The 57,671-nt window shown below is 30.0% G+C and carries 44 protein-coding genes, 1 other RNA gene and 1 pseudogene (2 of these 46 only partly in view); 11 read left to right on the top strand and 35 right to left on the bottom strand.

Annotated features, from left to right (window positions below):
* The 3 genes and pseudogenes from MAGB_RS03015 to MAGB_RS04285 form a co-directional block, all read right to left on the bottom strand.
* Positions 1-1,233: pseudogene (locus tag MAGB_RS03015) on the bottom strand (BMP family ABC transporter substrate-binding protein) (its annotated part extends 489 nt beyond the left edge of the window); the annotation flags it as partial.
* Positions 1,234-1,561: 328 nt separating this feature from the next.
* Positions 1,562-2,104 carry a hypothetical protein gene (locus tag MAGB_RS03010; protein ID WP_036433320.1) on the bottom strand — a complete coding sequence of 181 codons (543 nt, stop codon included), beginning with the start codon at positions 2,102-2,104 and terminating at the stop codon, positions 1,562-1,564.
* Positions 2,080-2,334 (bottom strand): hypothetical protein, encoded by a 255-nt coding sequence (locus tag MAGB_RS04285; RefSeq protein ID WP_036433317.1) that lies wholly within the window; start codon positions 2,332-2,334, stop codon positions 2,080-2,082. Before MAGB_RS04285 ends, MAGB_RS03010 begins: the two co-directional genes overlap by 25 nt.
* Positions 2,335-3,007: 673 nt before the next feature.
* Between MAGB_RS04285 and tig the strand changes: the two genes are divergently transcribed.
* The 3 genes from tig (at position 3,008) to MAGB_RS02990 (ending at position 6,945) form a co-directional block, all read left to right on the top strand.
* Positions 3,008-4,522 (top strand): trigger factor, encoded by a 1,515-nt coding sequence (gene tig, locus MAGB_RS03000; RefSeq protein ID WP_004024330.1) that lies wholly within the window; start codon positions 3,008-3,010, stop codon positions 4,520-4,522.
* Positions 4,523-4,760: 238 nt separating this feature from the next.
* Complete coding sequence (locus MAGB_RS02995; RefSeq protein WP_004024329.1) at positions 4,761-5,567, top strand: alpha/beta fold hydrolase; 807 nt, start codon at positions 4,761-4,763, stop codon at positions 5,565-5,567.
* A 388-nt stretch (positions 5,568-5,955) separates the two neighbouring features.
* Positions 5,956-6,945, top strand: a complete 990-nt coding sequence (locus tag MAGB_RS02990; protein WP_004024328.1) for a 2-hydroxyacid dehydrogenase — start codon at positions 5,956-5,958, stop codon at positions 6,943-6,945.
* Positions 6,946-7,098: 153 nt separating this feature from the next.
* On the opposite strand, the gene MAGB_RS02985 is transcribed toward MAGB_RS02990, so the two are convergent.
* Entirely contained in the window at positions 7,099-7,485 is a 387-nt protein-coding gene (locus MAGB_RS02985; protein WP_036433314.1) for a TIGR04554 family membrane protein, read from the bottom strand.
* Positions 7,486-7,658: 173 nt separating this feature from the next.
* On the opposite strand from MAGB_RS02985, the gene trmFO reads away from it, so the two are divergent.
* Complete coding sequence (trmFO, locus tag MAGB_RS02980) at positions 7,659-8,942, top strand: methylenetetrahydrofolate--tRNA-(uracil(54)-C(5))-methyltransferase (FADH(2)-oxidizing) TrmFO (protein WP_004024326.1); 1,284 nt, start codon at positions 7,659-7,661, stop codon at positions 8,940-8,942.
* A gap of 81 nt (positions 8,943-9,023) precedes the next feature.
* On the opposite strand, the gene dnaK is transcribed toward trmFO, so the two are convergent.
* Positions 9,024-10,820, bottom strand: a complete 1,797-nt coding sequence (dnaK, locus tag MAGB_RS02975) for a molecular chaperone DnaK (protein WP_004024325.1) — start codon at positions 10,818-10,820, stop codon at positions 9,024-9,026.
* A 384-nt stretch (positions 10,821-11,204) separates the two neighbouring features.
* Between dnaK and MAGB_RS02970 the strand changes: the two genes are divergently transcribed.
* Together MAGB_RS02970 and MAGB_RS02965 are read left to right on the top strand one after the other, a co-directional pair.
* Positions 11,205-14,561 (top strand): hypothetical protein, encoded by a 3,357-nt coding sequence (locus MAGB_RS02970; protein WP_004024324.1) that lies wholly within the window; start codon positions 11,205-11,207, stop codon positions 14,559-14,561.
* A gap of 91 nt (positions 14,562-14,652) precedes the next feature.
* Complete coding sequence (locus MAGB_RS02965; protein ID WP_004024323.1) at positions 14,653-15,615, top strand: MAG1450 family lipoprotein; 963 nt, start codon at positions 14,653-14,655, stop codon at positions 15,613-15,615.
* A gap of 65 nt (positions 15,616-15,680) precedes the next feature.
* Here MAGB_RS02965 and pyk read toward each other — a convergent pair whose 3' ends face one another.
* The 9 genes from pyk to MAGB_RS02920 all read right to left on the bottom strand — a co-directional run bounded on the left by pyk (position 15,681) and on the right by MAGB_RS02920 (position 27,983).
* Entirely contained in the window at positions 15,681-17,117 is a 1,437-nt protein-coding gene (gene pyk, locus MAGB_RS02960) for a pyruvate kinase (protein ID WP_004024322.1), read from the bottom strand.
* Positions 17,118-17,261: 144 nt separating this feature from the next.
* Positions 17,262-18,752 (bottom strand): MAG1430 family protein, encoded by a 1,491-nt coding sequence (locus MAGB_RS02955; protein ID WP_004024321.1) that lies wholly within the window; start codon positions 18,750-18,752, stop codon positions 17,262-17,264.
* 25 nt (positions 18,753-18,777) lie between these two features.
* The gene (gene yihA / locus MAGB_RS02950; protein WP_004024320.1) at positions 18,778-19,362 is read right to left on the bottom strand and encodes a ribosome biogenesis GTP-binding protein YihA/YsxC; all 585 of its coding nucleotides are present in this window, start codon (positions 19,360-19,362) and stop codon (positions 18,778-18,780) included.
* Complete coding sequence (coaD, locus tag MAGB_RS02945) at positions 19,362-19,784, bottom strand: pantetheine-phosphate adenylyltransferase (protein ID WP_004024319.1); 423 nt, start codon at positions 19,782-19,784, stop codon at positions 19,362-19,364. The genes yihA and coaD overlap by 1 nt, the downstream gene beginning before the upstream one ends.
* Before the next feature lie 6 nt (positions 19,785-19,790).
* Positions 19,791-20,984 carry an acetate/propionate family kinase gene (locus MAGB_RS02940; RefSeq protein ID WP_004024318.1) on the bottom strand — a complete coding sequence of 398 codons (1,194 nt, stop codon included), beginning with the start codon at positions 20,982-20,984 and terminating at the stop codon, positions 19,791-19,793.
* A 3-nt stretch (positions 20,985-20,987) separates the two neighbouring features.
* Positions 20,988-21,944 (bottom strand): phosphate acetyltransferase, encoded by a 957-nt coding sequence (locus MAGB_RS02935; RefSeq protein WP_004024317.1) that lies wholly within the window; start codon positions 21,942-21,944, stop codon positions 20,988-20,990.
* A 99-nt stretch (positions 21,945-22,043) separates the two neighbouring features.
* Positions 22,044-22,904: a bifunctional 5,10-methylenetetrahydrofolate dehydrogenase/5,10-methenyltetrahydrofolate cyclohydrolase gene (locus MAGB_RS02930; RefSeq protein WP_004024316.1), complete on the bottom strand. Its 861-nt coding sequence runs from the start codon at positions 22,902-22,904 to the stop codon at positions 22,044-22,046.
* Between the two features lie 2 nt (positions 22,905-22,906).
* A complete protein-coding gene (locus tag MAGB_RS02925; protein ID WP_004024315.1) occupies positions 22,907-25,396 on the bottom strand; it encodes a valine--tRNA ligase in 2,490 nt (829 codons plus the stop codon).
* A 154-nt stretch (positions 25,397-25,550) separates the two neighbouring features.
* Positions 25,551-27,983, bottom strand: coding sequence for an MAG1360 family OppF-related protein (locus MAGB_RS02920; RefSeq protein ID WP_004024314.1), 2,433 nt, complete (start codon positions 27,981-27,983; stop codon positions 25,551-25,553).
* A gap of 91 nt (positions 27,984-28,074) precedes the next feature.
* On the opposite strand from MAGB_RS02920, the gene ssrA reads away from it, so the two are divergent.
* The 3 genes from ssrA (at position 28,075) to MAGB_RS02910 (ending at position 30,417) form a co-directional block, all read left to right on the top strand.
* Positions 28,075-28,469: a transfer-messenger RNA gene (ssrA, locus tag MAGB_RS04215) on the top strand.
* A gap of 254 nt (positions 28,470-28,723) precedes the next feature.
* Complete coding sequence (locus MAGB_RS02915; RefSeq protein WP_004024313.1) at positions 28,724-30,097, top strand: BspA family leucine-rich repeat surface protein; 1,374 nt, start codon at positions 28,724-28,726, stop codon at positions 30,095-30,097.
* 41 nt (positions 30,098-30,138) lie between these two features.
* Positions 30,139-30,417 carry a hypothetical protein gene (locus MAGB_RS02910; RefSeq protein WP_004024312.1) on the top strand — a complete coding sequence of 93 codons (279 nt, stop codon included), beginning with the start codon at positions 30,139-30,141 and terminating at the stop codon, positions 30,415-30,417.
* Between the two features lie 47 nt (positions 30,418-30,464).
* On the opposite strand, the gene thiI is transcribed toward MAGB_RS02910, so the two are convergent.
* From thiI to MAGB_RS02875, 7 genes are all read right to left on the bottom strand, one after another.
* Positions 30,465-31,601 carry a tRNA uracil 4-sulfurtransferase ThiI gene (thiI, locus tag MAGB_RS02905; protein ID WP_004024311.1) on the bottom strand — a complete coding sequence of 379 codons (1,137 nt, stop codon included), beginning with the start codon at positions 31,599-31,601 and terminating at the stop codon, positions 30,465-30,467.
* 1 nt (position 31,602) lies between these two features.
* Positions 31,603-33,231: a hypothetical protein gene (locus MAGB_RS02900; protein ID WP_004024310.1), complete on the bottom strand. Its 1,629-nt coding sequence runs from the start codon at positions 33,229-33,231 to the stop codon at positions 31,603-31,605.
* A gap of 63 nt (positions 33,232-33,294) precedes the next feature.
* Positions 33,295-33,495, bottom strand: coding sequence for a 50S ribosomal protein L32 (gene rpmF, locus MAGB_RS02895; protein ID WP_004024309.1), 201 nt, complete (start codon positions 33,493-33,495; stop codon positions 33,295-33,297).
* Positions 33,496-33,718: 223 nt separating this feature from the next.
* Positions 33,719-35,620 (bottom strand): hypothetical protein, encoded by a 1,902-nt coding sequence (locus MAGB_RS02890; protein ID WP_004024308.1) that lies wholly within the window; start codon positions 35,618-35,620, stop codon positions 33,719-33,721.
* On the bottom strand, positions 35,607-36,500 hold the full coding sequence (locus MAGB_RS02885; protein WP_004024307.1) for an ABC transporter permease: 894 nt from the start codon (positions 36,498-36,500) through the stop codon (positions 35,607-35,609). The genes MAGB_RS02890 and MAGB_RS02885 overlap by 14 nt, the downstream gene beginning before the upstream one ends.
* The gene (locus tag MAGB_RS02880) at positions 36,493-37,329 is read right to left on the bottom strand and encodes an ABC transporter permease (RefSeq protein WP_004024306.1); all 837 of its coding nucleotides are present in this window, start codon (positions 37,327-37,329) and stop codon (positions 36,493-36,495) included. Before MAGB_RS02880 ends, MAGB_RS02885 begins: the two co-directional genes overlap by 8 nt.
* Positions 37,313-38,725 (bottom strand): ABC transporter ATP-binding protein, encoded by a 1,413-nt coding sequence (locus MAGB_RS02875; protein ID WP_004024305.1) that lies wholly within the window; start codon positions 38,723-38,725, stop codon positions 37,313-37,315. Before MAGB_RS02875 ends, MAGB_RS02880 begins: the two co-directional genes overlap by 17 nt.
* 259 nt (positions 38,726-38,984) lie before the next feature.
* On the opposite strand from MAGB_RS02875, the gene pepF reads away from it, so the two are divergent.
* Positions 38,985-40,823 (top strand): oligoendopeptidase F, encoded by a 1,839-nt coding sequence (gene pepF / locus MAGB_RS02870; RefSeq protein ID WP_004024304.1) that lies wholly within the window; start codon positions 38,985-38,987, stop codon positions 40,821-40,823.
* A 58-nt stretch (positions 40,824-40,881) separates the two neighbouring features.
* On the opposite strand, the gene MAGB_RS02865 is transcribed toward pepF, so the two are convergent.
* The 11 genes from MAGB_RS02865 to MAGB_RS02815 form a co-directional block, all read right to left on the bottom strand.
* The gene (locus MAGB_RS02865) at positions 40,882-43,269 is read right to left on the bottom strand and encodes a phosphoketolase family protein (RefSeq protein WP_004024303.1); all 2,388 of its coding nucleotides are present in this window, start codon (positions 43,267-43,269) and stop codon (positions 40,882-40,884) included.
* Between the two features lie 188 nt (positions 43,270-43,457).
* The gene (locus tag MAGB_RS02860; RefSeq protein ID WP_004024302.1) at positions 43,458-44,156 is read right to left on the bottom strand and encodes a LemA family protein; all 699 of its coding nucleotides are present in this window, start codon (positions 44,154-44,156) and stop codon (positions 43,458-43,460) included.
* Between the two features lie 100 nt (positions 44,157-44,256).
* Positions 44,257-46,077, bottom strand: a complete 1,821-nt coding sequence (locus MAGB_RS02855; RefSeq protein WP_004024301.1) for an MAG1210 family protein — start codon at positions 46,075-46,077, stop codon at positions 44,257-44,259.
* 113 nt (positions 46,078-46,190) lie between these two features.
* Entirely contained in the window at positions 46,191-46,562 is a 372-nt protein-coding gene (locus tag MAGB_RS02850; protein ID WP_004024300.1) for an MG284/MPN403 family protein, read from the bottom strand.
* A 56-nt stretch (positions 46,563-46,618) separates the two neighbouring features.
* Positions 46,619-48,055 carry a proline--tRNA ligase gene (proS, locus tag MAGB_RS02845; RefSeq protein ID WP_004024299.1) on the bottom strand — a complete coding sequence of 479 codons (1,437 nt, stop codon included), beginning with the start codon at positions 48,053-48,055 and terminating at the stop codon, positions 46,619-46,621.
* A 116-nt stretch (positions 48,056-48,171) separates the two neighbouring features.
* Entirely contained in the window at positions 48,172-49,224 is a 1,053-nt protein-coding gene (locus MAGB_RS02840; RefSeq protein WP_004024298.1) for an aminopeptidase P family protein, read from the bottom strand.
* A 34-nt stretch (positions 49,225-49,258) separates the two neighbouring features.
* On the bottom strand, positions 49,259-50,131 hold the full coding sequence (era, locus tag MAGB_RS02835) for a GTPase Era (RefSeq protein WP_004024297.1): 873 nt from the start codon (positions 50,129-50,131) through the stop codon (positions 49,259-49,261).
* An 11-nt stretch (positions 50,132-50,142) separates the two neighbouring features.
* On the bottom strand, positions 50,143-50,535 hold the full coding sequence (cdd, locus tag MAGB_RS02830; protein WP_004024296.1) for a cytidine deaminase: 393 nt from the start codon (positions 50,533-50,535) through the stop codon (positions 50,143-50,145).
* Between the two features lie 2 nt (positions 50,536-50,537).
* A complete protein-coding gene (ybeY, locus tag MAGB_RS02825) occupies positions 50,538-50,996 on the bottom strand; it encodes an rRNA maturation RNase YbeY (RefSeq protein WP_004024295.1) in 459 nt (152 codons plus the stop codon).
* 25 nt (positions 50,997-51,021) lie between these two features.
* The gene (locus MAGB_RS02820; RefSeq protein WP_004024294.1) at positions 51,022-51,411 is read right to left on the bottom strand and encodes an MAG1140 family protein; all 390 of its coding nucleotides are present in this window, start codon (positions 51,409-51,411) and stop codon (positions 51,022-51,024) included.
* Positions 51,389-53,446 carry an Mbov_0121 family peptidase domain-containing ABC transporter gene (locus MAGB_RS02815; RefSeq protein WP_004024293.1) on the bottom strand — a complete coding sequence of 686 codons (2,058 nt, stop codon included), beginning with the start codon at positions 53,444-53,446 and terminating at the stop codon, positions 51,389-51,391. Before MAGB_RS02815 ends, MAGB_RS02820 begins: the two co-directional genes overlap by 23 nt.
* Before the next feature lie 154 nt (positions 53,447-53,600).
* Between MAGB_RS02815 and MAGB_RS02810 the strand changes: the two genes are divergently transcribed.
* Complete coding sequence (locus MAGB_RS02810) at positions 53,601-54,047, top strand: RpiB/LacA/LacB family sugar-phosphate isomerase (RefSeq protein ID WP_004024292.1); 447 nt, start codon at positions 53,601-53,603, stop codon at positions 54,045-54,047.
* Positions 54,048-54,119: 72 nt separating this feature from the next.
* Here MAGB_RS02810 and MAGB_RS02805 read toward each other — a convergent pair whose 3' ends face one another.
* The 3 genes from MAGB_RS02805 to MAGB_RS02795 form a co-directional block, all read right to left on the bottom strand.
* On the bottom strand, positions 54,120-56,051 hold the full coding sequence (locus MAGB_RS02805) for an Mbov_0119 family protein (protein WP_004024291.1): 1,932 nt from the start codon (positions 56,049-56,051) through the stop codon (positions 54,120-54,122).
* Between the two features lie 40 nt (positions 56,052-56,091).
* A complete protein-coding gene (locus tag MAGB_RS02800) occupies positions 56,092-57,306 on the bottom strand; it encodes a DUF2179 domain-containing protein (RefSeq protein WP_004024290.1) in 1,215 nt (404 codons plus the stop codon).
* Between the two features lie 81 nt (positions 57,307-57,387).
* Positions 57,388-57,671, bottom strand: the 3' portion of a protein-coding gene (locus MAGB_RS02795; protein WP_235750739.1) for a DUF3899 domain-containing protein. Its footprint extends 196 nt past the window's final position; the window shows 284 of its 480 coding nt (coding positions 197-480); its start codon lies off the right edge, out of view; its stop codon occupies positions 57,388-57,390.

Below are 57,671 nucleotides of genomic sequence, written 5' to 3'. Positions count from 1 at the left end.
GTCCGTTGACAGTGAACCAGCAACAGGGTAAGCAGCCGTAGCTTTAACTACAGAGTTAATAGCTGTAGTGGCTCGTGGTGCTCCTGAGGTAAATAAAGTATTTAGCTCAATAGTTTCATTTAATGATTTTGTTTTAGCTTCTGGGTGTTCTTTATTTCAGTCAATAATACCTTGAAAAGTACCAGCTATAAAGTCAGAAACTGCTGGATAAGGAACACCACCAAAAGCACCAATTGTACGTTTTTCAGGTTGATCTTTATAAACTTGTGAGAAGTAATCTGCAAGCGCACGACCAGCTATATAAGCAGCTTGTTTAACATCAAAGATAACTGGAATTAAGTGTCCTTCGCCTATTTTTTGAGTAAATGCTTTAGATTTATCATCGCTTAATTGCAAAACATCAAAATCAACAGTGATGAACACAATGTTATTATCTTTAATCTTCTTGATGTAATTATCATCTAAATCAACAAGTGGAGTTTGGTGCATGAATCCATAAAGAACAATGTACTTAAATCCGACATCAATGGCATTTTTATAAACTTCCGTTAATTGGTCTCATCCAGGTTCAAAAGATTTGTTTCATAATTCCTTATTTCCAATTGCTTTTGCCTTATCCAGGCCTAGCTCATATGAAATTTTATGAACTGCTTCCCATGCTGATTGGTTAAATGATTCATCATACACTGAGCCACCACCTGCTATAAATGCTGTTTTTGGTGCATTTTCAGTATTTAAGCCTGATCTTAATTTAAGATTATCTTGAGACTTAATATTTGCAAGTGTTGTTATAGTTTTAGTGTTACCGTCATAAGATATCTTGAAGTGCTTATCATAGTCAATAGAGTCTTTTACTTTATCCAAAATGTTAGTTATAACATTTAACTGGTCTCTGACCTTTCAATCTAAATCATTTACATTGTTAGTGTGTCATCTATTAAAATCTTCACCAAAATGGCTATTAAATCCATAATCCTTTTTAGCAATTTCAATCACTAAGGATGTAAGATCATCTATTGTCTTTTCTAATTTTTTAGGCTGATAAATTGATGACAGTATTTCATCTAATTCTCTTGTCTTTGGATTATTTCCGTGTGTCTTTTTAAGAATCTGAACCGCATCATGAACATGATTTAATATTTTGAAGTATTCCTTTTCAAGAACTGGAGCAATCAAATTGGACGATTCTTGATTGTCATTTTTATGATCTACTGCTCTGTCATTTGGCTGATTTGCCCTTCAATCACCACTTTTATTATCACATTTAGCAGCTATTAAAGGAAGAAGTGTTATAGATGTATACCCCCCCCCAAAGCAAAAAGTACCTTTTTGTTTTTCATCTTTTACCCCTAATTTATAAACTTATTGGTTGAATTATGCAAGAATGAAAAGTTCATTTATTATTGACTGTAAATATTTCCATAAGATGCAAGCACTAATAACTTTTTCCTTTGGATAATAATCATTGTGATTTTGCATACATTAAAAAACTTGCACTAAGATACAAGCATTTTTTAAGCTTTAGTCCTAATTCAATAATTGATATGTTGACTAATTTATATTATTTCTCAATAGCTACTTCAAAAATTTCATCTGAAGCTAATGGCAAGTCTGTTGATTCTTCTAATAGAGAGCCAATTTGAAACTCTAATGTTAGTTTTCCATTTTTTAGTTTTATATTTGTTCCTGAAGCATGAGTTGATTTAATACCTTTAAAGTCATTAGGATGAACAGTAACAAGATCTAAAAGCTTGTTGCTGTGAAGCGCTATAAACAATTTTTTAAAGCTTTCTGAATACTTTTCAATAGCTTTATAAATATTTCCACCTATATAGTTTCTGTCTTTGTAAACTTTTATAAATATTCTTTTATTCTTGACAAACTCTTTAAGAATATAAAGACTTTTTTGAACTTTTGTTGGCACAAAGCTATCAGGTTTTTTAATTTCGTCAGCAAATAAACTAGTTAGTAATTTAAAAGCTTGCTCTAACTTATGTGGCTGTTTTATAGTGATAGACGATATTATTTCATCTATCTTATTAACCTTTTCATTATCTTTATGTGACTCTTTTAGAAGTTTTAGCGCATTCTGAAACTTCTCCAAAATTTGGTCATACTTTTTACTAAAAATAGGTCAACAGAGTTTTCACTTGCTTTATTAACCTCTTTATTTTTATTTACATCAGGGTCTTCTGAAACTAAAATTTTAAATTTTCCATCATTACTTGTTTCATTAATTTCATCTTTACTACCGCATTTAACAGATAAAACAGAAAATGAGCTTAGTACACTAATTGCACTGCTCAATGTTAAAATTATTCTTTTATTTTTCATACATAATCCTTACTTTTGAATAACTATAATATATGCCAAAATAAAATATTGGTACTTATTTTTACCAATATTCCTTATTTATAGGGGAATTAGTTTCATATTCAGTATTAAAGGTGCATATAAACCTGTTTAAAGCTTTAATACTTGTAGTGTTTTTACTGAATGATGCTGAGATTATATAGATATATAACACACATACAAAATCTTAAAATTTTTAAATTTTTTGTCATAGTTTTTAAACAACAGCATAATGACTCTTATTTTCAATGTTTTGCATTTTTAAAACCAACAAATTGCTATTTTTTAATTACTAACTAAAGTATTCTAAAAAAATAAAAAAAATATTTGGTGCTATATGTTTTTAGTCTATAATAAAGTTGATGCATTCCATTAGTGAATGAGTACTGTATCCACAGGAACAGTTGCTTAAGAGTATATAACTCCTTTCCCATAAATAATATATAAAGTTCTGTGCGCGGAAGCTTTTTAATTTGAATTGTCTTATGAATTAAAAAAGGGAGGGAGACCTCCTTTTTTTAATTCTTGAGCCACTTTTTGTAAATAATCTATGTTTTTATAATAAAATTGTTAATATTAAATAATATTAAAATAACATCTTATTAATTTATTAATTTAAGATAACTAGTAAATTTAACTACCATAAGGGAGATATATGAGTGCTAAATCAATAGAACTAAATAAAGAAAAAGGTTCTGTAGTTGTTGAATATGAGTTTACAGGCGAAAAATGAACAAAAATTTTTAACAAAACCAAAGCTAATAAAATTAAAAAATTAAAAGTAGATGGTTTTAGACCTGGTAAAGCTCCTAAACACATAGTTGATAAATATGTAACACCAGTTACTGTTGCAAGTGATTCAATTCATGAAGCATATAATGTTTTTGCTGACGAAATTTTTGAAGAAGTTAAGAAACAACATGAAAATGCATTGCAAAATGCAGTTTTATTAGAATTGCCAGTGTTAGCAGAAGAATCATCTGTTATTAAAATTGAGTTTCCACTGCTTCCTGACTTATCAGGCATAAAACTAGATGAATCAATTAAGACAAAAGTCGGCAAGCTTAAAGTAACTGAAGCTGACATTGATTCATATTTAGATGAATTATTAAGCAAAAACGCATTATTAATGCCTCTTGGCAAAAAAGATAAAACAAAATTAGGTGACGTTGTGACACTTAAATACAAAGGTTTTGTAAACAATGAACCTTTTGAAGGTGGTGAAGCTGACCAATTTGATTTAAAATTAGGTAGCAAAACATTTATTGACACTTTTGAAGACCAATTGGTCGGTAAAAGTGTAGGCTGAAAGGGCGAAGTTAATGTTACTTTCCCAGAAAGCTATGCAGTGCCTACACTTAAAGGTCAACCAGCAGTTTTTGAATGCGAAATTCTAGATGCTAAGAGATTAGAAAAAATCACATTAGATGAGAAAAATGTTAAGGAATTACACCTTCCTAATGTTTCAACAATTGAAGAAGCAAGGGCATATGCTAAAGAAATATTAACAGTTAAAAAATATGCTGAAATTCAAAGAAATGTAATTGATTCATTAGTTGCTGAATTAGTTGAAAAACACCAATTTGCAATTTCAGACATTTTAGTTGCTACTGGTGCTCAAAAAAGATTAGAAGAAATTAAAGCTAACTTAAAAACTCAAGGCATTAAATTCAATGACTACTTAGACTTAATTAAAACTTCAGAAGCTGACTTTAACAAACTAGTTCTAAATGAAGAAAAAGAAGTAACTAAGAGACTTTTAGTTCATGAAGAGTTAATGAAACAATTTAAAGACAAGGCTGAAATTTCTGAAGAAAACAAAAATCTTTGAGCAATTAACATTGCTTTTGGCCAACAATTTATTCCTCTTCAATTTGTTCTTCAATACATGAAGCAAAATCCTTTAGCTGAAGGCGAAGAACAAAATGGTCAATTCACTGAAGCTATTAAAGAAGTTGCAATCACAAGATTGATTCTTGCATACTTAGACAAGAAAACTTCAGATCAAAATGACAAGGTTGCTTTAGAATTGGCTAATAAATTAATTAAACAAGCTGAAGAAGATATCAAAAAATTCGAAGAAGAAGCTAAAAAAATTCACGAAGAAGAATTAGCTGAAGAATCTAAAAAAGCTGAAGAGAAATCTGAAGAAAATGAAAGCAAAAAATAATACAAAATAAAGACATCTGCTACTTGCAGGTGTTTTTGTTTTTTGGTTACAAAATATCAAAAACTAAATTGTATGATGTAAAAAAGCTGCAAGAATTGTACTGCTTTTCATATATAACTGTTTTATAGTATTTTAAGCAAAACAACGGAAGTAAAATAAATACTAAATATGCTGGATATCTTATGCAAATTATTAGATTATCAAAACATTCCTTATAGTTAAATATAAAATATAATTAATGCCAAAACCAGAAATTATTTATGACTATCCATACTATTTCAAGGACAATAATAGTGAACAAAATATCATATTTTGTCACGGTTTTAACTCTAAATATACTGCATTAGAATTATTTGCTAATCAACACAGTAAGTTTAATTTTTATGCGTTGCAATTCCCTGGATCTAACTTAACTAAACCAATAGAAGATCACAAGGTTTCTATTAAAGAATACTCTCGATTGTTAATTGAATTTATAATTAAAAACAACATCAAAAATGTTATATTGATAGGTAAATCAATGGGGGCGGCAACTGCCGTATTAGCCTATAAAACAAGGCCAGAATTAATTAGTAAGCTAGTTTTAATTACTCCAATTAATAAAAGCCAACTAGAACTAGATGTATGAAAGCAAAAGAAATATTTACCAACAAATTTTGATGAATATTTACATAATTTTGTTCCCTTAATCTATTATGAATATAAGTTATTGCAAAAAGATAAGGATTGGATTTTTAAAGCTAGTGCTAAATTTGATCCAAAATATTACAATAATGAATGAGTTAAAGAGCTAGATAATCAATTGACTGATTTAAAAATTCATAACGAAATTGAACAAGCATACTTATCAGTAAAAATTCCAACATTAATAATATTAGCTGATAAAGATAGGCTGATAGATTGTGAATTAAGCAAACAATACTTTCATAAACATATGCCAAAAGCAAGAATTGAAATAATAACTAATTCTGCACATATGGTATATAAAGAAAAAAGTGATGTGCTTAATAGTTTGATTGAGCACTTTTTAAATGAATTAAACTAAAAGTACTATAAAACAGGCAAATAAGCCAAATGTGGCTATAACATTGTTTTGCCTTTCTTTAAAAATGTGTTTTTAGACTAATTCTTTGATTTAAATTCAAATGTCAGCAGAATATGCTGATTTTTTCATATTTTTTTGCACATTTATTACTGGTTAGCGAATTAAGCATACATACTACAAATAATGCCAACTAGTATTAAAAGCCTATAAAACAGTCTTATAAGTAAATCTTATTCATTTAAGAGTATTCACTAAAATGTATGTGCTTCAATCTCTGCCCTTTAGTCAGCAAATAAATTGAGAATATAATTTCATTGATAAGAAATTATCACTTTGTCTATTTATTTTTTAGTTAGTTTTTAATATAAAACTAACTCCAGGGAGTTATATGAACGTTATATTTTTTGGCATTAAAGAAGTAGAATTTCCTATTTTTGAAAAAGTTAAAGAAAAATACAAAGACTTAAAACTTACAGCTGTTACAGAAGTTATTTCAAAAGAACGTATCCATTTAGTAGATGGTATGGACTGTGTAGTTGTTAGAGAAAATGATGTTGTAAATCGTGAAATTTTAGAATTGCTTAAATCTAAAGGTATTAATTACGTATTTACTAGAACAGCAGGATTTGACCACATGGACTTAGCTGCTGGACATGAATTAGGTATTAAAATGGCTCGTGTACCATCATATTCACCTACAGCTATTGCTGAATTAGCATTCTCATATGCTCATCAATTGTCAAGAAGATCACTTCACTTTGGCTACAAAGCACACAATAAAGACTTTACAGTTGATGACTTTGGTTTTGCTAAAGAGCTAAGATCAAGCACAGTACTTATTATGGGTACAGGTAAAATTGGCTATGAATCAGCCAAAATGTTTAAGAGCTTTGGTGCCAAAGTATTGGGCTACGACCTTATGCCTAATAAAGCATTAACAGATGTTATTGAATATGTTTCGCTTGATGATGGCCTAAAGCAAGCTGACATTGTGACCTTACATATGCCATATATTAAAGGTCAAAATGACAAATTAGTTAATGCAGAGTTGCTAAACAAAATGAAAGATGGCGCTATTTTGGTTAACACTTCTAGAGGCCAAATACAAGATGAAAAGGCAATTTTAGACGCTGTTAAAAGCGGCAAGCTTGCTGGTGCTGCTATTGATGTGTTTAACAATGAAAAAGCGTATTTATTCAAAACTTTTGACAAAATTGAAGACCCAGTTATTGCTGAATTAGTAGACTTATATCCTCGTGTTATTATGTCTCCACACATTGGCTGATATACACAAGAAGCTGCCACAAGCATGCTTGAAACATCATTAGATAACTTAAAAGAATACGTTGAAACTGGTGATTGCAAAAACAAACTATAGTTTGTAATGCAATTAATTTCCTGGCTTAGGCTAGGAAATTTTATTTTTGTTTATGCCCTAATTAGACTATAAATAAGGAATGTAGGTTAATTTCTTCATAAAATGAAAATAAAAAAATGATCTTTAAAAGCTAAAGATCATTCAAAATGTTTTTTATTGTTGTTTCTTCAATTTAACAAATGTCACAATTGACAATAATAATGATAGAACACCGAATACAAGTCCTGAAACTGCTGTTCCTTTGATTGTGACTGTTGGGTCTTTTGTTGAAAGTAGAGTTCCAACGCCTGGGTTTGTGTTTTTATTAATAGCTACAGCTGCTAAAATTATACCTAATAAAGCAAGTACATATCCTATTGCAGGTAGTATTATGTTTTTCTTATCTGCAAATTTGCTTCTGAATAGAAATACAGCAACTGAAAGTAGGATAACAGCTAATAATGCTCCAACTAATCCTACAGCTCCTAATGCTGTTCATGTTGTGCCAGCAACACTATTGATGTCGCTACTTAAACCTGATGCACCTAACAAATCTTTCATTTACGTAATAAATCTCCTTCATAAATAAATTACCAAATGAATTATATTTAAACAGTGAATAGAAGGATATATAATGGAATAATATGCTAGTTTTTTTCATATTTAATTGACTTTTAAGCCTGTTTTAAGCCTTTATATGTCATAAGCATATTATTAATACTATGGGAGCAGTAATGAAAAGAGTGAGAGTTATTGGTGCTGGCATTTCTGGAACTGAAGTGTGTTATCAGCTACTAAAACGTAATTATTTAGTTGAACTTTTTGAAGTAAAATCAATTAAGAAGAACCCTATTCAAACAAATGATATGTTTGCTAATTTAGCTTATTCTGATTCCTTTCACTCTAATTTAATAACTAGTGCTAAGGGATTATTAAAGCAAGAAATGCGCTTGCTTGATTCATTTATTATTAAAGCAGCTGACTATGCAAAAGTAGCAAATGAATCACTCTTAGTTGACAGATATAAATTTCAAGAATATATAACTAAATATTTAAAAAGTCATCAAAATCTTAAAATAATAGAAAAGGAATATCTAAAAATTGATGATTCAGTGCCTACAATTATTGCAACTGGCCCATTAAGCAGTGCTAATTTAGAAAATGAAATTAAAAATCTTGTTGGCGAATCTAACTTTAATTTATTTGATCAAGTTGAGCCAATAGTATTAAAAAGTTCTATAAATTGAAACTATGTGCAAAAAGGCGCTCTAGATGATAAATTATTTTATTGCAGTTTAAGCAAAAATGAATTTGAACATTTGTATAACTTAATTACTGATGCAGAAATATTTATTTCCCCATTGCCTAATGAAATTAAATTATTGCATGATAATGGTTTTAGATCAATTGAAAGTGTTGCAAAAAGAGGTAAAAATGAGCTAAAAAATCTATTGCAAGCTAACGAAATAGTACAAAATGAAAGCGCTTATGCCACTGTTTTATTAAAAGAAGATGAATACAATGAAAATTTTCTAAGAATTGTAAATTTTCAAACAAGCATCAAAATTCCATGACAAAGCGAAATAATAAAAGCTATTCCAGCATTAGCAAATGCTACTATCTTAAGATATGGGGTTATGCATAAAAATGATTATATAAATTCAGCTAATGTCTTAGATGATAATTTTCAATTAAAGTCTAAACCAAACATATTTTTTGCAGGTCAACTTACTGGCACTGATGGATATGTAGAGGCAAGCGCAAGCGCTATTATTTGTGCAATCAATGTTGATAGGTATTTAAATAATTTGCCAAAAATAGTTCCAAGTAATAAAACAATCATCGGTAGCTTATGCAATTATGTACTAAAAGCAAACAAAAGTGGCATACAGCCAATGGAGGCTAATTGAGGGCTTGTGGAAGGAATTAATTTAGTTGCTTATAATGATGAAAACAGAAAAACGCTTTCTGAAAGAGCTTTAACTGAAATTAAAGAATTTATAAGACAAATTTCCTAATTAATAAATTTTTCTAATGCCCTTGTTTTATAGTAATTTTAGAAAAAATAGCACATCTGCTGTGCTATTTTTGCCCTTTATCTATTCAAATGTTTCTTCATCATTATTTGATGATGAATTGTTGTTTGAGCCTTCGCCTTTGTTTGAGCTTGCTGCTGCACTTTTAGCCATATTGTAAGCCGCATTTAACTCATCAATTTTTTTCTTAAGTTGCTCAACATCTTTGTTGTTAATTAGTTCTTTAACTTCTTTAATGTAGTCAGAAATTTTCGCTTTTTCGTCTTCAGGAATTACAATATTGCCTTCATTCATTTCTTTTTCTAAGCTATTAACTAAGTTTTCAGCTTGGATAATTGTGCTTATTTCTTCGGCTCTCTTAGCATCAGCTTCACGGTTTTTTTCAGCGTCCTTTATCATTTCTTCGATTTCAGAATCACTTAATTTAGATGAGTTCTTAATAGTAATTGATTGCTCTTTGTTAGTATCTTTATCTTTAGCTAAAACAGTTGTGATACCGTTTGCATCTATTTTAAAGCTTACTTCAATTTGTGGCACTCCTCTTGGAGCTACACGAATACCGCCAAGGTTAAATTGTCCAAGCAATTTATTTTCACTAGCTAGTGGTCTTTCACCTTGCACTATTCTAATAGTAACTTCGCTTTGATTATCTTCAAATGTTGTAAACACTTCACTCTTAGTAATAGGAATACGTGTGTTTCTTGGAATTAATGGTGTAGCAATTCCACCTGCTGTTTCAATTCCTAGTGTTAAAGGTGTGACATCAACTAATAAAACATCATCAATTTCGCCAGCTAAAACAGCACCTTGAATAGCAGCTCCCATAGCCACAACTTCATCAGGGTTAACTGAACGATTGGCTTTTCTATTTAAAATTGATTCAACTAATTGTTGTACTGCAGGAATTCTAGTTGAACCACCAACTAAGATAACATCATCTAAATCAGAGATCTTGATCTTGGCATCAGCTAATGCTGTTTCAATAGGTTTTCTACATCTTTCCACTAAATGTGATGTCATTTCTTCAAATTGGCTTCTTCTTAAAGTTGCTTCAACACTAATAGGTTCTGAGCATTGTTGCATAACTAAAAATGGAAGCATAATTGTTGCTTGTTGCGAGCTAGATAAGTCAATTTTTGCTTTTTCAGCAGCTGCTTTTAAACGAGCCATTGCCATCTTATTGTTTGTAACGTCTGTTTTATAGTCTTTTTTGATTAAGTCAATTAATCATTTAACAATTTCATGGTCTCAGTCATCACCACCAAGTCTGTTATCACCTGCTGTTGATAAAACTTCAAATGTTCCTTCAGCTAATTCTAAAATTGAAACGTCAAATGTTCCACCACCAAGGTCAAAAACAAGAATTTTTTGTTCTTTTTTAACTTTGTCAAGTCCAAAAGCTAAAGCTGCGGCTGTAGGTTCATTAATAATACGCAAAACTTCTAATCCAGCTATTTTACCAGCTATTTTGGTAGCTTCACGTTGTGCATTATCAAAATATGCAGGCACTGTAATAACTGCTTTTTCAACTTTGTGGCCAATTTTTTCTTCAGCATACTTTTTAAGATGCTCTAGAATCATTGCTGAAATTTCTTCGGGTTTATAATCTTTATTATTAACATGTACAGTTTTGCTTGTACCCATTAATCTTTTAATAGATGCTACAGTGTCAGGATTTGTTTCAATTTGGTTTTTTGCATTATCACCCACTATTATTTCGCCATCTTTAAAACTTACAACTGATGGAGTTGTTCTTTTTCCATTTAAGTTTTCTAAAACAACTGGTGAACCATTATCAACGATTGAAACAACCGAGTTTGTAGTACCTAAGTCAATACCAATAATTACTTCTTTTGCCATATTAAAGTCCTTTCAATGTATAAAAAACATTCATAACAATATTATTTTAGCACACAATTTAGCACTCTAGCTCTTTTTTTGCTAAATTTTAATTTTAGCTTTTTTGTTGGTAATTAAATTACTTTAAATAGTAGTTATATTTTGCTGATAATATTTGTTAATTTTTATTTAAAACCAGTGGATTTATGTGGTCAAAAATTTAAAAGTTATACATAGCTCAAACTTGTTTTGAAAGCTGTATTTTTCTGTGTTCAAGCTAGTTAAAGTGATACATATAATATATGGAATTATTTTCATTTTTTAGCTGGCAATATGTGGATTTTTTTATAATTTTTTCATTAAATAATTAGAGGTATGATATGAAAAAATCTAAATTTATACTAATTGGGGGGGGGGTTAGCTTCTGTATCAGCTATACCTCTTATAGCTGCTACATGCTTTGATAAAAATGATAAGAAGGAAGGAAACGAGCTCAAAAAACAGGAGCTAAAAACTTTTATTAAAGTCACAGAATTAGGTGAATTACCTAAAAAAGATGCTGACAGCATAAAAAGTGCACTAAGCGCTAAAAATGCTGGCTTGAAATTAGACGAATTAGTCTTTGAAATAAGTGAAAACGAAAATAAAGCTACAGTTAAGGCTAAGGCTGATAGCAAGAGCTATGAAGGCACAGTTGAAGTATCGTTTTCAGTAAAAACAGAAAATAGTGAAACTACTGTAACAAAACAAGATCTAAGCAAAGTTATAACTAAAACTGATTTGGGTGAATTGCCTAAAAAAGATGCTGACAGCATAAAAAGTGCACTAAGCGCTAAAAATGCTGGCTTGAAATTAGATGAATTAGTCTTTGAAATAAGTGAAAAAGAAAATAAAGCTACAGTTAAAGCTAGTGATGAAAGTAAAACATACACAGGTGAAGTTGTTGTTGCTTTTAGTGTTAAAAGTTCAAGAAGTGAAGAGACAAATCCAGCGACTGGTAAGCCAGGTACAGCTGCATTTGTTTCAGCATCAGATACAACTGAAAGACTATTTGATGATTTATTTACTGATAAACTAAAGAAAATTGAAGAAAATAGAAAAGCAAAGTGAAAAGACCAACTTGCTAAGGTAAAAAAGATCTTAGAAGAAGCTAGCAAACAAGATCAACCATCTGAATCAATTAAGAAATGAAAAGAAAAACTTGCTAAAGTCAACAAGATCTTAGAAGAAGCTAAAAAGAATGACAAGCTAGATTGAAATAAGTTATCTAAATCAGGTAAAGAACATTATGCTGCATATCTTTCTGAACTAGAATTAATTGCTGATCAAACTTGAAAAGAAAACTTTACTAAAAAGCCTTCGTCAACAGATACTGTTTCCAAAGATAAAGCACAATTTGAATCAAAATTAAAAGAAATATCTGAAAAAATAAGCAAATCCCAAAATGATATTCAATCAACTGTTACTGGTGATAATGAGGATGCAGTTGTTAACAAGAAAGAATTTGATAGTGTTTATCCAATTGTTGAAAAATCACTTAAGCAAGCCGAAGCAGACTTGAATGAACTAGAGGCAAAATTAAAATCATTTAATGATAAGACAAAAGAAGAATTAACAATGTTGTTAAAGAAAGCAAAAGATGAGTTAAAAATTGCTAAGTCTATAGCAGATGATATTGCTGAAAAAGCAAAAGCATCAGACAGCACAGTTAAACCAACACCGCCTTCAGCTTCTGATTCTTCTCCAATTGATGCTGGTTCAGCATGAAATGCTTTGCGTGCACTTTGAACATCAATAAAAGATAGTTTTAACTCATTACAAACATATGGTGAGGTGCTTAACTTCATTAAAAATCATAAAGACTTCAAGAAATATGCTTCAATAGTATATCTATCAAACAAAAACAAGGAAAGTGAACACCCAGCAAAGAATAAAAAAATTCTTATTGAGATTTTAGATGATAAATCTAATAAACACACTAAATTTTCTGGTACATTTGGCAACGTAGCTAAAAAGCTTTCAGATGCAAATATTGCTATAAGCGATACAATTGAAAAAATATTTGATGATCTATACGCTGATAGACTTAAAAAGATTGAAGAAGCTGAAAAAAATAAACCTAAACACAATGATGAATTTAATTGAAACAAGTTATCTAAATCAGCTGATGAAAATTATGCTGCTTTTCTTGCAGATCTTGAATTAATTAATGATGAATCTTGAAAAGAAAACTTTATTAAAAAGCCTGTTCCTGAAAAGCCTGTTTTAAAAGACAAAACAGAATTTGAGGCGAAATTAAAGGAAATATCTAAAAAAATAAGTAAGTCTCAAGATGATATTCAATCAACAGTAACTGGTGATGACGATACGGTTATTAACAAAGAAGATTTTAATAAAGTTTATCCAACTGTTGAAAAGACTCTTAAGCAAGCTGAAACTGACTTAAATGAACTTCAAAAAGAATTAAATTCATATGAAGACAAAATAAAAGAAGAATTAGCAAAATTGCTAAAGAAAGCAAAAGATGAGTTAAAAATTGCTAAGTCTATAACAGAGGACATTGCTGCAAAAGCAAAAGCATCAGACAGTGCAACTCAACCAACGCCGCCTTCAGGAGCCGATTCTTCTCCAATTGATGCTGTTTCAGCATGAAATGCTTTGCATACACTTTGAGCATCAATAAAAGATAGTTTTAACTCATTACAAACATACGGTGAGGTGCTTAACTTCATTAAAAATCATAAAGACTTCAAGAAATATGCTTCAATAGTATATCTATCAAACAAAAACAAAGAAACTGAACATCCTGGAAAAAACAAGAAAATTCTCATAGAGATTTTAGATGGCAAATCAGATAAGCACGCTAAATTCTCTGGTACATTTGGTAATGTCACTAAGGGCTTTTCTGATGTTTATGTTGACACAAGTAACACAATTGAAAAGTTATTTGATGATTTATATACAGATAGACTTAAAAAAATAGAAGAAGCTAAAAAGGAAGATAAATTGACTTGAGACAGGTTGTCTAAGTCAGCTGGTGAAAATTATGCTGCTTTTCTTGCAGATCTTGAATTAATTAAAGATGAAACTTGAAAAGCAAACTTTATTAAAAAACCTGTTTTAACGAACAAAACACAATTTGAGGCAAAAATAAAAGAAATTTCAGAGAAGATAAAAAAGTCACAAAATGATATTCAATCAACTGTTACTGGCGATGACGATGATGCAGTGGTTAATAAAGAAGAATTTAACAGCATTTATCCAGCTGTTGAAAAGACTCTGAAGCAAGCAGAAGTAGACTTAAGCAGAATAGAAAAGGAATTGAATTCTTATTATGAAGATAAAACAAAAGAAGAGTTAACAAAATTACTAAAGAAGGCAAAAAGTGAACTCAAAATTGCTAAGTCTATAACAGAGGGCATTGCTGCAAAGGCTAAAGAATCAGACAGCGAAACTCAACCAATGGCTCCCGCTGCTCCAAAACCAGCTCAACCTGGTGTTAACGAAACAATTGATCCTTTAGTTGCAGTAGGAGAACTAAATATAATATGATACAAAGATTTTGCTGAAGGACTTCCAAGAGGAGTAACAGCAAAACAAGCATTAGATAAATTTTTAGCACATAAAGATATTAAAAAATACGCATCTATAATAACTCTGCAACCAGGCGTAGACCCAAACAGTAAGCTAGGCTACAATGACCAACTTAAACTTAAGGTTGGCACTATTACATTTAACGGATCAATAAGAGGCTTTAATTAATTGAAAAAAGCAAAAGCCATATGAATTTTGCCTTTTGTGTTTGTTTCAATTTAAATTACTAAACATAAATTAAATAATGTAAGGAATTAACATGAAAAAATTTAAATTTATGGCGTTTGCTATTGTTGCGTTCATACCACCTATACCATTAATAATGGCTGGATGCAACAATAACAATAATAATAGCAACAATACTAGTCACAATAATAACAAAAATCCTAAAGATAATGATCTAGGCTCAGTAATTAAAATTACTAATTTAGGTGAGTTGGCTAAAAAAGATATTGAAAACATTAAAAATGCTTTAATTGCAAAAAATAGTGGATTAAACTTAAGCGAATTATCCATTGAAATAATTGAAAAAGAAAATAAAGCAGTAATTAAAGCAAAAGATAAAAGTGCATCATATTCAGGTGAAGTAGTTGTTACTTTTAGTGTCAAAAATTCTAAAAATGAAGGCACAGCTACTACTGCAGAAACTAAATTACAATTTGAAACCAAGGTAAAAGAAGTGAGCTCAAATATTACTAAGGCTCAGGAAAGTGTTAAATCAACTGTAATAGGCACAGATGAAGATTCAAAAGTAGACAATGACAAATTCGAGAAAGCTTATCCAACTGCTCAAAAAATAATGACTGAATCAAAGAAAGAAATCGATAAGTTAGAAAAAGATTTAAATTCTTTTGATACAAAATCAAAACAAGAATTATCAGGTTCTCTATCAAAAGTTAAAAATCAATTTGATGCTGCTAAACTTGAAATAGACAGCATTGCTGAAAAACATGAGCAACAAAATAATCCCGTTACTGCTCAAGAAGCTTGGAATGCACTTAGAGCATTATGACCAAGAGTAAAACTAGTTGTTATTAATGTACCAACATTTAAAGAGGTTATTGAGCATATTAAAAAGCATGATGAATTTAAAAAATATGCTCATTTAATTTCATTATCTTCCAAAAGTAATCCAGGTGATCGCCCATCGGTTACCAAACCCATCTATATAGATGTTAAGGATGAATCGCAAACAATTCAATTCATTGGCTCTTTTGCCTAACAAAAAAGCAAACTAAAAAGCAAACAGTGTGTTTGCTTTTTAAATCTGTTTTATAGGCTTTTTGGTTAATTATATTGTTTTTCAACAATGCTTTCGTTTTCTACAACAATAATTCTGTCGCCTTTATTTATACCATATGGCATTAGTATGTCTAGTGCCTTGTCGCTGTTTTCTTTAATTAAGTCAAAGTATTCTATTGAATCTAATGAAGTTCACACACTAGAAGTTATACCAAACTCACCTATCATATTAGCATCTTTTAATATGCCAATAATGATAGTATTTGGTCTAAATTTTGCTACTTCTTTTAATAATTGGCCTGTTCTTGATAAAACAACAGCAAATTTGTAATCGCCATAACGTGTTCTATTAGCTACTTCATATGCAATTCTAGCTCTCTTGTTTTCTCTTAAGTTAGATTTTCTTCTAACTTCTTCTAATTGCACATCATAGTAGGTGTTGTCATAAAATTCATTTTCAGCACGTTTATTAATGTTTGACATTGTGATAACAGCTTCTAAAGGATGAGCACCAGAAGCTGTTTCGCCTGAAAGCATAGTAGCATCTGAACCTAATTCAATTGCATAATAAACGTCAGTAACTTCTGCTCTAGTTGGGTGTGGATTAGTTTCCATTGAATCGAGCATTTGTGTAGCTATAATAACTGGCTTGCCGGCTTCACGACACTTACGAATCATTAACTTTTCAAAATACGGCACATCATAATAAGGAATTTCTAAACCTAAATCGCCTCTAGCTACCATAATCCCATCTGATGCTTCTATAATTTCATCAATATTATCAATACCTAAATGGCTTTCAATTTTGGAAATTATTTGAATATGGCTAGCATTATTATCAATTAATAGCTTTCTTAAATCATTAACATTTTTAGCTGAATTTACAAATGAAGCAGCTATATAATTAACCCCTTGTGAAATCCCAAATTTAACATCATTAATATCTTTTTCAGATAAAAATGGCAAGCTAAAGTCAACACCAGGAAGATTTATTCTTTTGTTTGTCTTTAAGTTATGTGAATTAAGTGTTTTTACTACAACAATGCCTTTAGCTACTTTAGTCACAACTGCAGAAAGCTTACCATCATCAAAAAGTACATAATCTCCATCACTTAGGTCTTTAGACATATCATATGAAACTGATAATTCTTTGGCATCGCCTTCTAATTCTTTGTATTTAGCTTCTGTTGTATGGATTTTAATTTCAGTATTAGCTGGAATAAATTGGGCACCGCCCTTCATTTTTCCAACTCTAATTTCTGGACCTTTAGTGTCTAGAATTAGTGAAACAGGCAAGTGCATATCTTCAGATATCTTTTTAGCTATTTTAAATTTATTTAAATGCTCTTCATGACTTCCATGACTAAAGTTAACTCTAATACATGTAGCACCTGCTTCAATTAAGGAGCGCATTGTATTATAGTTATCGCTAGAAGGGCCAATAGTAGCAACTAATTTACTTCTTTTGTCTGTTAAATTCATATTTATTCCTTTATCAATATAACTTTAGTTATATTTATATCTATTTTAATTTTACTTATATTTGAAATTTGTTTTTTATTTTTGTTCTGTTTTAGCATTAATTGTTATTATCCAAATATAAAAAAGCACCTTTGTGCTTTAATATTATGAATTGTTTGATGTTGAAGAGCTATTTTTCTTTAAATCAGCTAGCTTCACGGTGCCAATTATACTCTCATTGTATCCGTTTTCTAATTTAGCAGTTATTTTGACTGCAATTAATGCTTCGCCTTTAGAATCATCTAAATTAACAAACGGTGAATATTCATCAGTATTCTTGCCTTGGCCAAAATATTGTTTAAGATCGCTAAACTCTTTAATTACCCCATCATTTTCGCTAATTTTGTGATATGAAACAGTGTACTCCCCAGATGAAAATTTGTTTTTAATATCCTGTGAAGCACCATTTTTCCAGCCTAAATCAACTAACTCAATATAACCATTTGTTGTATTATGATAGTTATCATTTGGCGCAGTAGTTGATGTGTTGTATTTTAAACTAGAAGGAATAATATCTTTTAATGATTTGTTATCGCCAGCTAAGTCTTTTATTTCGATGTTACCTAAAGCAGTTGTTAATTCAGCATGCTTAACTTGTAATTTAGAAGCAAATTCTTTTGAAATTTCAACTTTTTTAGCACTGTTCAATTGACCTTCGTCACTAAACTGAGCATTTGGAACATATGTAAAAAGACTGTAATGAATGCTGTATTCATTATCTTTATTTTTAGTTATATAAATAGGTTTTTTGCTATCAATGCTAAATTTAAGAGGGTTTTTATCATCAATGCTTTGTACTGTGTGATTATAGTCTAATAAATCAGAAAAAATCTTGTGTGCTTTTTCAATTGATTCGGCTGAATCCTGCTTTTTCATAGGCAATTTAGTAAAGTCACTGCCTTGGCTGTCTGTAACTGAATCAAAAGAATTAATCTCTTTTTTAAGCAACTTATTTTTTAATTTCGAACTGACTCTAAAGCCATGTTTGTAGTCTGAATAATTTTGCAATAATTCATTTTGATTTTTTTCTATGTTAACTTTTTTAAAGCCAGTTAATTTATAGTCAACTCATTTTCAGTTAGCTTTTCTGCTGTTATATTCATCAGCACTAGAAACAGCTGATGCATCCTTTGAAGATTTTTTCTCAAAGTAAACTCTTAAATATAAAGTACCGTCGTAGTCATTTGCATAAGAGTGATAATAAATAAAGTGTTCGTTAGCTAAATCTTCTAATGTGTAGTTGACACTTTTGTTAAAAAGAGTAAACGGAATTTTATTTTTACTAAATTTTTTAGACTCTAACTCTTTTCAGTATTCTTTATCAGTTTTTAATGTAGGCTCTTCATTATCATTTTTTGGATAACCAAAAAATGAGATATAGGCAAATTCGCTAGCATATCTAGAAGAAATGTCAAAGTCTTTATGACTTGGATTGACTTTTAATTCTAAATGTCTTGCTCTATTTAAAACAGCTCCTGTTTCATTTGAATTAGCTTTTTTTACATAATGAAATGTTATCGCTGTACCAATTAGTGCACCAGCAGCTATTCCAAATCCAATAGAAGAGAGCAATACTTTCTTTTTAAATTTATCCATGTTAGCCTTTCATAAGTTTATTAACTTATTTTTTAAAAATATTCTCTTCAATAAAGAATACTAAGTCGTCTAAGCCTATTTTATTAGTGCTTGAAACTAAAAAAGAGTTAGTTGATTCATTAAGCAAATTAGAGTCTAAATATTCATTATGCTTTTTAACTAAAGCAGATTTTTCCTTTTGGTTTAATTTATCAATCTTAGTGTAAATCAGGTGAATTGGTAAATTAATGTCTTTTAAAAATACTATTTTTTCTAAATCAATTTTTGTTATGCCAGTGCGTGAGTCTATCAACAGAAATATAACCTTAGGTACTTTATCTTCTTTTAAAAAAGCATTAATCCAGTAGTTCATTTCTTCAATTTTTTCTTTTGATAACTGAGCATAGCCATAGCCAGGTAAATCAACTATAAAGCGCTCATCTTCTTGAAAATAATTGATAAACTGTGTTCGTCCAGGTTGTTTAGAGACATATGATATTTTTTGATTAACTAAAGCATTGAGCAGGGAGCTTTTGCCTACATTTGAGCGTCCTCAAAAACAGATTTGCTTGCAGTTTTCACACTTTATTCAAGTCTCTTTTTTTAAGGCAGATTTAACAAATTTTCACATTATTTTCCCAACTTATTTTTGTGTCTTATAACTGTAGAAGAGTACTCAATCATGTCATAATCAGGCATTATCAAAATCGTTTCTAAATCTTTATTCATGCTATTGTGTCCAGCTGCTAAAACTAATTCATATTGAAAATCAATATTATTTCTAGCTGAGCGCACTAGAAAGTTAGCCCCTAATTTTTTAGCTATTTCTGCTATTAAATCGTCTTTGTTAATTAAAACTTCAACATTTTTAAATTCTTTTAGCTTTTCTTTAGCTTCATTAAATCTTTTATCAATGTCGCTCACGCTTTCTTTATCCGGGTTAACTGAAACAATAACAAAAAGCTTGTCAAAAATTTTTAAAGCTTTTTTGACAATTGCAATGTGGCCTTCATGCATTGGGTCAAATGAACCAGGATAAATTGCGCTTTTCATAAATTTTTATTTATATAACTCAATTGCGTGTTTTGCAATTAATAATTCTTCATTTGTTCTTATAACATAAACCTTAACATCTGAATCAGGTGTTGAAATTAATTCATATTCGCCGATTTTGCCAAAGTTTTTGTTTTTGTCTAACTTAATGTTAGCAAAATGTAAGCTGTTAACAACTTGTTCTCTTAATTCAGGTGTGTTTTCACCAACACCAGCTGTGAAAACAATAGCATCCATTTTGTTTTCTAATTTGTTAGCATAGTTTGCGACGAAATCGACTATTTTTTGGCAGTATAGGTCAAATGCAAATTGAGCTCTTTTGTCGCTTTTTTCCATAGCAGCTAAAATGTCTCTAAGGTCATTTGAAATGCCTGAAACGCCTAGCATACCTGATTTTTTATTTAAAATATCTGTAAATTCATCAATTGAAAGATTCATATTTTTCATAACAAATTGGTGAATAGAAGGGTCAATGTCGCCTGAACGAGAACCCATCATAATTCCAGCTAATGGAGTAAGACCCATTGTTGTATCAATTGACTTGCTGTCTTTAATAGCACATAAAGAAGCGCCGTTACCAATGTGTAAGTTAATAATATTAACTTTTTCTTTATTTAATAATTCTTGCACTTTAAGTGTGATGTATTCATGGCTAATACCGTGAGCACCATAACGTTTGATCTTTAATTTTTCGCTTATTTCATATGGTATTGGGTATGTTGCATAAAGAGCAGGAATAGTTGTATGAAATGCTGTGTCAAAGTCTGCAGAAAGCTTTGCATGTGGCATAACTTTTTTAAATGCTCTAATAGCTTGCAATGCACCAGGGTTATGTAATGGAGCATACATTTTAACTTCATCAATAAGTTCAATTTCCTTATCGCCCAATTTTACAGAGCTATTGAAATATTCACCACCTTGCACAACTCTAAAGCCAATAAGTTCGATTTCTTTTGGATCAGTAATAATTTTGTTTTCTTCAAAAATTTCCAAAATGTACTCAACTGCCTTAGCATGGTCATCTAGCTTCACGCTTTTTTCAAATTTCTGGCCATTAAATTTAATTGCAATGTTACCATTGCCACTTTCGCCAATTCTTTCAGCTAGTCCGCTAGCTATAACGTTTAACTTTTCTTTATCTAATAACTGAAGTTTGATTGAACTGCTTCCAGCATTAATAACTAAAACTTTATTATTCATATATTACTCCTTGTTGTTTGCTTGAATTGCTGTAATTAAAACTGTATTAACAACATCATCAGTTAAGCTTCCACGTGATAAGTCATTAACTGGCTTTTTAACACCTGTAATAATTGGGCCTATAGCACCAAAACCACCAAATCTTTGAGCAATTTTATAACCAATATTTCCAGCTCCTAAATCAGGGAAAACTAATACATTAGCTTCGCCAGCAAAAGATTCGCCCTTGTATTTGCTTTTTCTTACGCCTTCATTAACAGCAGCATCTAGTTGAACTTCGCCTATTGCTTTAGTGCCTTGGTATGTTTTGTTAAATTCAACTGTAGCATCAGCAACTAATTTAGTTTCAGGTGTAACAGCTGAACCACTTGTTGAAAAGCTTAAAAATGCAACTTTAGGTTCATCAATAAATGCTTTAGCAAACTCTGCAGCATTATTTGCTATATCAACTAATCCATTTAAATCAGGTTTAGGATTTACTGAAATGTCACTAAAGAAGTAAAGTTTTTCTTCTTTGTGCATAATCATAACTGATGAAATAGTTTTAATTCCTGGCTTAGGACCAATTGCTTTAAAAGCAGCTCTTAAAATGTCAGCTGTTGAATAATTTAAACCACCAACAACACCATCAATTTCGCCTGTTGCTAAAAGCATCATTGCATAAAAAGGACGTGTGCTTAGTGCTTTTCTAGCAGCTTCGATGTCTTCTTTTCCTTTACGTAATTCAACATACTTTTGAGCCAATAGCTCTAATTTATTGGCATCTTTGTTCATGTTTACAACATTAGCTTTAGTTTCAATTTTGTCATCATTTTCAACTAATAATGTAATTTCTAGGTTGCTAAATTCAGCTAATTTATTTGCAGCCTCAATGCTTCTGTTATCACTACCATCAATAAGTAATATTTTAGTTTTTGGAAGTGTGTTTACTATGCCTTTTAGGCGATTTTCAAAATCCATTTTCAATGCTCCTTGGAATAATTAATAATCATTAATTATGTCTATAAAATAATGCTTTTATTATATAAAAAAATGAACCTATTGCTAGAATTCAATTTCTTAAATTTGAAACTCATATTTAATAGCCTTAGCTAAGTTTTTAAATAATCAAATAACAGTAAGTGGACCAATGCCTCCTGGTATTGGTGTATAGCCTTCTAATAACTGATACTCTTCAGGAGTTAAGGATGCATCGCCAACAAAGCATCTTTTGCCCTCTCTTTCAATCATGGTTGTGCCAGCATCAATTAATCATGCGCCATCTTTAATGTTTTCTTTTTTAACTAAATCAGGTTGGCCAGCTGCTGAAACTAATAAATCAGCTGATTCAACGCCTTTAATTCCGGTGTTTTTATTATATGTTGAAACTAGAGCACCTAATTTTTTAAGCAAAAATGCTGTAGGCTTGCCGACTAAATAACTACGTCCAATGACAGCAGCCTTTTTGCCGTTTAAATCTATTTTATAGTAGTTAATTAAATCAATGATGGCTGCTGCTGTTGCGGGTGTAAAGCTTAATTCATCATATTTATCATTATAAAAATTGAATGTGCTTTTTTCACACAAGCCATCTACATCCTTTTCTAAACGTATACCATTCATTATAACTTTAGGAGAAATATGCTCAGGCAATGGTAATTGCACAATGATGCCATCAGATTCTTCATTTAAAACATCAAGCTTTTTAAGCAATGAATTTTGACTAATATCTTCATCAAATTTATAAAGTGTTGCCTTAACACCTAATTCTTCAGCCTTTTTAATTTTATTTTTAATATAAAGTGAAGAAGCAGGGTTATCACCAACTTGTATAATTGACAAAACAGGCTGTCTACCAATTAATTTGGTAATTTCTTCAAACTCTTTTTTTAATTCAACAGTTCTCTCTTCGGCAATTATTTTCCCATTTAATATTGTCACAATTACACCTCCTTTTCATACTCAGCCAATTGTTTTTGATACTTTTGTAATTTTTCTTGTTCTAAGGCTATTTTATCTTTTGGAGCTTTAGAAATAAAATTTGGATTGCTTAGCATTTTTTGAGCACGGTCAATTTCAAATTTAGCTTGCTCTATTTTTTTATTAAGGTCTATTAATCGATCTTTTTTAAGAGTTTCATTTTCTTCTATTCATACTTTTATTTTGCCATCAGTAAAAAGAATGTTGTCATTTTCTTTTAAAAGCCCATTAGTCATGCGGTTTATTGCGTTTTTTGACTCTTCTGAAAGACTTTCGCTAACTCAATAATTTATAACTTCTTTTTTACTAATTGATTTTTCTTCTCTAAATCTTCTTAAAATTTTAACTACATTAATAATTAAGTCAATTTCTTTAACTTTAACTGAGCGGCTTAATTTTAATTCAGGGAACAACTCGTCCAATAATTCTGTTTTATAGATGATTTGGTATAAATGATCTGTTATAAAAGGTAAAAATGGGTGAGTAATAATAAGTAGTTTTCTTAAATTTTCTAAAGCATGTTTTTTGTTTGGATATATTCTTAGTAATTCAATATACCAAGATGAAAAGTCATTATAAATAAAGTTTGATAACTCAGTGCCTGCAATTGTAAGCTCATATCTATTCATTGCTTTAGTAATTTTATTTTGTAAATGCTTAAGCTTATTATTGATTCAAATATCAGCTGCACTAGGCTTAGAATTAGAATCATCATCAAGCATTTCAATATAGCGGGATATATTTCATAACTTGTTGCATAATCCCCAAGCAACTCTTACTTTTTCAAGTGAAAATCTTGTATCAAGACCAGGAGATGAATTTGTAACTAGGAAAAATCTTAGTGCATCTGAGCCATGTTCTTCAATTATTTTAGATGGATCAACTCCATTATTAAGCGATTTAGACATCTTGCGATTTTGCTCATCGCGAACCAAACCATGCAGTAAAACAGCCTTAAACGGTTTTTTATTGGTAAATTCCAAACCAAAAAAGTACATTCTTACTACTCAAAAGAAAATGATGTCATATCCAGTAACTAATAAGCTTGTTGGATAATATCTTTTAAGTAATTCATCACTTGCAGGTCATCCTAAAAATGAAAACGGAGCTATACCACTGCTAAATCAAGTATCAAGCACATCAGAATCTTGAATTCATCCTTCTCCAGGTGAATCAACTTGAACTTTTATTTCGTTATTTTTATACCAAGCAGGAATTCTGTGGCCTCATCATAATTGCCTACTTATGGTTCAGTCATGAATATTTTTAAGTCAGTTATTAACAGTTTTAATAAAACGCTTAGGATAAAACTTGACTTGGTCATCTGATTTTAGGTGTTCAGTGACTTTTTTAGCTAAAGCATCCATTTTAACAAATCACTGTGGCATAACTAATATTTCAACTGGTGCATTGCTTCGCTCAGAATAGCCAACATTAGAAACTGTTTTTTCTTCTTTGACAATTAAATTGTTATCTTTTAAATATTTAGCTATTTGCTCTCTGGCTTGTTCTCGAGTTAAATTATGGAATTGGCTGTTTGGGTAGTCAATTTTGCCATCTTTATTGATTGTCTCTTTTATTAGCAAGTTATGTTTTTTGATAATATCAATGTCTGCTTCAGCATGTGCAGATAATTTCATTAAACCTGAAGCGAATTTTTTATCAACATACTCATCTTTAATAATTACAATTTCTTCATTAGTTAATGGATGAATTACATACTGATTTTCTAAATGCTTATAGCGCTCATCACTAGGGTTAAAAACAACTGCAACATCACTAAGCAAGGTTTCTAGTCTAACAGTTGCTATAGTTACAAAATCATTGCTGTTTTTAATTTTGTACTTAATGTAGTACATAATTTGTTCAGTAGGCTTATTAATAACTTCAATGTTAGATAATGCTGTTTTTAAAACGGGATCTCAATTGACTGCTTTAGTATCTTTATAAATTAATCCCTTGTTATAAAGTTCTATAAATACCTTATTTACAGCATCATTGGACAATTTATCTAAGGTAAAACGCTCTCTTTCAAAATCAAGTCCAATGCCTAAAAGTTGTCATTGCTGTCTGAACTTATTAGCATACTCTTCTTTTCACTCTCAAATTCTGTCAAGGAACTTTTCTCTGCCTAAAGTATGTTTATTGACACCTTCAGTTTCCATCAAAATTCTTTCAACTTTGCTTTGAGTAGCAATACCAGCATGATCCATTCCAGCTATATAAAATGTGTCATAACCTTCTAGTTTTTTAAATCTTAAAATAGTGTCTTGAATATACTGGTCTAATGCATGCCCAATGTGAAGAGCTCCAGTTACATTTGGTGGCGGCAAGAGTAATGAAAAAGGTTTTTTAGTCAAATCATGCTGACTAAAAAACTTTTTATCTACTCACTTTTTTGATATAGCTTTTTCAAACTTTGAAGGAGTATATGATTTATCAATTACATCCATAGATAACTCCTTAAGAAATTATTGCAGGAAATTGGCTCTAATTTTCATATAGAAAACAAAAACAATTATACCATAATTGCTTTCATTATATATATGTTTAGATTTGACAAAATTATAAAAAGTGAAAAATATAGCCAAAAAAGTGGTAATTTTGTTATTTTTTTCTTTTTGTTAGCAAAGTTTCGCTTGTGCTGCTTTTAAGCTCTAAATATCTTTTGTACTGTTCATAAAGTTTTCCAGTTGAATTATTTTGAATTTCGCTTTCATCTCGTTTTATATCAACAATGATATTTTCAAGATCTAAAAATGCTGAATCTAGTTCATTTATATTAAACTCTAGCGTCTCTTCATCTTGATTATTTGCACCTTCATTTTCAGACACAACTCAAGTTTTATATTCACTAAATGATGAAACAATGTAGTGGTTTTTGCCAACTTTTATTTCTTCACTGAACATAAATTCATCATCATTTATTTCAAATGATTCATCGCTCTTATTATTTTGCAAATTTGCCTTGATTATAGGGTTAAACGGTCTTTCTAATATTTCTTTTGCGCTTCCGTGTTCAACGTCTTTATTATTTGCGATCATGAAAGCAAAATCAAATGAAGGAGACTTTAGTACTCTTTTATCGTTAGTAATAAACATAAAACTATTGTTATTTAATTTCGATAATTCGTCAATAACTCTAATTAGTTCAAGCTTTAAATTAATGTCATCAATGCTTGGGTCATCTTCAATTATTACTAATCTTGGCTTACTTAATAATTCACTAATAAAAGAGAGCTTAATTTTGTTAGTATACGATATCTTATCAGCTGACTTAACAAGGTTGGAAATATGAATAGATGATTTTTCGAATATGTCTATAAAATGGACAAATAAGTAAAAACTATTAATAGTTTTTTTGTCAAAAAAACGCTTGTCAAATAAAATTGACTTAAGTGCTAAAATTTTGTTAAAAACACTAGCAAACGATAAGTGGAATTTTTTAAGATTGCTTAAATTTTGGGCAAATGTTGCAAATTGTTCATTCTTAATTTCTGAATGATAAACTATTCCTAAACGAAGATAGTTTCATACTGAACCTATCTTTTTCATATTGGCTGTTATCTTGGCAAATTTATCAGCTACCTTTTTAACATCAATAAAGAATTTCTTGCTGTTTTTTGTTGTTAAATTAAAAGTGTTCTTAATTATTCCTAATCTTCAGTCAATCTCGCCGCTTAATTGTTCAATTCTGTTTTTTAAGTCATTCTTAATTTGATCAAACTTAAAGTTGTCTTTAACTTTATAAAATTTATCTTTTGTATCTTTGATAGTTTTTAAATTATTAGCAATGTTTTTCTTAATATCTTTTTCTCTATTGCTTGATAATTCAATATAAAAATCTAAATTGAAGTCAAAGTTGTCTTCAATTTCTTGATAAATTTTATAAGGCTTGTCAAATTTAGGCAAACTGCTGTGATTTATGATGCTGTTGTCAATAAAAATCTTGAGCTCTGTTTTAAACTTATTAATTAATTTTTGTATTTCATCAGAATCCAAGTACAAGAGCTTGCTTTTTTTAGATTTCAAGCTCTTGTAAATATATTTTTCAGCATAAGATTTTCGCATTAAAAATTGATAGTGCAATGAATTTTTGGGATACTTGCTAGCTTTAAGCATATCAATATTGCTCATATGATTATACTTATCACATAGATATCTTAATTCTTCATTGGCATTGGCTTTTAGTTCAGCTGCTAGCCTGTGTAATATTTTTATACCGTTAGCATTGTCCCTAATAATAAGCTCTTTTTTAACATCAATCATAGTTGGATTACTAAGCTTTTTCATAAAGTTGTACTGATTTTGCAACAAAGTAAGCTCACTGTCGCCTAGATAGTCAACATTGTTTTCAATAGCATCACTTAAAAATATAAATTTTTCTAAAAATGTTGTTCCTGCTTCTGAAACATGGCTTAGTATCTCGAAAATACCTTTTTCATATTCGTCTCTATACTTTTCCAAGAGTTTATTGGCACTATCATAATCTTTTGCTTTCAGCGCCTTTTTAATTAAGTCAATGTAATAGTTTTGCCACCTTTCAATTTCAACTAATGCTGAGTAAAATAAGCCTATTTTAGACTTAAATAAGTCAAAAATATTGCCTTTTACTATATATTCATATTTCTTTAATGTTTTAATAATTAAATCAAGAATGCTATCACTTACATATTGCTTTTTTGATAAAGTAACAAACTTTAAAAATGAAGGAATGTTAGTAAAAGCTGCTAAAGCTTTTGATATGCTAAAGTAATTAACGCCTGATAAAGCTTTCTTGCCTCTTACATATTTATATGAATAATTAGACTTTACATTAGGCAAAAAACATGAAACCATTTGGTTAGGATTATCATTTAATATTTTTCAAAAATTTCCATCAAAAAAGGTTTTAGAATCATCATTAACTAAAAAAACTAATCTTTCATTGTTAAAGATTTTAATTTTTTTAAGATCAACATTATTTTTATATTGACTATTGCTAATGAAGCAGTTGTCAAAATTTAATGCAGTATTGACTCTCTTATTTTCAATCTTCATAATATGTGCCTAACCTTCTTTAATGATTTATTTATTTAAAGTTGAATAGATAATTCATTAAAATATATAATACAATTATAACCTAACATATGGGGATGTAATGGCTTCGACATGCATTGGGTTTTATAACAATTAGTGGTCTTGCAAACCTAAAGGCAACTAGGCTTAATACGTGCAAACGATAAAAAGTCAGAAGAAGTTCGTGTTGAACTTCCAGCATTTGCAATTGCAAATGCAAACTCAAACCTTGCTTTTGCTTAAGAATTAGCAGCAAGTGGTTTATGCAAAGCGTCCAATTTGCATAAATCGGTTTACTGGACTAGTTTTATCTAATGTGTCTGTAGGTAAAATGAAATTTTAGACACAATACTAAATTAAGTTTGTTTGTTTTCTTAATTTAGTATCGCTAAAAATAAACTAAACTATGAAAAGTTGTTATATATTCTTGGTGTGTGGACTCGGGTTCGACTCCCGACATCTCCACCATTTGCAATCAATTGCACCAAAAACAGCATTTTTTGCTGTTTTTTCATACTTTTTTCCACTTTTTTAAAAAAGTGGCACTGTTTTAAAAATCCTTTTTGATATATTAAGAAGAAATTTTTTTAAACACAAAATAATTAAAGGAAATAATAAAATGAATAAGAAAAAATTAATACTAATTAGGGGGGGGGGGGGCTCTGTTTGCTAGTTCTCTTCCTTTAATTGCTGCTTCATGTAATAAAAATAGTGAAAAACCAATGGATAAGCCAGCTGATATGCCAACTGATACCCCATTAGATATGCCTAGCGATCAGGGCGAACAAAACAGCGCACCAAAGATTATAAAAACTGATATATCAAAACTAAAATTAGATATAACTTCAACTAATAATACAAGTAAAAATGATGTCTTGGAAGCTCTTAAAAAACAAGCAGGTTTAGAAAACATTACTGAAAGTGATTTTGAATTTAAATTAGAAAAAAGAGCTTTACTAAATAGAGAAGGAAAGATTGTTATTGCTTCAAATTCTGATTCTGAATTAATTGATGGGAAACTTGAAATTTCAATCAACAAGCTTACTGAAGTAACTCCCAAAAAACATGTTTATAGTGCAGATAAAACAGAAGTTCTTGAAATTGGATATGATAAGCATGGCAAAATTGAGCAATTTAGTAGAAATGTTAAAAAAGTTCCAGAAATCTTGCCTGAAGAAGTAATAAGCTTAGAAAGCGCATTTGATCGTAATTGAAGTGGTACAATCCAAGGTTTGGATAAGTGAGATACTTCAAACATAGAAAATATGAGTAAAACATTTTTTGGAGCAGTTAACTTTAATACTGATATATCTAACTGAAAGACTGACAAAGTAAAATCAATGGATTTTCTGTTTTCAGGTGCTAAGAAATTTAATAAAGACTTAAGTAAGTGAAACACTTCTAATGTTACAAATATGAAAAAAATGTTTCAAGAAGCAGAGGTATTTGATGGAAATATATCAAGCTGAAACACTCAAAATGTAACAGATATGTCATTTATGTTTGATGGGGCAAAGGTGTTTAATCAAGATATCTCTTCATGAAATGTTGATAATGTGACCACAATGGAAAAAATGTTTCAAAAAGCCTCTAAGTTTAACAAACCAATTTTTAAATTAGTCAATCCTAAAGTTAAGAATATGCAATACATGTTTTACTTAGCAAAAGAATTTAATGATTCAAATATTTCAAATTGAAACACCATATCTGTTAATGACATTAAATCAATGTTCAGAGGGGCAGATAAATTTAATCAACCTCTGAACTGAAAAACAGACAACATCACAGATATGTCTAATGCATTTGCTGATACCCCAATATTTAATGGCGACATAACAAAGTGAAAAACTGATAAGGTCATTGATATGAGAGGCATGTTTCAGAATGCTAATAGTTTTAACAGAGACATATCAGATTGAAATATTAAAAATGTAAAAAATGTATCTGGCATGTTCACAAGAGCAGGGAGTTTCTCGCATTCATTAAAAAAATGAGAATTCCAAGATGGAGTTGAGCACAATAACTTTGCAAATGGATCAAAAATATACAATATGCAAGATAAACTACCAACATTCAAACCAACTAAAACCAAATAATTTACAAGCACTATTTTCCGTGATTAATGTAAAATTAGCTTATGAGCAATTTAGATAATGAACAAGAAAAATCTCGCTTTACTACCTTTGAAGAAATTAAGGATATAAAGATTTTATCTACCGAAGAAATAAGTAAGCTTAATGAAACCGATAGAGATACTCTTGTACAAGATGCTGTCCAAAATTTAGATGAATATACAAGATCTAAATATGTAGAAAACAAGAAGAAAATTATTGTTTCTTCCTTGTTAGTGTTGGCGTTGTTCCTTTTGATTGTAGGAACAATTGCAATTGTTGTTTACAAAATTCTTAATTCTTAATGATTTAATAAAGCAAAAAACAGGCTGTAAATATTTAGCCTGTTTTTTTATTCAATTGCGTAGTGCTCTATTTGATTTGATAAAAGTTCTTCTTCAAGGTCTTTTAGCTGTGTTAATTCTTCTTCTAGTCTTAATGCTGTTGCCAAATTTGGCTTAGTCACAGGGTTTTTAGGTGCAAATAGCTCACATGTTTCTTTAGCTTTTTCAATTGAAATATCATAGGTTTTAATATGCTTTGCAATATTAATTGTTTCAACTTTATCATTAGCAATAAGCGGCCTTAAAATTAATAAATCACTAGCACTTGCAATTGTTGATAAGCTTTCAATTGTTTGACTAGCTACTTGTCCTAAATTTTCACCATTTGATAAAACCATGATATTTTTGCTCTTAGCAAATTTTGAAGCAATTCTATAAAAACTACGTCGCATTAAGTTGATTCTGTAGGATTCATTAGATGTAAAAGAAATGTAGTTCATTAGCTTAGAATAGTTAGCTAAATAAAGGTGGCTTTTGCCTTGATATTTAGATAACACAGAGACTAAATCTTTTATTTTGACAATTGTTTTTTCATCGGTTTGTGGCGGCGAAATAAAAGAGAGAAAGCTTACTTTTAGTCCTCTTTTCATAAGATTAAAAGCAGCAACAGGACTATCAATTCCGCCTGACATTAAGTGTAGTGTAGAGCCACTAATTCCGACAGGAAGACCGCCTAATGCTTCATAACTTTTGCTAAATAAATATGTTTTATCTGAACGCACTTCAATGTTAATATTGCACTCAGGATTATGAACATCTACCTTAATTAAAGGGTAGTATTTTAATACAGAAGCGCCAACTTTTTGGTTAATCTCCGCGCTAGTCAATTCAAATTTTTTGTTGTTTCTTCTAGCTGATATCTTAAATGTCTTATCGTACTGATTCACCAGTTTTATAGCACTATTAGTAATTTTTTCTAAGTCATTTTCACAAAAAATTACTGGGCTGTAGCTAGTTATTCCGAAAACATATTGTAATTTTTCTAAGTTAGATTCAGAGTATGTTAAAAACATACGATCATATTTAGTTTCTGGATATTCACCAGTTATTAGTTTAATGTTTCTTGCTAATTGAGTTATGAATGAGTCTCTGTTTTTTCCCTTAAGTGTTAACTCACCATATCTTATTAAAATTTTTTCATACATATTATTTTCCTTTTGAAGCTGCAGCTAAAAATTCAAAAGCTTCTTTAAATCTTAATGAAACTATATTTCTATCAACATATAACATGTACTCTTCCATTTCAGGACTATTGTTTATGTTTTTTTGTGCTAATTTCTTCGTTAAAGCATCAATCATAGCTTTATAAATATATTGTGTATAAACTTTTTTATAAAGTTTAATTAATAATTCAGTTCACTTAGTTCATAGCTCTGAACCTAAATCAATATAATTTTTAGTACTAAAATCGTTGTTGATTTCTTTGTTTAATATGATTAATTGCCTAAATAGCTCATCATTTTCAGATAGCTTTTCTAAAACGTCTCTATGGTTTAAAACTTTTAAACATCATTGATTGTTGATTTCCAAATAAAGCTTGTCATATACTTTTTTAGCTGTAAAATAGTCATATTGGTAAATTATAGAATTAAAAGACTGAAGCAGTGAGCAATATTGCTCTAAGAATGTTTGTAATTCTAATAAGCCTATTTCTATGCCTTTGTAGGCTTTTTCTTTAAGAATTTCAAAGTCTTTAACTAGATTTTCTCAGAAGATAATAGTTGACATATAATCCTGTTTTATAATACTTTTGTAAAAATCGTCTTGATCAATTTCATGAATAAATGAATTAACTAAAGAGTTAATTTTTTGAATTTCATCTTCTAGAGTCTTAAATTTGCTTTTGATAAAGTTTTTAAACTCACTGTTATTTTTGTTTTCTTTAAGTAAGGTAAAGTATCTAAGGTAAATTAACTTAGTTTCTTTTAGTAATTCTTGATATGGCATGGAAGTAAAATTATGTTGCAATCTTTGCAAGTTATTTTTTAATTGCATTATTTCATTGTTGAATTTAGAATCAAAATTTTTGTTACTAAACATTTGTGGTAATGCAGAAAAAATAGCATTTTCTAATTTCACTAGCACATCAACTTTTTTGCAAAATGAATAAACTCTTTTTTCGTATTCATTAATTTCGGCTGAAACATTTGTTATTTCATTGTTTAGCTTTTTATCTTCAAAAGCAAAATTATTTTTTTGTAATTCATCTAATTCATGAACCAATATATCGTATGTATGACTAAGATTATTTTTATTTTTGTTAATATAGTTCTCTAGCTCCAAAAGAATTGTTGAGAGCTTAGAGCTTATTGAATCGACTATGCCTCAATGTATGTTTAAGGTTTCAGATTTTTTACTAAATTTAGTTCATAATTCCTTATATTCATCGAATAAATTATTAAGCTTAAGTGATTCAGTTTTTAAAATATTATATTTCTTGTTTTTATCATTTTTAATCTTGTTACATAAAGTAAATAATGGCTTATAAATAGCTCTTATTTCTTCATTAATATTAATTAGTTCGCTAAGATCTTTTTTGTAATCGCCTTGAGATTGCGATATGCTTTTGAATCTGGAAATTGTCATAGAACCATTAGTTGTTTTTGAACTAACAAATTTATATATTTCATTGGCCTGTCTCTTAATTTTTTTAACTTTGTTATTTCTAATTAAAAAGAAAGTAATAATAAAAATGATCACTGCACAAATGATTAAAAAAACTAGTAGTGATATTAATGCAATTTTAGATTCAGAAACTGATAAAGTTTTGTTCATATAATTAAAAATTATAATAAAAGATAAAATAAAAAACCAAGTAAAACTGGTTTTAAAGCATTATTATTGAGCGCGCAAGTTTAAACTTTTATATCCTTCAACTTTTTTACCTTTGTAAAAGCCACAGTGTTCACAAACACGGTGTTGTTGAATCATATTAGAACAGTTTTTGCATGAGATTAAATTTTGCACTGGTAAAGCATCATGTGTACGTCTTTTGTGCTTACGTTGTTTAGATGTTTTACGTTTTGGAACTATAGCCATTGCACCCTCCTCATTATTAAAAATAGTTGTTGAAAAATAAGTATTTAAATTATAGTAAAAAAATAAATTTTTTTATTTATTTAATAAATTTTTATGATGCTTATTTTAAAAACAATAATGTGTCCCTATTGGCCTGTTTTATAGGTCAATCAGTCAATTGAAATAATATTTATAATCTTATAAATGTTGCAATATAAAAAATTTAGCCTGCTGGCCAAATTTTTTAAGATTTTAATTTGCTGTCATAATAAATGTTGATTTCTGTCTGAACTTCATGTGTAACTGGATGAATTGGAATATGTTTAACGTGGTATTTAAAGCCTTTTAACTCTTCCAATTTTTTGCCTGTATTGTCTGATTTAAACTCTTTAAATGTATATTCGCTTTCAATTTTATATAAGTTTTGAAGATAATCTTTTTGGTAGTCATTAAATGCCTTACCATAACCTGGAAACTTGTCTTCAGAAAACTCGTTGTCTAAAACATATTGATATAAGCTTTGAATTGCTGGAGTATATCTTACATAATCAAAAACAAAGTATGCTCCATATTTTTCATATCACTCATCTTTGTCTTTGTCAGCAGCAACATTTTTTCTAGCTTTTTCAATATCATCAGAGTTTCAAAACTCATCAGGTTGGTCATAGCCTGCAAAAACTGTTTTATTTACTGCATCAATCATATCTAATGCAACATCTTCTTCAGTTGAATCAGCAATAACAAATCCATCAACTAAAAGTAAGTTAACTGAAGGACGAATAAATCTAACAACACCATCAGGAACTTCTGAATTTTTGACATTATCTAATGAATAAAAAGCATCAACTGCATCGCCATTATAAATAATCGCTACATTGAATTTCTTTGTAGGGTCAACTAGTGTGTTAAGCAAGTCTAAACCATTTCCACTAGTTCTAACTCTTTCAGTGTCTGTGATTTTAAAGCCAGTTGAATCTTGAAACATATCAACAAATTGGTCGATTAGATCTCTATAAATTTCAGTTCTAATTTTTTTATTAGTTATATTTGTTTCTTCAGTTATAACAGCTTCACCAGTTGGCTGAGAAACTCTTTTTCCTGTTTTAGTATCTAGTCTATATGATGAGCCATAGATCATATTATCACGCACTGCATTTGTGTATTGATAATATTTAAAAGCATCTTGTTCTGAATTGGCTCCATATGGATTTCTAAGCAATTTAAGAGCTTCAGACATTGGTAAATGATTGTGCTCTTCAATTGTTTCTTTTCCAGTATTCTTATCAACAACTTTTTCCTTATATTTATTATTAGGATTATTAATTATTTCAATAAGCTTAGAGTTAATTTGCTTTTCAATGCCATTGTGCACGCCTGCAAAGTAGTCACTAATAGAGTTTTCATACTTAGCATCATATTCTTTTTTGGCTATTTCATAGTCTTTTTGGGCTTGTTCTCCGTCACTTTCAACTGGTTCTTCAGGAGCTTCCATATGAAATGGTTTAAACAAATTGTTATATTTAGCTATCTTTTGAGGATTGTACGCAATGACCATGTCTTGCATAAAGTAAGGTATGAAATAATCATATAAATGAAGTCTTTCTTCATTTGGCAAGTCTTTTTGAGTCTTATTAGGAATAATTGTTCCATTTTCATCAAAAACTGGCACATTATCTAATAATGCATCATACGATTTAATGTGTTCAAAAACAACAGGGTTATATATAACTTTTAAATTTTCTTCAGTAGTTTTGGAATCATCTCACTTCGCTTTAAAAATCTTTTTGAAGTCAGATCTTTTAAACTTTCTTAATAATGGCTTGCCTTGATTGCTGTTAATTAATAGCTTAGTAGCTTGACTATCACTACCAATTCCACCTGCTGTTTTGTTAGTTAATATATCTCTAGTAAATTCATCCAAAACAGCAAACTGTTTGTATTCAAAACGTTGGCTTAGCTTTTCTAAGTTATACTCATCAATATAAGCTTGATAGTTAGAAAAAACTGGTTTAAAAGCACTCTTAGTATATTTATAAGAAACTGCACCTACTGCAACAGCTGCTGCTGAAAGAGCAGCTAGTGAAAAACCAACTTTTTTAGTTAGCACTTTAGACTTAATAAACTGCATAAATTTATTGCTCTTCATCAGTGCCTCCTATATCAAAGAAAGATGTTTTACTTGATAATTCTTCCTTATTTGGCTGTTCTATAGACTTTTTGGCCTTTTTGCTAGCTCTAGCAATCTTTATTCATTTATATGAAATATAAATAGCATTAAATGATAAAACAATGATTAGCAATGAAGCTCCAACAACTAGTCCTCATGCTCTAAATTCACCTTCATATAATTTGGTACCTAATGTAGATGTATTAGAAACTGTTCTTAAGATAATGAAGTCATCAAAACTCAAGAAAGCAGCAACAATAGCAGCAAAAAAACTTGAAGGAAGCATGTAAACAAAATAGGTCTTAAATCAAGCTCTAAGTTTGCTATAACCTAAGTCTTGAGCAGCTTCAAATAATGATGCATTGAATTTATCACTTCTTGGAAACATTAAAGTAATAGCATAAGGAAGAGCCATTACTGTGTGGCCAACAATCCCACGAAATAGGCCTTCACGAGTATTTGCTAATGTGCCAAATAATACTGAAAATAATAAAGCAAGACCAATAGCACTGATGTTATCTGGGTTAATTAATGGCACATTATTAGTTCCTAGAATCATCTTACTATATACTTTATTTTTTTGTCTTCACATGCCATAACATGTAAAAAGAGAAATAGTTACAACAATAACTGAAACTGCAAAAGCTATTACTAATGAATTAAGCAATGCAATGCCTCTGCCTTCATTAAAAAATGTTGCTCAGTTGTTGGTGGTAAAACCGTTTCAGCTAGTTCTAACAAATCCTTTACTACTTGGATTATTAAAACTGAAGATAGCTGCATATAAAAGCGGGATGTAAAATGCTAACAATATTATGTGGATATAGAAACTTTTAAAAACTTTAGCTACCTTATTCATATCTTGCTCTCCTTCTTCTTCTGAATACTCTTGGCAAGAAGCTAATTAGTGCAAATGTTCCTATAAATATGATTGATACGACAATTACTAAAGTTGTACCAATTGACACTTCATATTGATTAGCTGGATTGGTGTAATTATTAATTACAGTACCAATTAATTGATGTTGTGAGCCATCAGGCAATAATTTATCACTTATAACAAAGTTGGTGGCACTAGATAAGAAAATAATACCTAGTCCACTTAAAATTGCCTTGCTACTATATGGTAATATCACCCTAAATAATGTACGAACAGGACCATTACCTAAATCGTGAGAAGCCTCAATTATATTTTCTGGCATATCTCTAAACACTGAATAAAGTGGCATTATCATATATGGCAAGTTTAAATAAGTTAAGCCAAAAATCATGAATCAGATGGCATTAAGATCGTTTTCTTTAGAAACTAAAGTTAAAAAGAAACCACGTACTGCATATATTTTGGCAATTGTAAAGATTACTAATGGGCTTAAAATAAGGCTCATAGCGTAAATTGGCATAATTCTGTTTTTGCTTCTTGCAACAAAATATGCATATGGCAAGCCTATAATTAGGCAAAGCAGTGCTGAAATTATTCCAATGAATAAACTTCTTCAAATCTTAGTTCAAGTTTTTGAATCTTTAACTAGCTTGAATGAATCAAAAGTTGGATCAGCAATATGAATAACTGAGTTGACAATTATTAAAATAATTGGTAAGAACACTAAAAGAATTGCTATGAAAATGTATGGGAGTAAGAATAATAATCTTCTGTTGAGTCCTAATGAGGCTTTAATTCCTGAATTCATTAGAAGTATAGTCTCACTTGCTATCTTTATTCATTAAATGAATACTATCAATTGTTCAACTAATGTCAACAACATCATTTAATTCAAATTTCTTAGCGGTTTCAACATAAATATATTCGCCCATATTAAGCTTAACTTTTAGGTAATAATAGCTTCCACGGTAAGCAATATCTTGTATGGTTCCTCTTAGTTTTTCTTTAGTTTTCTTGCTTTCTTTGCTTTTTTCAACTTCTTCATCTTCATCAACTAAAATAATGTCAATGTCTTCAGGACGAATTAAAACATCCACTTCTTGCTCATTAGCAAATTCGTCTTCATCATGAACTGTTTTAAATGTTTTGCCCAAAAGGTCTACTGTACAGTCTTCGTTGTTAAAAATTCCATTAAAAATATTTGAATCGCCAATAAATGAAGCTACTCATTTATTAACTGGATAGTCATAAATATTTTTAGGACTATCATACTGTTCAATTCTGCCCCCACGCATAACTGCAACCATGTCTGAAAGCTCTAGTGCTTCATCTTGGTCATGGGTAACAAAAATAAATGTCAGTCCTAGTTTTTGTTGCAAGCTTCTAAGCAACACTTGCATTTTTTGCCTAATTTTAGCATCCAAAGCACTAAGAGGCTCATCTAAAAGCAAAATACTTGGCTTAATAATTAAGCTTCTAGCAAGTGCAACTCTTTGACGCATACCACCAGAAAGCTCACTGATTGCTTTCTTTTCATTGCCTTCTAGTCCAACTAGCTTCACAAAGTCTTTAACTAGCTGGTCAATCTCATTTTTAGTTAGTTTTCTTTTCAAAAATTTATTTTCAAAAGATTCAGTTTGTTGCTGAACATAGTTTTCTCAATATGAATAGTTAAAGTCTGATCTGTCCAATCACTTTTGTCTTCTTCTATAAGTAATTGTATTTGGCTTTAATGTTTCCATTTCTTCAATGTACTTATCTTGCAACTCGTCTAATTCTTGCATTTTTTTCTTAGCTAACTCAGTTCACTTGATTTTCTTTTCAGCCAAGATTCTTTCATATCTAGGGTTTATAGTTTCTTTAGGAACTCTTTTAAGTGGAAGACCAAATTTTATGTTACCTTCAACATTTAAATGTGGAAATAGAGCGTAGTCTTGAAAAATGGTTGATAAATCTCTTTTATGAGGTGGCAAGTCTTTAATGTCTAGTCCATTAAACTGAATTTCACCACGAGTGGTTTTCTCAAAGCCCGCAATAAGTCTTAAGATAGTAGTTTTACCACTACCAGATGGGCCTAATAATGTGACAAAGTCACCTTTTTTAATATTCAATTCGATGTTATCCAAAACAATTTTGCCATCGAACTCTTTGACAACTTCCTTAAGTTTAATGATGTAAGGAAGTTTTTCTTTTTTTTGTATCACAAATCCTCCTTAAATATTTTTTTAAAATTAAAAAAATGCATATGGGGAGGCTGTGTCGTATAAATTTTGACTATATTCAGTAACAAAAAAAGGCAATGAAGGATTTATGTCTTCATTGAATATCATAAGTGCTATTTTTAATCAATAACGGCTCTCTTTTATCACTTTTATAATCATTAGTTTAATTATTTTATAATATATTTATTTTTTATCAAAAATTTTAATTTTGTATATATATTTAATTTCAAAAGGGGTAAAAATGAAGCAATATCCTAGCTATGATAAAGTAAATGATGAATACAAATGAGACTTGGAGTCAATTTTAGAAGGCCAAAGTTTTGAATATTGATTAGAAAAGTATGTAGCTGTTTTTAAACAGCTTATTGAAATTAAAGATTCAAAATATGAGAGCATTGAATCATTTATTGCTGGTCTTAAGTTAAATGAGCAAATGGAAATTGTGGCTAATAAATTACACAATTATATTTCTAATAAAACAAACATTAATTTGACTGATCCACAAGCTCAAGAAATGGCTCTTAAATTTGATTCAGCGAATGAAGAATTAAACAAAGAATATGGTTCAGAAATCAACAGATTTTTTAAAAATGCTGATAAATTAAAAAATTGAGTAAATGACGGAAGACTTAGTTCATATAGGAAAATGATCAATGATACTTTAGATTCATTTAATCATAAACTATCAAATGATGTAGAAGAATACTTGAATGAAGTTGCTTTTGGTGAACCAAATTTAGAAGATGTTTTTAATATTTTAACTGACGCTGAGCTAAGATATGACGATGTGCTTGATTCAAAAAACAAAAAGCATAAACTTGACCCAATTTCATACTCGAAAATGCTTAAATCTGACGATGCACTTTTGCGTAAAAATGCTGTTTTACAGTACAGAAAGTCAAAATTACAGCACAAAGAATCTTTGGCAAACATGCTTGTGCAGACCTTTAAGAATATCTCTGTTAATGCTAAGGTGAGAAAATATAAAGATTCAATTAATATGCTGACTTACGAAGATAAAGTAAGCGATGAAATACTATTAAAGTTGTTTGAAAACATAGCTTCATTAAAAAATGATATTGCTAAGTATTGAAAACATTACAAAAAGTACTATGAAGCACACTTTAAAGAAAAATTTAGAATTCTTTATGATTCAAACAGAGATATTTTTAAGGTAAAAAACAAATATAGTGTTGAGGAAGCAAAAGACATAGTTTATAATGCTTTATTACCTTTTGGTACTGAGTATTCTGATACTATAAAACAGGCTTATAAGGAAAAATGAGTAGACTTTATGAGCGTTAAAAATAAGCTATCTGGAGCATACTCAATTGGCAATACTTATGGCATAAATAAAAAGTATATTTTAATGAACTTTGATGGAGAACTTAACTCAGTTGAGACATTAGCTCATGAATTAGGACACTCAATGCACTCTTATTTTTCTGATAAAAATAATGACATAACTAATGCTAGTTATCCAATATTTTTAGCAGAAATAGCTTCAATTTTTAACGAATCAATGCTTTATGACTACTTGATAGAAAAATCAAGCAGTAAAATTGAAAAATTTACTATTTACAGTCACATAATATCCGGCTTTTTTGGCACTACAGTAACTCAAGCTAAATGAGCTAACTATGAATATGATCTTTATAAAAAAGTGGATGCAAATGAAGTGGCTCCAAATTATGAAGAAGTAGCAAAAATATATTATGAATCTCTCAAAAAGTACTATAAAAAGCCTAGAAAATACAAAAAAGAAGAACAAATAGCAGCTGTAACAATCCCTCATTTTTATATGGGTTTCTATGTTTATAAATATGCTATAGGCCAGCTTGTTGCAAACTATTTTTATAATCAATATAAGCTAAAGGGCAAAGAGTTCTTAGATAAATACATTAATAATTTTCTTTCAGCAGGCAATAGAGATTATCCACTGAATACACTAAAGTCAATGGGAGTTGATCTAACCAGCGATGAATTTTACAAACAAGGTTTTGCACACTTTCATAAATGCTTAGATGAATGAATTAAGTTAGGTGATGAAATTTTTGCTAAGGCAAAATCTAAAAAATAGTCTTATTTGCCTATAAAACAGGCATAAAAAATATTGGGGTTCCCAATATTTTTTTGATTTATCTATATGGTGTTCATTCTCACTCTTTAACTTCAGGTAAGTCAGTACCATATTCTTTAATATATGCTCTGTGTTCTTTAATTTTTTCTTCCATTAACTTAGCTAATTCATTTGCTTTAGATTCGCCTACAACTGGAGCTAATTTTTTAGCAACATTAGCTGTCATATGGAATCTGTCCATTTCGCTAAGTAAACGAATGTCAAATGATGTTGTTATATCACCATTTTCTCTATAGCCGTGAGTAATAATGTTGTGATTTGAACGCAAGAAAAATATATCTCTTAAGATTGCTTCATAGCCGTGGAAGGCAAATAAAATAGGTTTGTCTTTTGTAAAGATTGCATCGAATTCAGAATCGCTTAATCCTCTAGGATCAATGCTTGGGTGTCTTAGTTTTAATAAATCAAGTACATTAACAAATCTAATTTTTAATTCAGGGAAATGAGCACGAATATATGTAATTGTTGCTAATGATTCAATTGTTGATTCAGTTCCTGATGCAGCAACAACTAAATCTGGTTCCTCATTGGGTTTGATATTTGATGCTCAATCAATGATTTTTACACCTTTTTCAACTAATTCAGTAGCTTCTTCAATGCTAAAGAACTGATGTCTAGGTTGTTTTGATGAAATAATTAAGTTAATAACATTTCTATCTTGCAATGCTTTAGCCATTGTTGCAAGCAATGTGTTTGTATCAGCTGGAAGATATTCTCTAATTAATTCAGGTCTTTTGTCAGCTAAGTGTCCAATTAAGCCTGGATCTTGGTGAGTATAACCGTTATGATCTTGTTGAAAAGCATTTGAAGTAGCTATAACATTAAGTGATGGATAATCATTTCTTCAAGGAATGTCTAGAGCTTTTTTAACTCATTTCATATGTTGAGTAAGCATAGAATCAACTACTCTTAAAAATGATTCATATGAAGCAAATACACCATGTCTTCCTGTTAGCACATATCCTTCAAGCATACCTTCAGCTTGATGTTCTGATAGTTGCGAGTCAATAATTCTACCTACAGGTGATAAAAATTCATCATATTTTTCATCAATTCTGTCTAATCATTGACGGTCAGTTACTTTGAACATTTCATATAGTCTGTTTGACTTGTGTTCATCAGGTCCTCAAACTCTGAAATTATCTTTATTAAGTAGGCTTAATTCACCTAAATATGAGCCTAAGGTAACCATGTCTTGATTAATAATTTTGCCAGGTTGCTTAATATCTAGAGCAAATTTTGTTCAGTTTCCAACATTTATAGCTCTAGGGTTAATGCCACCATTAGCAATAGGATTTTTACCCATTCTTCTGTCACCTTTTGGTGCGATAGCTGCTATTTCAGGCTTCAATTGGGCATTTTCGTCAAATAATTCTTCTGGTCTGTATGATCTCAATCAGTTTTCTAATGCATCTATGTGTTGCATTTTTTCAGCTGATACAGGAACTGGAACTTGGTGTGCTCTGAAGCTTCCTTCAATTGCTTCATGATTTCATTCTTTTGGTCCGGTTCATCCTTTTGGTGACTTAAGAACAATCATTGGTCATTGTGGCCTTTTAGCTTTTTGGGCACCATTTTTCTTAGCTTCAGCTTGGTATTTTTTAATTAATTCCACACTTGCATCAAGTGCTTTAGCCATTTCTTGGTGCATGTATTCAGGATCACTGCCTTCAACAATAAATGGTTTTCAGCCTGCACCTGTGAAATATGAAACTAATTCTTCATTTGATCTACGTGATCAAATTGTTGGGTTTGAAATTTTTCCACCGTTAACATGTAAGATAGGTAACACCGCACCATCGTTAGCTGGGTTAATAAATGAATTTATAAATCAACCTGCTGAAAGAGGACCAGTTTCTGATTCGCCATCACCTACAACTGTAGCAGCAATAACATCAGAGTTATCTAAAACTGCACCTGCAGCATGTGATAATGAATAACCTAATTCACCACCTTCATGAATAGAACCAGGACATTCAGGAGCAGCATGACTAGCTGTTCCGCCAGGGAATGAGAAGTATTTAAATAAGTGTGTCATTCCTTTTATGTCTCTAGTAACATGTGGGAATAATTCAGTATATGAGCCATCAAGATATGTGTTTGAAGCTATAACTTGACCGCCATGACCTGGACCGCTAATGAAAAACATATTAAGGTCGTATTTGTTTATGATTCTGTTTAAATGTGCATAAATAAAGTTTTGACCAGGAACTGTTCCTCAGTGACCAATTGGGTAAATTTTTACATCATTATTGGTAAGTGGTGTTTTTAAAAGTGGATTATTTCTTAAATACATTTGGCCAACTGATAAATAGTTAGCAGCTCTTCATCAGGCGTCAACTAAATTTAGATATTCCTTGCTGTCAAAATCGTGTGACTTTTTCATAATTACTCCTTTGAAGTTTTATTACATAATACTCACAACATGACTTATAAATATTAGTATAAAAAATTATAATGTAAATTAAGGTGTTTTAAGTCTGGCTCAAAAAATAAAAAGTTTAATATGGAAATAATGCCTTTTTTCTTAAAATTGGATTCAAAAAAACGGCTTAGTGCCGTCTTTTTGATTTTTTATGCCATAAAGTTTGCGTTTGCACGCTCTTTTATTTCCTGACTTACTGAAAATGGAACTCTTGTTGTATAACCTTCTTTAGAAGCAACTATTGCTTTTGTTGGTCATTCAAAAATTGCTTTGTTTCATATGGTAACAGTATCATTATAAAGCTCTCTTGCAGCTGTAATTTCTGCTTGACTTCTTCTGTTTTCGTCCATAAGTCTGTGAAGTAATTCATGCGCTTTTAATTCTGGATATCTTTCAAATTGTACATTGACATTTCTTAAACCTTGAAGAGTTGAAGCAACTGAGTTAAATGTTTTGTCAATATCTTCAGCTACTTGTGCCCGATTAGCATCAGTAATATTTATCCCACTTCTATATGCAGTGATTTTTTCTAAAACTTCAGTCTCAAATCTAACTGCTTCTTTAGCAATAGATACAGCATTATCCATTATATTAACTCTATTTAATAAGTAGGCATTTATTGTTGAAGACTTGGCTTGAATTTCTTGTTCTAATTTTTGCAAGTAGTTTTTAGCCTTAACTTTCATAAATAGAAAAACTATTCCGGGGATTAATAATAGTAGTCATAATATAACTTCAAATAAAGTTGAACGTCACGTTACTTTAGCAGGAATTTGCTTATGAATAACATTAATATCTCTTCCTTGAGGATTAACTGGGCCAGTTAATTCATCTAATTGATTTGCCATATTTCTCCTTAAAACAGTCATTTTTATATTAAAAATTATATATTAAATTTTATTATTTCTCTGTTTGCAACTTGTTGTTAGCTTATATAAAACAGACAATCTAGTTTGTATCTTTTTGGAACACTCTTACGTAGCTAGAAAGTGTTTGGCCTTTAGCTAATGATTGGTCTTCATCAGCAAATTCTTTTAACACTTCGCTTAGTTCATTAAGATATGAATCGTGACTTTCAAATTCATTAATTTTTCCAACTTGAATTACAAATTCACGATGCTCAGGAGTGTATAGGGTTCAGTGAACTGGAATGGTGTGAAGCTCACCATCAGGCCCCATTTTAGTTACATAATCAGTTTCAATTGAAGTTGAAAAACCTTGTGCTTGGACACTAAATTCTTCAAAGTTAGAATCTGACTTATACACGTCCGAGATGTTAACTACAAATTCAGTGTCTGTTCAATCATTGCTGCCTTTTTTATATATTGTGCTGTGTGCCAGTTTTTCTAGTTCTAGATATGAAAGACTCTTGTCATTAGTTTGATTTAGTGGTTTTTCAATAGATGATATATAGTTAGGAATGCATAATAATGGAGCTATGCTGAAATAAAATTCTTTGAAAAATAAAGCCATTTTTTGGTTAAATTTATTGAAAACTTCATTATATGAATATGAATTGCAATCAACTATTTCTTTGAATATTTCATTATCGTCTTGATCCAATTGAGTGTTCTCAATTAAGTTGACATTACCGCTTTTAGAAAACTTAAAATTATCACCGTAACCATTTTTCTTATCCAAAAGCAAATTTGTCATATTCTTCTGTGCCAAAGGGGTAAAGAGCTCACGATATTCTCTTTCATTATCTCTATTAGTTGCATCAAATAAAGCCTCAAATTTAGTGTTGCTCATTACTCTAAATGATGAATTATTAGCAATAGCTTTCTCGGTAAGTTTAGATAATTCGTCGCTTCTTTTTCTCAAAAACTTTTCTATTTCCCGCTCATTCATTACATTAACTTTTGTTGGCTTTCTAAAGAAACTAAGTTTTGTTCCTTCATTTGAGCCAAAAAGCAAGTAATTATCATCACTAAATTCAGGTGCTGGTTTTGTCACAGTGGCTACAAGCACTTCTGATCTTTCTCTGCTTCTAGCTTCATTATTAACATAGTATGTCTCTGTTCATGTTATGGTTATAGAACCAGTATAATCAACATCAACATATCTTCAACCTCTTTTATTAACAAAAATAAAAGGAGAAGTGAATAAAGTTCCACTTAAGGTTGATTTACAATATGTGTTTTCACTCTTGCTTAAAAGATTCTGTGCACCATACTCACTTACAAAGCTGTTATATCATTCATTCAATAAGTATTTATCTAACTTAACTTCAGGCATTGTTTTTTGTAAAATTTCTTCTTTAATGCCATGTCTTTCTAAAAGTGAAAGTAAAGGCGCTATTGCATTTGAAACATTTTTGTAAGCTTTATCTTTAGCTATTATGTCTTTTATTAATTGCTTTTTGTTTTTAATATACTTAACTAAGAGAAGACCAAATGATAAACCAAGGAAAGTAACACCTAATATTGGTGCAATAATAACTTGCGCTAAGTCAGCACTGCTGTATATTGCTACATCTAAAATTTTGAACTTTAGAACAACTCCAAATCATAAAAATGCGACTGCTCCAAGAACCAAAAATACTATAAATCAGGCTAAAGAGGATGCGACAGCCTTACTTGTTTTCTCTTGTCTATTGGCTGCAGCTTCATAATTTTTTGCTAGTGTTTGGCACTCTTCTACAGAAATATTAGATTGCTTTACTGAATTTTCAAAATATTTATTTGCTTCTTCTAAAAACTTTTCTTTGAGTGGCAAATAATTTGAATTAGGATCATAATTTGCTCAAATTGACTCTGAAATACCCATACCTTGAACTCCATTTATATAGTGTTTTAATTATATAAAATTTAATGATTTAGTTCTTTTTTTATTGCGCTTACTTAAAGAAAAGCAAGAGAAGTAACTCTCTTGCTTTCGTGCTAAATAATCATATGGTCTTTGTCTAAATAATAGGCTAAAAACTCATTAACAGCTTTTTTACGATACTTATAGTATGTTGTTTTTGAGTAAAACTCTTCATATCAGTAATTGTTTTCTTTTTCTAAAAATTCTTTAGTTATTAAATGCTTGTAATTCTCTTCTAAGCACTCTAATGCCCTATTGAATTTATCAGAAAAAAATGTGCGACTTCTATGGTGAATTTTATTTCTATCACTATAAAGCAAGCTGCTTTTTTCGTCTAATTTTGCACTAGCTTTTTCTATCCTACATATTGTGGCAACAAACTTATATTTTTCTAAGTCTGACATTGCGTAATTTAAAACATTATGAAGCGATATGTTAGTTATCATAATTTTCCTTTGTTTGGCTTAAGTTATGAAAATAAAACCGCTATCAATGTTAGTAATTAATAAGCTTTAGCAAAAATTACATACTTATTAGTTTGTGATCTACATTCTTCGAAAATGCACTTATTAACCTTGCCAGGTTTTAGTGATTTTCTAGGAATACATCTAGTTGTTGCACCTGTCTCTTCTTTAATTTTTATTTCTGCTTCTTCAGCACAGCAGAAAGGAGCTAAAACAAATTTGTTCTCCTTAATCTTAGTTTTGAATTCTTCATAGTTATCAACAAGGACAGTATTTTCGTCAAGTTTTCTTTTGGCATTTTCATAAAGATTATTATGAATGCTATTTAGTAATTCGCGAACCTTGCTCTTAACATCTGATACACTAACTATAGTTTTTTCTAAGGTGTCCCTACGAACTATAGTTACAGTTTTATTTTCTAGATCTTTAGGGCCAACCTCGATCCTAAGTGGTACACCTTGAATTTCAGAATTTGAAGCCTTATAGCCAGGAGATTTGTCAGTTGAATCAAGCCTTACTCTAAATTTTCTTTCCAGTTGCTTAGCTAATTCATAGCAAAAGTCATGAACTTTAGGTTGTTTATTAGCAAATAATTCCAAAATATCAACTTGAACAGGAGCAACCTTAGGAGGAATAATTATTCCTCTATTATCACCATGGGTCATTATAATTGCACCTAGCAATCTTGTAGAGACACCCCATGATGTTTGGTATACAAACTCGTCTTCATTTTTATCATTTTTGAAAGAGATCTCGAACTTTTTAGAAAAGTTTTGTGCTAAATAGTGGCTGGTTCCAGCTTGCAATGCTTTTCCATCCTTCATCATTGCTTCAACCGTATATGTTGAGCAGGCTCCAGCAAATTTTTCATATGGAGTTTTCTTACCGATAATTGTTGGTATAGCTAAATAATTTTTTAAAAATTTAGCATACACATTGATCATTTCTCTAGTCAGTTTTCTAGCTTCAATGGCACTTTTATGGCATGTATGACCTTCTTGTCATAGAAATTCTCTGCTTCTTAAAAATGGATTTGTTGTTTTTTCTCACCTTACAACATTTGCCCATTGGTTGTATAAAATAGGCAAATCCTTATGAGAAACAATCATTTTTTTAAATAGGTCAGCAAATAAAACCTCAGATGTTGGTCTTACATAAATTTTTTGATCCAGCTCTTTGTCACCAACTTTAGTTATTGTTGCTAACTCAGGATTAAATCCAGCAATATGTTCTTTTTCTTTAGCAAGTAATCTATCAGGAATGAACAAAGGAAGATATACATTTTGAACTTTTAAGCTACTAAAAATTTCATTTAGTGCTTTTTGTATTTGTTCTCAAATTCCATATGAATTTGGTTTAAAAATTAATGTTCCTTTGACTGGGCCATACTCAATTAAGTTACCTTGCTTTACAACATCAGTGTATCACTTAGCAAAATCTAGTTCTAAAGGGGTTATCTTTTCTAGTTCTTTCATAGTGATATGAATTTTATTAAATATTTAACAAAAAGTTAAAAAAACAGGCTCCAAATTCATAAAAAATGGTTTTTCTAACAAAAAAGAAAGCGTTGCAGCTCTCTTTTGTGTTATGTTTACATTGCTTCTTCTTCAGGGCGTGTTAGAACACGGTGTCCATCAGCAGTAACTAACACATCGTCTTCAATTCTAGCACCACCAAGTCCTGGGATGTAAATTCCTGGTTCAACAGTAATAATCATTCCTTCTTCTAAAATGTAATCACTGTGTGAGCTTACATTAGGAAGTTCATGAACATCAATTCCTAGACCATGGCCTGTTGAGTGTACAAAATATGATCCATATCCTTGTTTTTGAATGTAGTCTCTACATATTTTGTCAATATCTGAAGCCATAACGCCTGGTTTAACTGCTTCCCGTCCTAAACGAGCAGCTTCTTTAACAATTTCTAATATTTTTTCTTGCTCAGGTTTGTCACTTATATTTTGTCTTCCTAGAATAAATGTTCTAGTAATGTCAGCACAAAAACCGTTGTATAAAGCACCAAAGTCAATCTTTAACAATTCACCATTTTTAATTCTTCTATCAGTTGGGTGGTGGTGTGGCTCAGCTGAGTTAGGACCAGAAGCAACAATTTCATCAAAACTTTCTTTTTGAGCACCATATGTTTTCATTAAGTGGTTCAATTTTGTTGCAATTTGCTTTTCTGTCATTCCAGGAGTAATTCATTGAACTAATTTTTCATAAGCTTTCAATGAAATGCTTATTACTTCTTCCATTGCCTTGATTTCTGCTTCGCTCTTCCTAATTCTTAATTCTTGTCCTTTAATAAAAGCAACTGTCTTAGGATTAATTAATTTAACTAATCTATCAAATTCATCATAAACGATGTAATCTTTTTCAAATGCTACTTTTTTATAGGCTTTTTCGTCAAAAAATTCCTTCAATGATTTTCCAGCTAATAAGCGAACTTCAACATTTTGAGCATACTTTTCACAGTATTCAATATATCTACTATCAACAAATAAATATGCTTTGTCTTTTTCAATAATAATGTAACCATCAGTGGTTTGAACATTTGAATATCATAGTCTGGTTTGTGGTGCTGATGACACTATACAATCTATGTTTTTTTCAGCAAATATTCTGTCTAACAATTGTCTATTCATAATAATTCCTTCTTTTTAAAAAGATCTCTATATTTTAATTATAGCCAAATTTTTTAAGCGCACTTTTGTCATTGATTCATTTATTAGAAACTTTAACTTTTAAATTCAGTGTCACCTTTGTATCAAACTGATGGCTCATCTTCATTCTGGCATTTGTACCAATTTTTTTAATCATTGACGCGCCTTTACCAATCAGAATGCCTTTTTGAGATTCTTTTTTAACATAAATAATGGCATTAATAGTTATTCTTTCTTCTTCTTCGATAAAGTCTCGTACCTCAACAGCAATTGAATGTGGAAGCTCGTCCGTCAAAAGATTTATTGCGCTTTCACGAATATATTCTTTAGCCATAAATCTCATTGATTTATCAGTAATATAGTCTTCATCATAGAATGGTGGCGCTTCATATGAATACTCTTTCAATATTTCAACTAATGAGTTCACCGACTTATCACTTTTATTAGAAACTGAGATAATTTTGTTAAAACCATATTCCTTTAAGCTATCAATTTTTTTAGCAATTTCATCAGGTGATTTAGCTAAATCAATTTTAGAAATAATGGCTATTTTATTTTTTGAATTTGCAATTCTTTCTAAAATTAACTTGTCACCTGATTTTATGTCTTCATTTACTGGGCTCAGGAATAGAACACAATCAATATCTTTAAGTGAGCTAAATGCCTCTTTGTTTAATGATTCGCCTAAAAGATTTAATGGTTTATGAATACCTGGTGTATCAACAAAGACAAACTGATACCCGTCTTCAGTATAAACACCCATAATTTGATCTCTAGTTGTTTGTGGCACATTTGAGACAATAGCTAAGTCATATTTAATAATTTTGTTTAATAATGATGACTTACCAACATTTGGTCTGCCCAGAATACTTATAATACATACTTTCATAATGGTACTCTCTATGATTTAATTTGTTCTGTTCTTATTGGATGTGGAACAAGTTCAATAAGTTTATTAACTCTCACATTGTCACCAGAATTATTGTATTGATATATTAAGGCATCATCAGGCATAAATTCAGTTAAAACCTGTCTGCAACCAGCGCATGGTGAAATTACTTCATTACTTGATGAAATAATGTGTATTTCTTTAAATGTTCCCACTTGTGCCCCATAAGCAACAGAACCAAATAGCGCCGATCTTTCAGCACATAGGCCTGAAGGAAATGCTGCATTTTCAACATTGACACCAGGATATTCTTTCCCATCTTTATCAATTGCTATAGCAGCTACTTGAAAATGCGACCATGGGCAGTATGCATACTTTAATAAACTTTTTAATTTTTCAACCATTCTTATTCCTCTCTTGTAATGTTTAATGGATTAAATATTGCATCTACTATTTTATTCATTTCAATTCTTTCATCTTCAACTTCATGATCATACCCCATTAAGTGAATTAGTCCATGAGCATACAAATAACAATATTCCCGGCGTAATGAATGACCAAATTCCTTTGCTTGCTCTTCAACCTTTTCGTGATTAATTACAAGCTCACCTAAAGGCAAAAAAGGCATGCTTTTATAAAGACTTTTATCGCCAAAATCAAAGGATAAAATGTCAGTTGCATAGTCCTTTTGTCTGTATTCTTTATTCAGCTTTTTGATTTTTCTGTTGTTGACAATAGAAACATCAACTGATATTTCCTTGTCCTCTAGCTTAAAATATGTTTGCAAATTACTTAAAATTTGTTCATATTCAGCTTTAAAATTGAAAGAACTGCCGTTTTCAATGTTGATATTAACAATAACCATAATACTATTATAATAAATTCATTTTTTATTGCTTGAATAGAAGATTAAATAGTGTTGTTTCTCCTAAGTGAATTACCCCATCAATGCTAATATCTTTTCTTAAAAGAGGTTTAAGATTATCATCATAACTAATAAAATCAATTTGTGCGCTATTTTTTAAAATCTTTATATTTGAAACATTAATGTCATATGCCTTGTCATTAATTTTTAAAATTATTTTTTGACCCTGTTTTAGCGAATAAAATAATTTATTGTTGCCTAATAAATGCATCCTATTTTTCTCATCTATATATAGGTTAATTTTTTCCGTTTTCTCTATTTTATAGTGAAATATGAAAACTAACAATATTATTGATGCTACAAAAACTAGTGCAAGCCAAAATCAAATTCATTTAGATATAGTTGTTAATTTCATTGAGTCTTATTTCCTTTGTATTGTGCACAAAATTGTTACTATGGCTTATCTCGAGAAACAGAGCATCTTTTTGATAGTCCTTTATCGCTTTCTTAAGCTCAGTGGAATTATCAGCACTTATATTTTCAAACGCTTCATCCAGCATAACAATTTTGTATTTTCGAGTAAGAAGTCTTAGTAGCAATATGATTTGTTTTTGACCGCTAGACAAATTAGAAGCATTATTATTAATTTCTGTGTTCATATTTATATTTGCTTTATTCAGCACATTTATCAATCCGTATTTTTCAATATTTTGATTAAGAACGTTTGCTTTTTCTTTGTTTTTGTCAATAATGAAATCAATAACTTTTACACTAGGAATGAAAATATCACTTGATATATAGATGGTATTACTTAACAAGTCTTCAAAATTAACTTGTTTTTGATTCATTCCGTTTATTAAATATAGACCAGTATAACTATCGAAGTCTCCTTTTATAAGTTTTAATAATGTACTCTTTCCTGATCCATTTGTTCCTTTAAAACAAGTGTTTTGGTCAATTTTTATGCTCTCAAAATTTAAAATATTTGTCCCCTCTTCATAGCCAAATTTAATGCCTTTTAGTTCAATATTTTCTACTTTATTGATAACAATTCCGTTGTTTGAAATATCTTTATGCGGTAAATTAAATACAAAATTTATTTGATTAACGTATTTTTTAATTATTGAGTTCGAAGAAAGTAAGCTTGAAATGGATAATAACGGATTAATGAAGAAACTAACACTAGTTAAAAACATCATCATATCTCCGTTAGTTAGCTTGTTTTTAATAATTAAAAATGTAGAAGCAAAAATTATTATGTTTGATATGTTTCCTATAAAAATGCTGTTAAACAAATTATTGTTTGAGCCTGTTTTATAGATTTTTTCGTCAACTTGCTTTTGGTTAATAGTCTTTTTGTATTGAGTAAGCCATAGATTATCAAAATATCCTTGGTCACTAAAATTATCTTTTGAATTAATATAATCAATATCAGCTTGAATTTTTTTAGATGCAGCATCAATTGAATAATTATGTAAGCTCTCTAATCTGCTTTGATAAATGTAATTAGCGATAATCACGAGTATAATCAAACAAGCAACCAAAGCAAATAGTAAGTAATTCAGTCATATAAGCAGTAGTCCTGACAAAACCAGACTGAGAATCTCACTTATAAATGTGTATGCAAAATTGGCTTGGAACTCACTTATATATTGAATATATGCAGCTCTTTTAAAATACTCAGAATTATTTAACTTGTATAAATTATTGATTGAAGTCTTTTTCAATTTTGAAAAAAATTCAGTGCTTAATTTTATGTAAATTTTGTTAGTTATCTTATTTACTATATATGACTTAAAGTACTGATTTATAGCCTTTAAGATACATAATCACACAAAAAGTGTAAACACAACAATGATTGTTTTGTTTAAAAAATTGGGAAGTATAAAATCAAAAACAATTTTTATAAAAAATGAAGATGCAAATGATAATAACAAATTAATAAACGTTGATATCAACAGCGGATATGCATACTCTCGGTTGGAGATTAAACTTTTTATTCTATTGTCAATGACAAACTTTCCTTTTTCCTTTGTCAATTTCAGTGGCGAAACTAAAGCTATGACATTTGCATACTGCTCTTTTAGCTCTATTTTATCCATCTTAACTAGTTTTCCACATTCTGGATCCTGAATATAAAATTTGTTTCCTTTAATTCTTAAAAGCACTACATAATGGCTATAGCCATTTCTGTTTAAAAGCAATATAAGTGGTAAATCTTGCTTGTTTAATGATGTCAAAGCCTCAAATTCCCCAGAATATGAATCTAGCTTAAGACCATTTTCACTAGCTATGCTTTTTAAATTAAACAAACTTATGCCATCCTTGCCATAAGAGCAATTAATCTTTAAATAATTTATGTCAACTTCTTTATGATGATAATAATTTATTAAATAACTTAAGACATGCAATCCACAGTCTCGTTGATCTTCTTGCTTACTTATTCTCATAACTTATAATGTAGTTAATTTAGATGTTTTTTAAAAAGTGGAAAAATTTGGGAAAAACACATGATTTTTCCCATTGTTGTGTGCGCTTAGACTTATGCTTTATCTATTATTCTTTTTGATGTAAAATTTTTTATACAAATATAGGAGTTTAAAAATGAAAAAGGGTAAAGTAGTTTTAGCTAGTGATCATGGTGGCTGTGATTTAAAAAATGAGATAAAAGATTATGTAAGCAATTTAGGATATGAAACAGTTGATTTAGGGCCAGAAGATAGTTCAAAGTCTATATCATATGCAGAACAAGGCCATAAATTAGCTAATTATTTATTAGACAATAAAGATGTTTCATTCGGAATTGGTTTATGTGGCACAGGATTAGGCATCTCGTATGCACTAAACAGACATAATGGAATAAGGGCCGCTAGAGTAACTTCAGTTGAAGATGCTAATCTTGCAAAATTGCACAACAATGCTAATGTGCTTGTAATGGGTGGCAGACAAGTTAATATTGATCAAGCAAAAGCTATGATTAATGAATATATTAACACTGAATATGAAGGCGGCAGACATCAAGCCAGAATTGACCAAATTGACAAATTTTAGATCAAAAAACACATGTTAAATTCCGGCATGTGTTTTTTTATTTGCTTGTTTTATAGGTTTATTAGTAAAATCTTAATGTTTAGTTTCGTCATAAATTTTGTTTAGTGCTGGTGGCTCTATGTAGCCCTCTTTGCTCTTGGCTAATTTGTGAAATTCATTTGCTAAATATTGGTATTTATCAATTGATCTTATTGTTAACTTTTGGTTGCTTTTATTATAAATAATAGGACTTTCTAAAGTAAATGATCCTTTAACATTAGAGTGAAGTGCTGAAAATTCTTCTCACTCTTTATTAAAATATGTATAAGTAAAAGGCAAAATGTTGCTGTTATTAAATACTGTGGTATATGAATCATCATCCTGAGCATCATCTCATGTTAAGTCAATATATCTAAGTTTGCCATCATCTTTAGAACGGTACACATTTCATGCATGAGGCTCTTTTGCTTCTAATTTTACAAATTTGTCAGATGATTCATCATATCTGTATCTAAAGACATCACCAGTTTGATAGCCTATGTCAATATTTAAAAATAATCCATATAATGTTAGTAATCTTGCATATGTTTCACACACACCCTTTATTTTTTCTTCATATTCTTTAACTTTAGCCAAAACACCTGGATTACGCATAGATAGGTTAATTATGCCTGTTCTAATTTCTTCGTTTAAAGCTTCTACATCATAGTTAATTTTTCAAGTTATAAAGTTATGAAGTGATCTTAATTTTTGCTCTTCAGTATAGTTTTTTGAAATTAAATAAGGGATAGTTGATAAAACATATTCTTTTAACTCTTTTCACTCTTCTCTTCTGTGACGATAGACCAATGAATTTGCATAAATAACTTTTGAAAGATAATCTTGTCCAGTGATGCCTTCAAGTGAATAATTATATGTATAAAAGTTCGTATGACCCTGTGAATTAGCTGGATAGGCAAAATATCCTCATGGTCCTAATGCCTCAGTTGTTTTAAAAGATGAATATCCTAGAGCTCATTCTTCTTCTTTTAAACTAAACTTTTTGGCTTTAACTATATCAGCAAACTTACTAATATTTTCAGTGTGCAAGTCGGTGTAGTCTGAATAGATAAACTTTTGCGATTCATTAAACTTTTCTAAATCATTTTTGTTTTCATCAGCTTTATTTAAGTAAAAACCACCATCAGCAATAAGCTTAATTCTTAAGTTTCTTATTTTGTCAGTTGGTGCTTTCTTTATAAAATCTAACTCTTTAAGATCTGGCGTATAGCCCTCATTTACAGGGTTAAAAGCTAAATCTTTATTTTTATCTAAAATTTCTAAAAATGTTTTGGTCTCATTAACTATTCATTTAGCATAATTATAGTTTTGGATATTATTTTTATCCCCAGAGTAAGCTAAACAAAATTCTTTAAACTTTTCTCATCCATCTTCATTAGTTAAAAAATTCTCTACAAAATAACCAAAGTGAATTTTGTTTTTATCATAACGTATTGTGTTGCCGTGAGGCTGTGCAATAAACTTGGCCGAATCATTCTGTAAATTAATCCAATTGGTCAAAATTGTTAAATACAATTTGTTGTGTTTAAACAACTTAATGTATTCATCTAGTTTATGAGCTAATGTGGTTTTAACATTACTTTTGCCTTCAAATATCTCAACTAATTCCTGTCACAATTTTTTTAAATCAGCATTATCATGGTTTGTCAATTGTCTATTTTTAGCTGGGATGCTTTTAGTCCAAAAACCATTTTTTAAGTGTTGACTAGATAACTGAACTTTGCTGTCTTGAACTTCATCTTTAATGTTTCCAAAAGTATATAAAATATCTTCAACCTTAACTTCTTCAACATCAGATTTAGCAAAGTTAAATATAGGTTTATCAGTCGTTATTATGTTTGCTTTTTTATTTGAACTATTACTTACTAAGTCTTTGTTTATAACTAAATCAATGCACGATGTTAAAAATCCTGGTGCTATAAGCACTGGAGAAAGTGCGAGTATTTTGTTTCATTTTTTTGACATAGTTTGCTCCTTAGTAATTTTATTTTTTGATAGCTAAATTTTACTTCCTGTCCTTGTTTACAATATTGGAAGTGTAAATTGTGCCTTTCATTCTCTTTATATCAAACATGCATATCATTGCATTTGGATCAATTTCATTGATTATCTTTAGTGCAACAGATGATTCAATATACATTGTGTTAATAATTAATACTTGTTGCATTTCGCCGCTATAACCACCTTTAAAATTGGCAATGGTGGCTGAGAATCTTTTGTCTTTGAGCGCAAAAATTTTATCCAAAATCTCTTTAGGCTTGGAAGTATAAGCTTCAATTTTAACCATTTTATATTTAGGAAACAGAATATCAACAACAATACCGTTGACTAATATCATAATAAATGAGCTTGCAAAACTGGCATTGAAAAATAGCTCAATATTTCAGTTGCCTGTAGCTAAACCTGAGGGAAGATAAGTTCCTATTGTATTTGCAGCTAGCAAACACACAATATGAATTGCTATATAAATAAAGCCGAGGTTTTTGAACTTTTTCTGTGAGTACCAAACTACAAAAATATCAAAACCAGCAGTGGTGGAATTAACAATTAAAAGTGCAGCAGCTAGCGCGCCTTGAATTATGGCTCACAATAGTCCATAAAACATTATTGAAATTGGATTGTTACCATTTTGTCCTGAATAATTAACTGCTCATGTAGTAATCTGAACGATATTATTTGGCTGTTTTATAGCATTAGAAGTAAAATTGCTATCAATTACTTTACCTAAAATCAGTCAGTTTTCTGAGCCAGAAATGCTGCTAAAAGCAATACCAAAAATTGTTGCAAAAAGCATAAATAACATTGTTAAAATAGCAAAGTTTTTGTTAATTTTTATACTTGCAAATATAAAAAGCGGAATGTTTATAACAAAGTTAACCATTCAGAAGCATATATTAAATATCACTCTAGCCAGCTGATCGCTTTTCCCGCTATTAATAGCTATAAATGCAGCTAGCCGCGCAATACTGTGACTTAGTGCATCAAGACCAAGCCCATATAATCCGGTGTTTTGCACTAGCAGTAAGCTTATAAATGAAAACAAAAATGAAATAATCAAAACAACAATTGATTGCTGTCAAAATTTAGTTAGGGTATGCAAAAATGAAAAGTGAAGAACTTTCTCTTCAACCTTAATTCTATTTATTTCATAAGTAGAATTTTGGTCAATAGTTCTTCTGCTTTTGTTTGGTTGGCTTAACTTTTCTTCATTTTTTTTCATCACTTATTTAAGTATATATTTTTAGTGATGCATATGTCACTAAAAGTTTATTTATTTTTTAAATTGAAGCAAATTTTAATGTTATGTAGTGCTGGTTAATATTCAGGCAGTAATTAGTAAAATAATCGAAAGGGTAAATAAAATCACTAAAGTAAAATTGTAACTTTTTGCTGCGGTGTTTTCATCTAATCTTTGACGTTCTTTTTCTAAATCTTCACGTAGTATTTTGAGCCTAAGTTCTCTTTCTTTAGAAGCTGGCTTCTTTTTTTCTTCTTCTATTTTATAGGCTAATTCGTTCGATTTTTGATTTTTATTTTTTCTAAATGCTCTAAATAAAAATCCTGTTGAAAATATAAAAACTAATC

The sequence above is a fragment of the Mycoplasmopsis agalactiae 14628 genome (assembly GCF_000266865.1).
Classification (GTDB): Bacteria; Bacillota_I; Bacilli_A; order Mycoplasmatales; family Metamycoplasmataceae; genus Mycoplasmopsis; species Mycoplasmopsis agalactiae_A.
Note: the sequence above shows the minus strand (reverse complement) of the source record. Positions and strands in the feature narration are given on the sequence as shown.